Below are 57671 nucleotides of genomic sequence, written 5' to 3' on the forward strand. Positions count from 1 at the left end.
ATTCGAAAAAGGCTTTATCACCATACAAGACGAAAGCTCCATGCTTCCTGTTTACGGACTCCAGTTGAAACCGGGCATGAAGGTGCTGGACATGTGTGCAGCACCAGGCGGCAAAACGACGCATATTGCCGAGAAAATGAACAATCAAGGGTCGCTGCTTGCGATGGACCTTCACCAGCACAAAGTCAAACTGATCGACGAAACAGCGGACCGCCTCGGCCATACCATCATTGAAACGGCGGTTGGCGACAGCAAAGAAAGCGCCGGGCGTTTCGGCACAGAGCAGTTTGACCGTATTTTGGTTGATGCACCGTGCAGCGGCCTTGGGGTCATCAAACGCAAACCGGATATCAAATACACAAAAAAAGAAGAAGATTTTGCCCGCCTTCAGGAAATTCAATATGCGCTGCTTGGCCAAGCTGCGCAATTGCTGAAAAAAGACGGGATTGTGGTATACAGCACCTGCACCGTTGATGCAGTGGAAAATAGAGGGACTGCAGAACGCTTTTTGAAGGAGCATCCTGAAATGGAAAAAATCCAAGTTGCATTGCCGGAAGCGCTCGGCAAGAAAAATAGCGGATTTGTCCAGATTTTTCCCCAGGATTTTGGAAGCGACGGCTTTTTCATTGCCGCATTCCGTAAAAAAGCCTAAGCAGCACGAACGGCAGCTAAAGAACAGAATTGAGGTGTGAGGATTTGTTTCAGTATGTTATAGAAACTGATACCGGGAAAAAACGCGAAATCAACGAAGACCGCGTGGCCGTCCTGAAAAGGCCGGAAGGATTGCTGCTGGTCTTGGTTGCAGATGGAATGGGCGGGCATAATGCCGGAGACGTAGCGAGCGAGATGACCGTCAATTCGCTAAGCACGCTTTTTTTGGAAGAAAGGGCGGAAGCTTTTTCTTCCATTGAAAGCAAAAAAGAATGGCTTTCCGAACATATTCAAAATGTAAACAAGGAAGTTTACGAATATGCCGGGAACAATCCAGCGTGCAAAGGCATGGGCACGACTTTGATTGCCGCGCTGATCGATGATGCGGGGTGCGTAATGTGCCATATCGGAGACAGCCGAGCTTACGTGATTGATGGAACGGTTGAACAGCTGACACGCGACCACTCATATGTGAATGTGCTGATCGACAGCGGTGAAATCAGTGAAGAAGAAGCGGAAGACCACCCGAAGAAAAACTGGATCGTCAAAGCGCTTGGGACGGAGCCGGGCATCGAAGGCGAGTTTCTCCACTTTCCACTTGCTCCTCCGCTGTATTTATTGATCTGTTCCGACGGATTAAGCAATAAGGTGACAAAAGAAGACATTGCTGCGATTGTCTGCTCGCCGATGCCGCTTTCCAAAAAAGGTGAAGAGCTTGTGAAGCTCGCAAACCACCTTGGAGGAGAGGACAATATTTCATTTGTTCTTTTATCCTCACTGGTTGAGGAGGTGTAGCCATGTTGATCGGCAAAAGAATAAACGGCCGCTATAAAGTCATGGAACTGATCGGCGGCGGAGGAATGTCCAACGTCTATTTGGCGCACGATATGATATTGGACCGCGATATCGCAATCAAGGTTTTGCGCTACGACTTTTCAAATGAAGAAGAGCTTCGCCGGCGTTTTCAACGGGAAGCGCTATCAACAACAAGTCTTGCCCATCCGAATATCGTGAATATTTTTGATGTGGGGGAAGATGGCTCTATTCATTATTTGGTGATGGAATATGTACCTGGAAAAACATTGAAAGAATACATAATCGAACACTCACCGGTAGCGCCTGAACGGGCGGTCGAGATTATGAAACAACTGACTTCAGCCTTGGCACACGCTCATCATAACCAAATCGTCCACCGCGACATCAAACCGCAGAACATATTGATGGATGAAGACGGCAATGTGAAGATTAGTGATTTTGGAATCGCCATGGCATTGAGCGCAACTTCATATACCCAAACCAATTCCGTGCTTGGAACAGTGCATTATTTGTCTCCTGAACAGGCGCGCGGAGGAACAGCAAACAAGAAATCGGATATTTATTCCCTTGGAATTGTCATGTACGAATTGTTGACCGGGAAATTGCCTTTTTCCGGGGAATCGGCTGTTTCCATTGCATTGAAGCATCTGCAAACCGAAACTCCGTCCTTGCGGTCGATTGTACCGACCCTTCCGCAGAGTGTTGAGAACGTCGTTCTGAAAGCAACTGCGAAAAAAATGCAGTACCGCTACCAATCCGCCGATGAAATGGAAGCGGATCTATCAACCGTATTAGCTCCCGAGCGATTGAACGAACCGAAATTCAAAGTTCCTGAAGATCAGGATGAAACTCGTGCCATGCCCGTCATCAAAAATGTCGCAGCCTATGAAAATGCCGAGGATACAAAAACGATCACTCCTTTCCCGGCCGAACCCGGCAATAAATCAAAGCCGGCTCCGCCCAAAAAAGCCAAAGAAAAAAAGAAAAAGTGGCCGTGGCTATTGGCCATTCTTGGATTTTTGCTCATTGCCGGACTCGTAACTGCACTGGCATTCCCGGGGTTGTTCGGGCCAAGGCAAGCGGCTGTTCCGGAAGTGGCTGGGATGGAGCGGACCGAAGCGATTGAAGAGCTGAGGGCGGCCGGTTTCGTTTTAGGAGAGGAAACCGAGGCGTTCTCGGAAGAAGTTGAAGAAGGCGATGTTATCCGTACAATTCCGGAAGCCGGAAAAATGCGGGACCGTGAATCCGAAATCCAGCTGTTTGTCAGCAGAGGGAAAGAAACCGTTGAATTGGATGATTATGTAGGCGAAATGATTGAAGAGGCAACAGAGCTGCTGGAAGAACAGAATTTCCAATCGGTTGAACAAACCGAGGAATTTTCTGATGAGCCTGCGGGTACAATACTTGAACAGAGGCCAAGGGCAGGAACTGAGATTGTCGTCAGTGAAACCGAGATTGAGTTCACTGTCAGCAAAGGCAAGGACATGCGGGAAGTTGAAGATCTGACAGGCTATACGGAAGCCGATCTCAATGAATACGCGCGTTCATCCGGTTTCAACATCCGGATTGTCGGGGAAGAGTCTTCAGACAGCATAGAGGCAGGCATGGTGCTTGCGCAGAGCCCTGCAGGAAGTGAACAGCTTGAAGCCGGCAGTACCATTGAAGTGACCATGTCTTCCGGCCGGGCGGCATTGCCCTTGAAAACTTACATCAAATCTGTGGAAATTCCATATGAAGAGGAAGATGGGGAAGAACAGACGGTGCAAATCTATATTCAGGACCAGGATGACAGCATGGCGGAACCTGTCGAGGAATTCACGATCACGGAAAACGAAACAAGAGAAATTGAGCTGCAGATAGCGGAAGGCGAAAGTGCAGTTTACCGTATATTCCGGAATTCGACCGTGATTTTAGAAGAGACCATTCCTTATGATAGTGTGGAATGACAGCTGCCGATTAATGTGATTATAAAAGGAGTGAAAGCATGCCGAAAGGTCAAATTAGAAAAGCGTTGAGCGGATTTTATTATGTCCAGGACCAAGATGAAGACCGCTACATCCAATGCAGGGGACGGGGTGTATTCCGGAACCGGCAGATTTCTCCGCTGGTCGGGGATTTTGTGGACTATGAAGCGGATAACGATTTGGAAGGGACGATCACGGTAGTCCATGAACGCAAAAACGAACTCGTGCGGCCGCCGATCGCCAATATTGATCAAGCCATTCTCGTTTTTTCAGCGAAACAGCCGGATTTCCATCCGCTCTTGCTTGATCGGTTCTTAACAGCGATCGAATCGCATTTCATCAAGCCTGTGATTTGCCTGACCAAAATAGACTTGCTGGCAGAAGACGAAAAAAAGCAACTGCAAAAGTATATAGCGGACTACGAAAAAATCGGGTATGAAGTCATCCCCACTTTCAAAGGGGATGCAGAATTGGCGGAACGGCTGATGCCGGTATTGGAAGGGAAAACGAGTGTATTGGCTGGGCAGTCAGGCGTCGGAAAATCAACGCTTTTGAATACCATCCTGCCTTCGCTGGAGCTGAAAACCGATGATATTTCACAGGCGCTAAATCGAGGGAAACATACAACGCGCCATGTGGAACTTATCGAAGTGAATAAAGGGTTGTTGGCTGATACGCCGGGATTCAGTTCTTTCGATTTTGAAACTGTTGAAAAAGAAGAGCTTTCCGATTGTTTTCCTGAAATGGCTGAGCGCTCAGGAAAGTGCAAATTCAGGGAATGCCTGCATCTGAACGAACCGAAATGCGCTATAAAAGCAGCTGTAGAAGCTGATGAAATTCCGGATTACCGGTACAAGCATTACTTGAAGTTTTTAGAAGAAATTATGACGCGAAAGCCGAGGTATCCGAATGATTAAAATCGCACCGTCTATTTTAGCTGCGGATTTTTCCAAACTGGGAGAAGAAGTATTGGAAGTTGAAAAAGCAGGAGCGGACTGGATTCATATTGATGTCATGGATGGCCATTTTGTGCCGAACATCACGATGGGCCCGATCGCAGTGGAAGCGCTGCGGCCGCTGACGAAGCTGCCGCTTGACGTCCACTTGATGATTGAAGATCCGGACAGATATATTGAAGACTTCGCGAAAGCCGGCGCCGATTGGATTACCGTCCATGTAGAAGCGGCAACGCATCTACACCGGACGATCGAGCTGATCCGGTCGTTTGGCGTCAAACCGGGCGTGGTGCTGAATCCGCACACACCGGTCGAGTCCATCCAACACATTTTGGAAGATATTGATATGGTTCTGTTCATGACCGTCAATCCCGGGTTTGGCGGACAGAAGTTTATCCATTCCGTCATACCGAAAGTCGAGCAGCTTGCCCAGATCGTCAAGGACAAAAGCCTTTCGCTCGAAATCCAGATTGACGGCGGCATCAACGAAGAAACGATTGTGCTTTGCGCAAAAGCCGGCGCAACAGTTTTTGTTGCCGGATCGGCCATTTATGGCAAAGAAGACCGCGCTAAAGCGCTTCAGTCCATCAAAAGAGCCGGAGAAGAGGCGGTTTTGTGAAAGTCGTCCTTGTGGCTGGCGGGCCGGCGGATGAATTGCCTGATTTGTCGGCATGGCCGGATGCGGCTTATATAGGCGTTGACGCCGGTACTGTCAGATTGCTCGAGAATGGCATTACGCCAAACTGGGCTGTCGGGGATTTTGATTCGGTCACGCCAGAAGAGTACAGGGAGATTGAGAAGCTTTTCCCTGGCATAACCCGGGTAGCCTCAGAAAAAGACGAGACGGATACAGAGCTGGCGCTTGAGAAAGCGATGGAATTCCAACCGGAAACAGTCATCATCACAGGAGTTACGGGAGGGCGTCTTGATCATTATATGAGCGCTTTGCATGCTGTCTATTCTTACCAGCGAAACTTTCCGGCGGTCCGTTTTTTTCTCATCAACCATAAAAACCGCATCCGTTTTTTAACGCCTGGCCGCCATGGGGTGAAGCGGGATGAACGCTATCCTTTCATCTCGTTCTATCCTTTCGCTGAAACAGTGGAAGGATTGACTCTCGAAAGCTTTAAGTATGAAGTGGAAAGCGAATCGATCGCTTTCGGCTCGACACGCTTTATCAGCAACGAGCTTGAAGGAGAAGGGACGGTTTCTTTCACAAAAGGAAGCTGTATCATGATTGAAAGTGCGGATTGAACCCGAAAGCCCTTGCAGGAAACTTCTGCAAGGGCTTTTGAATGTTTGAAGATGAACCGGAATCGACCTAAAGAGATGATCCGGAACCCACGAAAAATGCCAGGCTGACGAGTGTCAGACCTGGCATTATTCATGAGCGATTATACGCGCTCAACTTTTCCTGATTTCAATGCTCTCGCAGAAACCCATACACGTTTCGGTTTACCGTCTACAAGGATGCGAACTTTTTGAAGGTTTGCTCCCCATGTACGTTTTGTCGAATTCATCGCGTGTGAACGGGCATTTCCGGAACGAGCTTTGCGTCCACTAACTGCACATACTTTTGGCATGTAAGTCCCTCCTCACAAGTGAAGCTGAAAATTATAATAGAATTTCAGTTCGTTTTTCATTTCACATACTTTAATAATTTAACATAGACATAAGGGGTTTGCAACTAATTTTCCTGCCCTTTCAAGAAAAAAACCTTTACACCCTTATCGCCTGCTTTTCTTATAGATTGGTTTCATGTAGAATGAAACTAGTGAAATAGGACTCAAGGGGGAATTTTGAATGTCGATTGAATTAAAAAACGACTATGGCCAAATCGATATTTCCAATGACGTGATCGCACAAGTGGCAGGCGGAGCGGCAATCGAATGCTACGGCATTGTGGGAATGGCTACCCAGCACCAGATCCGTGACGGCTTGACCGATATTTTGCGCAAGGAAAATTTCGCAAAAGGGGTCATCGTCCGGCAAGAAGGCACAGATCTGGTGATTGATATGTACGTCATCATCAGTTATGGGACAAAAATTTCTGAAGTGGCTTATCAAGTCCAATCTAAAGTCAAATATACGCTAACAAAAACCATCGGCATGCCTGTCAAAGCCGTAAACATTTATGTTCAGGGAGTTCGTGTCACGAACCCGTAAGAGGAGGAAAAATTGGTTATGAAGCTATTGAACGGTATTCAATTCGCCGAAATGGTGCAAATGGGAGCTCATCATTTGTTCCAGAACGCGGATTATGTAGATGCATTAAATGTGTTTCCGGTGCCTGACGGCGATACGGGGACGAATATGAACCTATCGATGTCATCCGGAGCAAAAGAAACGGAAGCAAACGCTCAGGAGCATATCGGCAAAACCGCCGGAGCCTTGTCGAAAGGGCTCTTGATGGGAGCACGCGGAAATTCGGGCGTCATTTTATCCCAGTTGTTCAGGGGGTTCAGCAAGCATATAGAGAACAAGCCGGAATTATCGGCGGCCCAATTTGCCGATGCTTTGCAGCACGGTGTTGAAACCGCTTATAAAGCAGTGATGAAGCCGGTAGAAGGAACCATTTTGACAGTCGCGAAAGATGCTGCCGCAAAAGGGATGGAATTGGCTAAAACCGAAGAAGATTTGATTGTGCTGTTTGAAGGGGTCGTAGCTGAAGCGAAAGCCTCGCTTGAGCGTACGCCCGACCTGCTTCCTGTCCTTAAGGAAGTCGGGGTTGTCGACAGCGGCGGGCAAGGGCTCGTTTATGTCTACGAAGGCTTTTTAGCATGCTTGAAAGGCGAAAAACTGCCTGAAAAACACGCTCATGGCACTATGACGGAACTTGTCAGTGCAGAGCATCATAAAAGCATTGCAGGATTTATGGACACGGCAGACATCGAGTATGGCTATTGCACTGAATTTATGGTGAAATTCGAAGAAGGCAAGCAAGAATTCAACGAAGCTTCTTTCAGGAGTGATTTAAGCGCTTACGGAGATTCCTTGCTGGTGATTGCTGATGACGAGGTGGCGAAAATCCATATCCATTCCGAAGAACCGGGGAAAGTTCTTACATATGGCCAACAATACGGCAGTTTGGTCAGCATGAAAATCGAGAATATGCGCCAGCAGCATATCGACATCGTTGGAGAAGATTTCAAAAAAGATGCGCCTAAGGCGAAAACCAAACATCCATATGCAGTGGTCACGGTAGCAATGGGCGAAGGCATAGCGGAATTGCTCCGTTCCATAGGGGCTTCATTTGTGATAGAAGGCGGCCAGACGATGAATCCGTCGACAGAAGATATCGTCAACGCGGTCAAAGAGATTGAAGCGGAGCGCGTGTTGATCTTGCCGAACAATAAGAACATCATCATGGCAGCTGAACAAGCGGCTAAGATGCTCGATATCGAAGCTGCAGTGGTTCCGACCAAAGACGTGCCAGAAGGCATGACGGCTTTGCTTGCTTTCAATCCTTCTGCTTCAGTGGAAGAAAATCGGGAACTGATGGCCAACGCGTCGAAAAACGTCAAATCCGGATCGGTCACTTATGCTGTCCGTGATACCTCTATCGATGGAATTGACATTAAAAAAGACGATTTCATGGGGATATCGCAAGGCAAAATCGTAGTTTCGGACTCCAGTCTCCAAATGGTCACGGAAGAGCTGGCTAAAAAACTGGTTGACGAAGACGCTGAAATCGTAACAATCCTTTATGGGGAGGACGTCAACGAAAGCGACGCGGAGAAACTCGCTGAATTTATCGAGTCCCTCAACGAAGAAGTTGAAGTGGAAGTCCATAACGGCAAACAGCCTCTCTATCCTTATATTTTGGCAGTAGAATAAAAATCACCCTTTTTCAAGCGATTTTAAAATGTCCAAACCCTAATTAATAGGGAAAAAAAGACGAAAGGCGCATGCAACAGGCATGCGTCTTTTATTTTTGTTAAATGTGGCAAATTCATGTAAACTAGTACTATACGCACCTAGAAGGAAAGGGGTTTGAGCAATGAAGTTCAAATCTGTATTTGATATAATCGGGCCCGTTATGATCGGTCCATCTTCTTCCCACACAGCGGGAGCAGCCCGCATTGGGCGAGTGGCGAGAGACCTGTTCGGACGCCAGCCGAAATGGGCAAAAATCCACTTATACGGCTCGTTTGCGGAAACCTACAAAGGGCATAGCACGGACGTGGCCATCATTGGCGGCCTGCTTGATTACGATACATTCGACGAACGCATTAAAACATCTTTTGAAGAAGCGGAAAAGCTAGGTATGGCATTTGAATTCATACCGGAAGTCGGGAATGTCGACCATCCGAACACAGCGCGAATTGTTGTAGGGGATGACCGCTCGGAAATGTCGATGATGGGGATTTCCATCGGCGGCGGAAAAATTGAAATAACAGAGCTCAACGGTTTTCCATTAAGGCTTTCCGGAAACCATCCAGCTATCCTGGTAGTCCATGAAGACCGGTCGGGGTGTATTGCAAACGTTTCCAATTGTTTGTATAAATATGATATCAATATCGGCCATATGGAAGTTTCCCGGAAAGAAAAAGGGCATATGGCGTTAATGGTCATCGAAGTGGATCAAAATGTTGATAAAGAAGTGATGGATGAGCTGAGAGAGCTTCCGAACATCACGCAAGTCACGAGAATCGCAGATTAAATGGAGGAATAAACCGTGGAATATCTATTTCGCAACGTACGGGAACTAGTGGAGCTCGCAGAAAAGGAAAACAAGCTTATTTCCGAAATCATGATTGAACAAGAAATACTTGTGACCGACCGGACCCGCGAAGAAATCATGAAACAAATGGACCGCAATCTGACAGTGATGGAAGAGGCGGTGGAAAAAGGTTTGAAAGGTGTGCAGTCGGTATCCGGTTTAACAGGAGGAGATGCAGTCTTATTGCAGGAATACATGGCAAAAGGCAATTCATTGTCCGGGGACCTGCTTCTTGACGCAGTCAGCAAAGCGGTGGCGACCAACGAAGTGAATGCCGCAATGGGAACTATCTGCGCGACCCCTACAGCAGGTTCTGCCGGTGTTGTTCCCGGCACGTTGTTTGCTGTTAAAAACAAATTGAATCCTACACGTGAACAAATGATCCGTTTCTTGTTCACATCCGGCGCCTTTGGGTTTGTTGTAGCAAACAATGCTTCAATCTCAGGCGCAGCGGGCGGGTGCCAAGCGGAAGTCGGCTCAGCGGCAGCAATGGCTGCAGCTGCGATTGTAGAAATGGCGGGCGGTACGCCGCAGCAAAGTTCAGAAGCGTTTGCTATCACGATGAAAAACATGTTGGGCCTTGTCTGCGATCCGGTGGCGGGATTGGTGGAAGTGCCTTGCGTTAAACGGAATGCAATGGGAGCGGCAAACTCTGTTGTGGCGGCCGATATGGCGCTTGCAGGCGTGAAGAGCCGGATACCATGTGACGAGGTGATCGGCGCGATGTTCGAAATCGGCCAGTCGATGCCGAGCGCACTCCGCGAAACGGCAAAAGGAGGTCTAGCCGCTACTCCGACAGGCAAATGGCTGGAAGCGAAAATTTTTGGCGGGGCAGTTGTTGGCAGTGGACGTTAAAACGCCGGTTACCGCATTGAAAGGGGTAGGCAAAACAGCGGCTGAATCCTTGCAGGAAATGAAAATTGAAACGCTCCATGACCTTATCATGACGTTTCCATACCGCCATGAAGATTTTCAGTTGAAAGACTTGGCTGATACGCCACATAATGAACGGGTCACTGTGGAGGGAAGGGTCGAAAGCGAGCCTTCCGTCCTTTTTTTAGGAAAAAACAAATCACGCACGCAAGTGCAAATTTTGGTCGGACGGCATTTGGTCAAAGCCATCTTCTTTAACCAGCCTTATGTGAAAGCGAAATTGCGCATCGGGGAAGTTCTGACTTTGTCAGGCAAATGGGACCGGGGGCGCCAGGTTATTACGGTGCAAAGCCATTCCATCGGCCCAAAAACTGGCGGAGCGGATTTTGAGCCGGTATACAGTTTGAAAGGTTCAATCTATCAAAAGACGTTTCGGAAACTTATGAGGCAAGCGTTGGATTTGGCGAAAGAAGATTTGGAGGATTGTTTGCCGCACCGTTTTTTGGATGGATATCAATTGCCTTCCATCCAAGATGCTTTGGAATGGGTCCACTTTCCGCCGGATGGAGATATGCTGAAACAGGCGCGCCGCCGTTTTGTCTACGAGGAGCTTCTGATGTTCCAGCTGAAAATGCAGTCGCTGCGGAAAAAGAACCGCGAGGAAGAAGGCGGATCGTTCATCAATTACGATTTGGAGAAGCTTAAGAATTTCATCCAATCCCTGCCCTTCGATCTGACTGCTGCCCAGAAACGCGTCGTCAATGAGATATGCAAAGATATGCGGGAGCCTTTCCGCATGAACCGTTTGCTGCAAGGTGACGTTGGTTCAGGGAAAACGGTTGTCGCTGCGATTTCGCTATATGCGGCAGTTACCGCTGGACTGCAGGGAGCCTTGATGGCCCCGACGGAAATTTTGGCGGAACAGCATGCCAATACGCTGGCGCAATGGTTTGAACCGCTCGGCCTAAACATCGCGTTGTTGACCGGAGGAGTCAAAGGTAAACGGCGCCAGCTGATTCTGGATCAATTGGCTGCAGGTGAGATCCAGATACTGATCGGGACCCATGCGCTGATCCAGCCTGATGTGCAATTCAGGAAGCTTGGGCTTGTCATTACGGATGAACAGCATCGCTTTGGTGTCGATCAGCGCCGCGTGCTGAAAGACAAAGGCTATAATCCGGATGTCTTGTTTATGACAGCAACCCCCATCCCGCGGACCCTCGCCATCTCGGCTTTCGGTGAAATGGATGTGTCCGTTATCGATGAAATGCCGGTAGGGCGGAAAGAAATCCAGACATTCTGGATGAAGAAAGACATGTTTGGAAAAATTTTAGGGCGCATGGAAAAAGAATTGGCGGCAGGGCGGCAGGCATATGTCATTTGCCCGCTTATTGAAGAATCGGATAAGTTGGATTTTCAAAATGCGGTTGAACTGTTCCAGCAGCTGTCGAGCCATTTCCATGGGAAATTCACGGTCGGTTTGATGCACGGGCGTCTGCACTCCGACGAAAAAGAGGAAACAATGCGTGAATTTACAGAAGGCAAAATTTCCGTGTTGGTTTCGACCACAGTGGTTGAAGTGGGGGTTAACGTGCCGAATGCATCATTCATGCTTATTTATGATGCCGAGCGCTTTGGCTTGTCCCAGCTGCACCAGTTGCGCGGACGCGTCGGGCGCGGGAGCGAGCAATCGTATTGTGTGCTTTTGGCCGATCCCAAAACGGAGATGGGCAAAGAGCGCATGGCTTCAATGACTGAAACGAACGATGGCTTCGTGCTTGCTGAAAAAGATTTGCAGCTTCGCGGCCCGGGAGACTTTTTCGGACGGAAGCAAAGCGGTGTCCCTGAATTCAAGATGGCCGATTTGGTGCATGATTACCGAGCGCTTGAAACCGCGAGAAAAGATGCTGAAAAACTGGTCAATAGCGAAGAATTTTGGAGCAGTGATGAGACAAAATGTCTGCGTGAGCATCTTGAGGAATCAGGAGTTCTATCAAGTTCCCGGTTGGATTGAGGATGCGAGGATTGCGAATAATCCTTGCATTCTTTTTTTGTTATTTATATACTCGTATTAGTACCAAGTGCTAATAGCGGGCGGTGACATTGTGAGAAGACCGAAAAAAGAACGGCAGCAAGCGCTCAAAGAGTCGATTCAGGCCAATCCGTTTGTAACGGATGAAGAATTGTCGGCTGAGTTTGATGTCAGCGTCCAAACGATTCGCCTGGACCGGATGGAGCTGGCGATTCCTGAGCTGCGGGAGCGCATCAAGCATGTGGCTGTGAAAACATATGAAGATGAAGTGAAATCTTTGCCGATCGATGAAGTTTTCGGGGAGATTATCGATATTGAATTGGATGAACGGGCAATCTCGATTTTTGATGTGAAGCCGGAACACGTTTTTCAGCGCAATAAAATCGCAAGAGGCCACCATCTATTTGCGCAGGCAAACTCGCTTGCCGTTGCAGTCATGAACGACGAATTGGCGCTTACAGTAAAATCGGAGCTGCAATTTCTGCGGCCGGTGACTGCTGGGCAGCGCATCGTGGCGAAAGCGCAAGTTGTAGAACGCAATCCGGAAAAAAACCGGGCGCATGTAAAAGTGGTATCTTCGGTTGACCAAGCAACGGTTTTTATCGGTACGTTTGAAATGTACCGAATGACGGAGCAAAGCGAAGGTGATGGACAGTGAAAATAGCAGTAGATGCAATGGGCGGCGACAACGCTCCTAAAGAAATAATGGAGGGTGTGTACAAAGCGCTGGCGGAATTCAACGATTTGGAAATCCAGCTATATGGGCATGAAGAAAAAATGCAGCCTTATTTACGGGCACAGGACCGCCTCAGCATAATCCATTGCGAGGAAATTATCGAAGCGGAAGATGACCCTGTGCGGGCTGTCAGGCGCAAGAAAGATGCCTCGATGGTACAGATGGCGCAAGCAGTGAAAGACGGGCGGGCGGATGCTTGTGTATCCGCCGGCAATACCGGCGCTTTGATGGCGGCCGGGCTGTTTGTAGTCGGCCGCATTGAAGGGGTCGACCGGCCGGCGCTAGCGCCGACCTTGCCGACGATAGACGGCAAAGGGTTTGTCATGCTTGATATGGGGGCAAACGCGGAAGCCCGGCCGGAGCATCTTGTGCAGTATGCGGTCATGGGCAGCATTTACGCGGAGAAAGTCCGCGGCATCAAGAACCCGACGGTTGGATTATTGAACATCGGGACCGAAGAGAAAAAAGGGAACGAACTGACGAAAGCCGCGTTTCCATTGTTGAAGCAAGCACCGATCAATTTTATCGGCAATGTTGAATCGCGCGATTTGTTGAACGGAGCGGCAGATGTTGTGGTGACGGATGGATTTACCGGCAATATGGTTTTGAAAACGATCGAAGGAACGGCCATGAACGTTTTTGCCATGATAAAAGACGTCTTTATGGCTTCAACGAAGACGAAAGTCGCAGCTTTCCTTGTGAAAGATAATTTGCGCGGGCTTAAGGGCATGCTCGACTATAGCGAGTATGGCGGTGCTGGATTGTTCGGTTTGAAGGCGCCTGTCATCAAAGCCCACGGCTCTTCGAATGCCACTGCCTTGTTCAACGCCATTCGCCAAACGCGCACGATGGTTGAAAATAATGTCACCGGCACAATCCACAGTACACTGGAAAAGGAGAAACAAAATGAATAAAATCGCCTTTATCTACCCTGGGCAAGGTTCTCAAACTGTAGGAATGGGAGAAACATTCCTGAACGACAAAACGAGCCGCCAGTTTTTTGAAGAGGCAGATCAAGTGCTGGGCTTTAAGCTGTCTGACTTGATGCTGCAAGGCCCGCAAGAAGAACTGACCCTTACATACCACGCGCAACCGGCTCTTCTGACCGTAAGCGCCATGATCACTGAACGTTTGAACCGTATGGGCATTGTCCCCGATTATACCGCTGGGCACAGCTTAGGCGAATACAGTGCGCTTGTCGCTTCAGGTGTACTGCCATTCGAAGCGGCTGTCAACATCGTCCATAAACGCGGATTGTTCATGAACAGCGCAGTGCCTGCAGGCCAGGGTTCTATGGCGGCAATCCTTGGCATGGACAGCGAAGAACTTGAGAAAGTGACGGACGAAGCGACAGATGCAGCAGGCGTTGTGCAGCTTGCCAATCTGAATTGTCCTGGGCAAATCGTCATCTCCGGAACAAAGGGGGGCGTGGAGGAGGCATGCAGGCTGGCAAAAGAACGCGGCGCGAAACGTGCGATTCCTCTTGATGTAAGCGGGCCTTTCCATTCCGAATTGATGCGCCCCGCCTCGCAGGATTTATCCAAAGTGTTGAGCCAGGCTTTCCTTGAAGATGCGGCTGTTCCTGTTGTGACAAATGTGACGGCGAAAAGTGAAACGAATGCGGTGCAATTGCAGGACCTGCTTATCCGCCAGCTATACTCCCCGGTCCTTTGGGAACAATCGGTAAGAGAAATGATCGAGCTTGGCGTAACGGTATTTGTCGAAATTGGCCCTGGGAAAGTCTTGAGCGGATTGGTCAAGAAAATCGACCGATCGGTCACTACATTGCCGATTTTCGATCAGGAATCTTTTGAAAAAGCGGTAGAGGAGCTGAAAAAATGACCAACTTGACAGGAAAGACAGCCATTATCACAGGGGCTTCACGCGGTATCGGCGCTGAAATCGCCCGCAAACTGGCAGATGCCGGTGCGAAAGTTGTGGTTAACTATAGCGGCAGCCAGGAAAAAGCGGAGTCGGTCGTTGCGGATATCCAGGCAAACGGCGGAGAAGCCCTTGCGGTGAAAGCGGACGTATCAGATGCTGATGCGGTGAAAGCGATGGTCGACGAAACGCTGAAAGCTTTTGGATCAGTCGACATCTTAGTGAATAACGCAGGAATCACCCGGGACAATTTGATGATGCGCATGAAAGATGATGAATGGGATGATGTTATCAACACAAACCTGAAAGGCGTTTTCATTTGCACGAAAGCGGTGACCCGGCAAATGATGAAGCAGCGTTCAGGCCGCATCATCAATATTGCATCGATTGTTGGCGTTATGGGCAATGCCGGACAAGCGAATTATGTTGCTGCAAAAGCAGGCGTCATCGGTTTGACTAAGACGACAGCACGGGAACTGGCAAGCCGAAATATTACGGCGAATGCGGTCGCTCCTGGATTCATCACTACAGATATGACAGACAAGCTGAGTGAGGATATCCAAAAAGCAATGCTTTCACAAATTCCGCTTGGCCGTTTCGGCAAGCCGGAAGAAGTGGCGAAAGCAACCCTTTTCCTTGCTTCAGAAGATTCTTCTTACATGACAGGCCAAACACTTCACCTGGACGGCGGCATGGTCATGTGACAAGAAATTCTGTATACTGATTTGAGGGGAGGTGACGACATTGGCAACAGTACTAGAGCGAGTAACAAAAGTAATCGTGGATCGTCTTGGAGTAGAAGAAAGCGAAGTGAAGCTTGAATCTTCATTCACAGGCGACCTTGGTGCAGACTCATTAGACGTAGTTGAATTGGTTATGGAACTTGAAGATGAATTCGATATGGAAATTTCCGACGAAGACGCTGAAAACATGTCTACAGTAGGCGACGCGGTTAAGTATATCGAAAGCAAGCAATAATTTAATCCATTTAAGTTGAACATATTTTTAAACTATCGGCATTACGCAAAACAGCTCCGGGGACTCTTTGCCCCTGCAGCGCTGCGCAACAGGATAATTGTTTAATTCAACTTATATAATCTATTCAATCCGATTGACGCACAAACGCTCACGATACGAGCGGTTGTGCGTCAATTCTCTTTTTGCACAATGCAGGAAAACAAGGTAAAATTAGATGAAGAACAGCAAAGGAAGGCAGATAAAAAATGGCCATGAAGAAAAAAGCAAATCATCAAAAACCGGGAGTCCTTAGAGAAAGTGAACGAGCGGCTTTTGGAAAGCTCCAGCAAGAACTGAATATAGCCTTTAAGCAACCTGCATTGCTTTATCAAGCTTTTACCCATTCATCTTATGTGAATGAGCATCGAAGAAGACATTACACAGACAACGAACGCTTGGAATTTTTGGGCGACGCTGTTTTGGAATTGTCGGTGTCCCACTATCTATACACGAAGTATCCGGAAATGAGCGAAGGGGAATTGACCAAACTGCGTGCGGCCATCGTTTGTGAGCCGTCACTCGTCACTTTTGCCAATGAATTAGGTTTCGGCAAATATATCCTTCTTGGGAAAGGCGAAGAACTGACAGGCGGAAGAACTCGGCCGGCGTTGCTCGCGGATGTTTTTGAATCTTTTGTCGGGGCCTTGTATCTGGACCAAGGATTGGAAGCTGTAGTGGCGTTTTTGGAAGTGGTATTGTATCCAAAAGTGGAAATCGGTGCTTTTTCGCATGTGATGGATTATAAGAGCCAGTTGCAGGAACTGGTGCAACAGAAAAACAACGGTGCGTTGACGTATGAAATTATTGATGAAAAAGGGCCTGCACACAGCCGGGTGTTTGTGACGCGCGTCTCACTTGCCGATAAGGAATTGGGCATCGGAAACGGCCGTTCAAAAAAAGAGGCGGAACAGCAAGCTGCACAGCTGGCGATCCGTAAATTGCAGGAAGCTGTGGAGGATTGAAAAGATGTTTTTGAAGAGATTGGAAGTAATGGGATTCAAGTCGTTCGCTGACCGCATCGGCATCGATTTTGTCCCGGGTGTAACTGCGGTAGTCGGACCAAATGGCAGCGGAAAAAGCAATGTTACAGACGCTATCCGCTGGGTTCTAGGCGAACAGTCGGCAAAATCGCTCCGTGGCGCGAAAATGGAAGATGTCATTTTCGGGGGCAGCGATTCCAGAAAACCCCTCAATTTTGCGGAAGTAACGTTAATATTGGACAATACAGACGGCCGGATCCCTCTTGATTACAGCGAAATCAGTGTAACTAGGAGGGTTTTTCGCAGTGGCGAAAGCGCCTATTTGCTGAACAAGCAAAATTGCAGGCTAAAAGACATTACGGACTTGTTCATGGATTCCGGGTTAGGGAAAGAAGCGTTCTCGATCATTTCACAAGGCCGTGTTGATGAGATCTTGAACAGCAAAGCCGAAGACCGCCGTTCTATTTTTGAAGAGGCGGCCGGCGTTTTGAAATACAAACAGCGCAAGAAAAAAGCGGAAGTGAAATTGAACGAAACAGATGACAATCTAAACCGCGTGCTTGATATCTTGCATGAACTTGATGGGCGGATGGAGCCGCTGCAAATTCAGGCTTCTGCGGCGCGGGATTACCTGGACATGAACGGGCAGCTAAAGGACGCGGATATCGGTTTGCTGGCATTCGATATTGCACAATTGGAACAGGAACTAAGCCAATTGACTGCGGAAGCTGCCAGCCATGCGGAAAAAGAAACGCGGTTAGCCGCGGATATCGATGGCCAGGAAAAAAAGATCCGCGCAATCCGCAAAAACTTGACCGGGCTCGACAGTCAAATTGACGAAGCCCAAAATCATTTGGTCGAAGCAAGCAGTGAAAGCGAGAAGTGGGAAGGCCGCAAATTGCTCATGTCGGAGAAAAAGAGCAATGCTCATCGACAAGCCCAGCAATTAATGGAATTGGTTGCAGCCGAAAAGCAAGAAAACGATTTTTTGGAGAAAAAGTACAATGAGCAAGCGGCATTGCTGGAAGAGCGGAAAAAGGAGCAGCAATCGCTCCGTTCCGCCATCAAGCAGCTTGAAGACCAGCTGAACCGGACGCCTGCTGATATTGACGAAGAAATCGATTCGCACAAATCCGTCTACATCGATTTGATGAATGAACAGGCAAGCGTGAAAAACGAGTTGAAAAATATTGATCTGCAAGAACGGCAATTGTCCGAGTCAAGCAGCCGGATCGCAGTGCAGCAAACGGATTTCGCCGCGGAAGTGGCAAAGATGGAGGCTGAAAAAACTGCGGCGGAAACGAAGCTGGCAGACATCCAGCGGTTATTGGAAGAGAAACGCAGCAAATACCGGACAACAGAGATTGCCTATACCAAACTGAAGACGGCATATGACGAAAAGCAGTCGATGCTGTTTCAGGCGTATCAATCACAAAAACAATTAGCGGCGCGTATTGAGACGTTGCAGGAACTGGAAGCGGATTTCTCGGGCTTTTTCCAAGGGGTCCGGGAAGTGCTGGTAGCGCGGCAAAGAGGGCAGCTTCAAGGGATCGCCGGGGCGGTTGCTGAAATGGCGCAAGTGGAACAGAAGTATGCAAAAGCGATTGAAACCGCTCTTGGCGGTTCCAGCCAGCATATAATTACTGAAACCGAACAACATGCCCGTGAAGCGATTGAATTTCTGCGGAAAAAGAAAGCGGGGCGTTCTACCTTCCTGCCGATGACCGTCATGAAATCCAGGAAGGTTCCGGAACAGACGCTCGCCTCGATTCAACAGCACCCGTCATTTGTGAAAATGGCTTATGAACTTGTGGCATATGATGCTTCCTACAAAATGATCTTTGAGAACTTGCTTGGCAATGTCATCATTGCTGAAGATCTTAAAGGAGCAACTGCAATCGGGAAATTGACGATGAACCGCTACCGCGTGGTTACGCTTGAAGGGGACGTGGTCAATGCCGGAGGATCGATGACCGGCGGCGCCAATAAGACCCAGGCGTCTTTCTTCACCCGGAAAGCGGAGCTGGATCAATTGATTGTCCAAGCCGGGAAAATGGCTGAAACGATCAGCCATGCAGAAAAAACGGTGAAAAAAGAACAGGCAGAAGTGCATGGAACCGAGCAACGGTTGAATAATTTGCGTTCAGAAGGCGAGAAATTCCGCGATTTGGAATCAGAACGTTCCATTATCCTGCGGGAGATCGAAGCGGTATTAAAAACGACGCGTGAGCGGTACCGGATTTTCATGGCTGAACAGAGGAACAAAGAGCTGGATTTGACTGATGTCACAAACCGGAAGAAAACGGCGGCCGGCCGCTTGGGAGAAATCGGTGCTGAGCTGTTATCGATTTCTGCGCAAATTGATGAGCTGACCGATTTCAAGCAGAAAAACGAATCTGCACGTGAAGCGATCCTTTCAAAGCTGATGGAACAAAAGTCGGCTTTGGCGGTTATGAAAGAGCGCGTGGCGCAGCTTGTTGAAAGCGAAGCCGAACTTGCTGAACGAAAACGGAAGAGCGATCGCAAATTGCTTGAAAACCAAAAAGAGCTGGAATGGATTCAGTCAGAAGAAGCTTCGAAAGTATATTCTGATGAAGAAATTCTGGTGGAAATCGCCAGATGGACGGACAAGAAACAGCTGGAACAACAGAAAATACATGATTTGAGGCAGCAGCGTTCCGAAAAGCAAGGGGAATTGGATGCACTCGAAGACCAGCTTAAAGAAACACAGCGCCTCTACAGAGGGTTTGTGGAAGCCATCCGTATATGTGAAGTCCGTTCGACCCGTGTCGATGTGCAGATGCAAAGCTTTATCGAACAGCTGGAAAACGATTATCAGCTGACGCTTGAAGAAGCCAAGCAAGTGGAATTGGCGGACGAAGAAGCGGCTGTGCGGAAAAAAGTGAAATTGCTGAAGCAATCGATTGAAGAGCTGGGACCGGTCAATATCGGGGCAATCGAGGAATTTGACCATGTAGCCGAGCGGCACAGTTTCTTGACAGAACAGCGAAATGATTTGAACGAAGCGAAAGATACGCTCCGGACTGTTATCGAGGAAATGGATGAAGAAATGACCAGCCGTTTTGATTCGACTTTCCATGCCATCCGTGTACAATTCCAACGGGTATTCAAAGAGCTGTTCGGCGGGGGGGCCGCGGACCTGATCTTGACCAATCCGGCGGACCTGCTTTCGACTGGAGTCGAAATCGTAGCCCAGCCTCCGGGCAAAAAATTGCAGAATTTGACCTTGCTGTCCGGCGGTGAACGGGCGCTGACGGCTATCGCTTTACTGTTTTCGATTTTGAATATCCGACCGGTTCCATTCTGTGTGCTGGATGAGGTGGAAGCGGCGCTTGATGAGTCGAATGTTGTGCGCTACAGCCAGTATTTGAAGAAATTCAGCGAAGACACCCAGTTTATCGTCATCACACACCGCAAAGGGACAATGGAAGGCGCTGATGTCCTTTATGGAATCACTATGCAGGAGTCTGGCATTTCCAAACTGGTGTCTGTTAAGCTGCAAGAAGAAATGTAAATAGAGGAGTGGGCATATGAGTTTCTTTAAAAAATTAAAAGATAAATTTTCAGGCAACCAAGAAGCTGAACAGTCAACTGAGAAATACAAAGAAGGATTAACGAAAACCCGTACCGGTTTCACATCAAAGATCAATGATCTTGTTGCAAGATACCGCAAAGTGGATGAGGATTTCTTTGAAGAGCTTGAAGAAGTTCTGCTGCAGGCGGACGTTGGTTTTGAGACGGTCATGGAACTGATGGACCAACTGCGTTTCGAAGTACAGCGCAAAAACGTCAAAGACACATCGAATGTCCAATCGGTCATTTCCGAAAAATTAGTGGAAATCTACGAAGCCGGCGATGCTGAAGTGAACGAATTGAAATTCAACGATGAATTGACAGTGATTTTGTTCGTCGGCGTCAACGGCGTCGGCAAGACGACCTCGATTGCCAAGTTGGCGCACCGTTTGAAAAATGAAGGGAAAACAGTGCTGCTTGCAGCGGGTGATACGTTCCGTGCCGGAGCGATCGAGCAGCTTGATATTTGGGGCAAGCGCGTAGGCGTCGACGTCATCAAACAAAGCGAAGGTTCAGATCCTGCCGCGGTCATGTATGATGCGGTGCGCGCTGCTAAATCCCGGAAAGTGGATGTTCTAATCTGCGATACAGCCGGTCGCTTGCAGAACAAAGTCAATTTGATGAACGAATTGGAAAAAGTCCACCGCGTGATTTCGCGCGAAATCCCTGGAGCGCCTCATGAAGTGCTATTGGCGCTTGATGCGACAACCGGACAAAACGCGCTTATCCAAGCGCAGACATTCAAAGAAGTAACCAACGTCACCGGCATCGTCCTGACAAAACTGGACGGGACAGCGAAAGGCGGCATCGTACTGGCGATCCGCAATAAATTGAAGATCCCTGTGAAGTTTGTCGGCCTGGGTGAACAGATGGATGACCTTCAGCCGTTCGACGCCCAAAAGTATGTGTACGGATTGTTTGCAGAAGGACTCGATAAAGAAGAAGAGCTGGAGAATGCGGAAGCAGACAAGTAAAATTACTTGACGCATTTGTCTATTTTTTGTATGGTTGTCAATAGAATAAGCGAGGTGAGCAGCTTTGATGGGATTGGAAAAAACGACGCGAATGAACTATTTGTTCGACTTCTATCAGGAATTGCTGACGCCTAAACAGCGCAGTTATATGATGCTTTATTACCTGGACGACCATTCGTTGGGTGAAATCGCCGATGAATACAATATTACGCGACAAGCGGTGTATGATAATATCCGCCGGACAGAAGCGATGCTTGAAGAGTACGAAGAAAAACTTCAGTTGTTCGAGAAGTTTCAAAAACGGCAGCAGCTCGTTTCCTCGTTTGAAAATCAACCGTTTACTGAAGAACGGGTCTTGAAGTTTCTGGACCAATTAAAAGAATGGGATTAGGGGGCGGAAAGTGTGGCATTTGAAGGATTAGCCGAACGCCTGCAAGGCACCATCCAACGGATCAAAGGAAAAGGGAAAGTGTCTGAAGCAGACGTCAAAGAAATGATGCGCGAAGTCCGTTTTGCGTTGATCGAAGCGGACGTCAATTTAAAAGTGGTAAAAGAATTTGTAAAGAAAGTAAGTGAACGGGCGGTCGGCCAAGCCGTCATGGATAGCTTGACGCCTGGGCAGCAGGTCGTGAAAATCGTTAAAGATGAACTGACGAACTTGATGGGCGGAGAACAAAGCAAAATCGAATTTTCCACCAAACAGCCAACAGTCATCATGATGGTCGGCTTGCAAGGTGCCGGTAAAACGACAACTTCCGGGAAACTGGCAGGCATGCTCCGGAAAAAGCACAATCGAAAGCCTCTGTTAGTAGCGGCTGACGTTTACCGTCCGGCTGCTGTCCAGCAGCTGGAAACAATCGGCAAGCAATTATCCCTTCCGGTCTTTTCAAAAGGGACGGACCTGTCCCCAGTTGAAATTTCCCGGCAAGCGATCGAGTACGCTAAAGCCGAGCATATGGATACGGTCATTATCGATACAGCCGGTCGCCTGCATGTGGACGAGAATTTGATGCAGGAACTGAAAGATATACGCGCCTTGAAAGAGCCGGATGAGATTTTCCTTGTGGTTGACGCCATGACAGGGCAGGATGCTGTCAACGTGGCCCAAAACTTCAATGAAGCTATCGGCATTACCGGTGTCGTCCTGACAAAGCTGGACGGAGACACCCGAGGCGGGGCGGCGCTTTCTATCCGTTCCGTCACCGATAAACCGATCAAGTTTGTCGGGATGGGCGAAAAAATGGACGCGCTTGAAGCGTTCTATCCTGAACGCATGGCATCCCGGATTCTCGGGATGGGCGATATGCTGTCATTGATTGAAAAAGCGCAGACGAACGTCGATGAAGCAAAAGCAAAAGAGCTGGAAGAAAAATTCCGGACTTCTTCGTTCACATTTGATGACTTTTTGGATCAGATGAACCAAGTCAAACAGATGGGCCCGCTCGATGAAATCTTAAAAATGCTACCGGGCGCGAATAAGATCAAAGGCATCGAAAACGCCAAAGTGGATGAAGGCCAAATGGGCCGCGTTGAAGCGATTATCCAGTCGATGACTACGCAGGAGAAAACCACTCCTGAAATCATCAGCTCCAACCGCCGGAAGCGCATAGCCAAAGGCTCTGGTACAACGATTCAAGACGTAAACCGGCTGCTCAAGCAATTTGAGGACATGAAGAAAATGATGAAGCAAATGTCAGGCATGGCGAACAGCAAAAAAGGCAAGAAAAAGATGTCGATGCCAGGACTGGATTCTCTATTTAAATAATCTATTTTAAGAGGCTATTTTTATAAATTCTAATTAAAGATACGGAGTAAAACAGCGCAGACTCCAGCGGGAAAGCGAAGCGCCAAACTAACTCGGGCATTATGCCCGAGTTAGTTTGGCGCGAGTTCGCGGAAAGCGCAGCTGTTTTACGGAGTATCTTTATCTCAGAAAAAAATTTTAGGTGTTAAGAAAAAATACTTTACAAACTATTAGAAGCTTGCTAATATAATATCTTGTGTGAAACTATTCGGAGGTGCTTTAAGAAATGGCAGTAAAAATTCGTTTAAAACGTATGGGAGCTAAAAAATCTCCTTTTTACCGTATCGTAGTAGCTGATTCACGTGCTCCACGTGACGGCCGTCAGATCCAGACAGTGGGTACTTACAACCCGCTAACAGTTCCAGCTGAAGTTAAAATCAACGAAGAATTAGCGTTGAAATGGCTTCACGATGGCGCTAAACCATCTGATACTGTACGTAACTTGTTTTCTCAAAACGGCATTATGGAAAAATTCCATAACGACAAATTAAACAAGTAAGGGAGACTTTCTTATGAAGCAGCTGATTGAAACCATTGTGAAACCGCTGGTCGATTATCCGGAAGAAGTTCGAGTTGAAACAGACGAAAATGCAAGCCGAATTGTCTACAAGCTTTCCGTGCATTCAGAAGATACAGGGAAAGTCATCGGTAAACAAGGGCGTGTGGCGAAAGCCATCCGTTCAATCGTGTATTCAGCAGCCGGCAATTATCATAAGAAAAAAACGTTTCTCGATATTATGGATTAAAAAAGGAAGGAGCCTCGGTTCCTTCCTTTTTTGTCAGCCAAAACAGAACGGTAATGAAAGGATGTTTGCAAGTGGAATGGTTTAATGTGGGAAAAATCGTCAATACGCACGGAATCCGCGGCGAGGTCCGTGTGATGTCGCGCACTGATTTTCCGGAAGAACGCTTCGCAGTCGGCGTGAAGCTGGGCTTGTTCAAACCAGATGCAAAAAAGCCGATCATGGTGAAAATTGCTAGCCACCGCCAGCATAAAAACTTTGAATTGCTGACGTTCGAGGGCTATCCGACAATCAACGATGTCGTCGAATTCAAAGAAGCATATTTGAGGATTGCTGAACATGATTTGACCGAACTTGAAGAAGGCGCTTTTTATCATCATGAAATTTTAGGCTGTACGGTCTTTTCGACCGAAGGACAGGAAATCGGTGTTATCAGCGAAATTCTTGAAACGGGCGCCAACGATGTATGGGAAGTCAAGCCGGAAAAAGGGAAGATGCATTATATTCCTTATATCGAAGATGTGGTCAAAGAAGTGGATATTGATGAGAAAAAAGTGGTCATCGAAGTGTTGGAAGGTTTGTTGTCAGAATGAAAATAAACGTCCTTTCCTTGTTTCCGATGATGTTTGATGGTGTGTTTCAGCAGTCGATCATGAAAAAAGCCCAGGAAAAAAATGCGGTTGCACTGAACGTAGTGGATTTCCGGGAATTTGCCGATAACAAGCGGCAAGTGGATGACTACCCGTTTGGCGGCGGAGCAGGAATGGTCTTAAAACCTGAGCCGATTTTCAATGCTGTTGAATCGCTGACGAAAGACAAAAAGCCCCGGGTCATTTTGATGTGCCCGCAGGGGGAGCGTTTTACGCAGAAGAAAGCGGAAGAACTGGCCGGGGAAGAAGAACTGGTTTTCATTTGCGGACATTATGAAGGGTATGATGAACGCATTCGCGAACATTTGGTGACGGATGAAATCTCACTCGGCGATTTTGTGCTGACTGGCGGGGAACTGGCCGCCATGACGATTATAGACAGTGTCGTCAGGCTGCTTCCAGGCGTCCTGGGAAACGCCGATTCATCAGTAAGGGATTCCTTTTCTACCGGCTTGCTGGAACATCCCCAGTATACCCGTCCGGCTGATTTCCGGGGCTGGAAGGTGCCGGAGGTGCTGACGTCAGGAAATCATGCCCGTGTGGATCACTGGCGTGAAGAACAGGCGCTCAAACGGACTTTGGAGCGCCGTCCGGATTTGCTTGAGCAAGTCGAGTTGACGGCGCAGCAAAAGAAAATCATCAGCGAATTAAAAAAACAACAAAGATAAACGGATTTTCTCTTGCACATGCTGTTGTTTGATGATACTATGGAGTCTGTACTTTTATGTGAAGTACAGGATCACGGTGTTCCGCTGCAACAGGCAAAAAGGTGCAAGAACATCTGTAGAAGGAGAGAAAATGATGCAAAACATTATTTCAGAAATCACTAAAGAGCAAATTCGTACAGATCTTCCGGACTTCCGTCCTGGCGATACTGTCCGCGTCCACGTGAAAGTTGTCGAGGGCACGCGCGAACGTATCCAAATGTACGAAGGAGTCGTAATCGGTCGCCGTGGAGGCGGAATCAGCGAAACTTTCACTGTCCGCAAAATTTCCTACGGTGTTGGTGTTGAACGTACATTCCCTGTACACACGCCAAAAATCGCACAACTTGACGTTGTCCGTCGTGGTAAAGTACGTCGTGCGAAACTGTACTACTTGCGTGATCTTCGCGGTAAAGCAGCTCGCATTAAAGAAATCAGATAAGATTGCACTGAAGAAAGAGGGCGCTTGCGCCCTCTTTCTTTTTTTGCGGGCCAGCACATTTGGCATGGAAATAAAAAGTGCCTGGGGACCATTCTGCAAAACAGCGGAAAACGTCCGCATGCAATGGGAAGATCATTCCCTCATTTGCCGGACAAGAACGTGCCGGGCAAGTCTTTTGGGACTGTCTGTGCACCTTCGCTATTTTTTGCTAAATAGGCAAAATCCTTGTACAATTAAACGAGAATGCTCAAGGAGGAACGTGCATGGAAACAGAACCAAAGAAAAAAAACGAAGTGTGGGAATGGTCCAAAGCTTTGCTGATTGCCTTCGGACTTGCGGCAATCATCCGCTTTTTCTTTTTCACACCAATTGTCGTGGATGGGGAATCGATGATGCCGACACTAGAGCACGGCGATCGGATGATCGTCAATAAAATTGGCTACAATGTCGGGGAACCTGATCGATTCGATATTGTTGTGTTTCATGCGCCTGAAGAAAAGGACTATATTAAACGGATCATCGGCTTGCCGGGGGACCACTTGGCATATGAAGATGACCAGCTGTATATAAATGGCGAACCTGTGGATGAACCTTATTTGGATACATTCAAAGAAGGCATCACCGGAACATTAACAGAAGATTTTGCATTAGAAGATGTCATCGGTGAAGAAACGGTTCCTGAAGGCCACGTGTTTGTGATGGGGGATAATCGCAGAGCAAGCAAAGATAGCCGGATGATCGGTGCTGTGCCGATGGAAGAAGTGATTGGCAGCACGAGTCTTGTGTTTTGGCCGATGGCTGAAGCAGGAGTCGTGAACTAAGGAGTGTTTTTATGACGATACAATGGTTTCCGGGACACATGGCGAAAGCGCGAAGAGAAGTTACAGAAAAACTGAAGCTGGTCGACATCATTTTCGAACTAGTGGACGCGAGATTGCCGTTATCTTCGCGGAATCCAATGATTGACCAAGTGATTCAGCAAAAACCCCGTCTCATTATTTTAAACAAGATGGATATGGCGGATGAAGTTGAAACTAAAAAGTGGATCCGTTATTTTGAAAGCGAAGGAACGCGGGCGGTTGCCATCAATTCCCTTGAAGGGAAAGGCCTGCAGCTCGTGACAAATGCATCCAAAGAAATATTGGCGGAGAAATGGGACCGGATGATTTCCAAAGGCATCAAGCCTCGCGCCATCCGTGCCATGATTGTTGGCATCCCGAACGTCGGAAAGTCGACGCTCATTAACCGCCTGTCAAAGAAAAGCCTGGCGAAGACCGGCAACATGCCTGGTGTCACCAAGGCGCAGCAATGGATTAAAGTCGGCAAAGAAATTGAGCTTCTGGATACGCCGGGAATCCTTTGGCCGAAGTTCGAAGATCCGGAAACCGGGTTGAAACTGGCGGTGACAGGAGCCATCAAAGATTCGGTTATTCAAATGCAGGAACTGGCGGTCTATGCCCTTAAGTTTCTTGAAGGCAGATATCCAGAGCGCCTGAAGGAAAGGTACGGCTTGGAACATATCGATGAAGACATCGTCCATGCATTTGACCATATCGCCAAAAAGCGCCATATTGCCAATGTAAACGGGGAAGTCGATTACGAAATGGTGGCCGAAATTATCGTGCGCGATATTCGCAACCAGCATCTCGGCCGGGTGACGTTCGATTATAAAGATGAAATGATCTTGGATGAAGAAGCCAACTGATCTAGGTGAAAGAGGTTGATCCCATTTACAGGGTCAGCCTCTTTTTCAGTTAATAGCGAAAGCGGGGAAAAACAAATGAAAACCGTCACAGAAATAAGAGCTGCATTGAAAGAAGCGAGTGAATGGACACCGTGGATGGAGGAATTGAAGCAAGATGATCGGAAAAGCGTGCAGACATTGCTAAAGCAATGGGAAAAGAAAAAGCGGCTTGCCGAAAAATTAATACATAACCATAAATTGAAAATTGAGTTTGACCAGTCTTTCAAGGAATGCCCTGGAAGCTTAGTGGCAGGGATAGACGAAGCCGGGAGAGGACCGCTAGCAGGTCCGGTCGTCACAGCCGCGGTCATATTGCCGGAAGACTGCTCGTTATTGCTCGGGCTCGACGATTCCAAGAAAATGTCCAAGGACAAACGAGAAGCGTTCGCTAGTTTGATCCGGAAATTGGCGGTCAGCTATTCTGTGCATGTCCAGCCGCCGGAAGAAATTGACCGCCAAAATATCTACCAAGCGACGAAAGGATCGATGACCAAAGCTGCACTGGCACTCAACCCTCAGCCATCTGTCGTACTGGCCGATGCGATGAAACTCGACGTACCGATGCCTTGTGAATCCATTATAAAAGGGGATGCCAAAAGTTTGGCGATTGCCGCAGCCTCTGTCCTGGCAAAGACCGGAAGGGACGCCATTATGGATGCATACGCCGAAGAATATCCTGTATATGGTTTTGCTAAACATGCCGGTTATGGGACATCAGAACATGTAGCTGCACTGGAACTTTATGGCCCATGTCCGATACACCGAAAAACTTTTGAACCGGTCAAGTCGCTGCTGCATAATAATGGCCAACCAATCTGAGTATTGGAATTTTTTGCGCTATACTCAACAACTGTGGACATTTAAAGACAACTTTAATACAATGGTAGAGGCAATAAAATTACGATACAGATGTTTGATTGGAGGATGACAGATGAATATCCATGAATATCAAGGGAAACAGATCCTTAAACAATATGGAGTAGCAGTTCCTGAAGGCCATGTTGCTTTTTCTCCGGAAGAAGCTGTTAAAGCGGCTAAAGAACTTGGTACAGATGTTGTTGTGGTGAAAGCCCAAATCCACGCAGGTGGCCGAGGAAAAGCAGGCGGAGTCAAGCTTGCTAAAAATTTGGACGAAGTGCGTACATATTCAAAAGAGCTTTTAGGCAAAGTGCTCGTTACGCACCAGACTGGTCCTGAAGGCAAAGAAGTTAAACGTTTGTACATCGAAGCAGGAAGCGACATCCAAAAGGAATACTACCTTGGATTGGTTCTTGACCGCGAAACTTCACGCGTAACTCTTATGGGTTCAGAAGAAGGCGGAATGGACATCGAGGAAGTAGCAGCTAATAACCCGGAACGCCTTTTCTATGAAGAAATTGATCCGGTTATCGGTTTGACTGGTTTCCAAGCACGCCGCATGGCATTCAACATAAACATCCCAGCAAAACTGGTAAACAAAGCTGCAAAACTAATGCTTGGCTTGTATCAGGCATATGTGGATACTGACGCAGCAATCGTAGAAATCAATCCTCTAGTTGTTACTGGAGACGGACAAGTTGTAGCGTTGGATGCAAAATTCAATTTTGATGCAAACTCTTTATACCGTCATCCGAATGTAATGGAGATGCGCGACTACGATGAAGAAGATGCGAAAGAAATTGAAGCTTCCAAGTATGACTTGAGCTACATTTCTTTGGATGGGAACATCGGCTGTATGGTTAACGGCGCCGGCCTTGCTATGGCAACAATGGATACGATCAACTACTACGGCGGATCACCCGCTAACTTCCTTGACGTTGGGGGCGGTGCCACTGCTGAGAAAGTAACCGAAGCTTTCAAAATCATTCTTTCTGATCAGAATGTAAAAGGAATCTTCGTTAACATTTTCGGCGGTATCATGAAGTGCGATATCATTGCAGAAGGCGTTATCCAAGCAGCTAAAGAAGTTAGCTTGAGCGTGCCTTTAGTGGTTCGTCTTGAAGGAACAAACGTAGAACTTGGCAAAAAACTGCTGAACGAATCAGGTCTTGATATTGTCGCTGCCGGCACTATGGCAGAGGGCGCTAAAAAGATCGTAGAACTTGTAGGCTAAGAAGGGCAGGGACAAAAATGAGCGTATATATTAATAAAGACACGAAAGTGCTTGTACAGGGAATTACAGGGTCAACTGCCCTTTTCCACACGAAGCAGATGCTTGAGTACGGAACAAAAATCGTTGCTGGGGTAACTCCGGGCAAAGGCGGCACTGAAGTTGAAGGTGTACCTGTCTTCAACACAGTTGAAGATGCTGTTAAAGCAACAGGAGCAAACGTTTCTGTAATTTATGTACCGGCTCCATTTGCCGCTGACGCAATCCTTGAAGCTGTTGAGGCTGAACTTGACATGGCAATCTGTATCACCGAACACATTCCAGTTTTGGATATGGTTAAAGTGAAACGTTACATGGAAGGCAAGAAAACGCGTTTAGTTGGACCGAACTGCCCAGGTGTCATTACGCCTGATGAATGCAAAATCGGCATCATGCCTGGATACATCCACAAAAAAGGACACGTCGGCGTTGTTTCCCGCTCTGGTACATTAACGTACGAAGCGACTCACCAATTGTCTGAAGAAGGAATCGGCCAATCTACAGCGGTAGGTATCGGCGGGGATCCAGTCAACGGCACGAACTTTATCGATGTGTTGAAAGAATTCAACGAAGACGAAGATACGTATGCTGTGGTTATGATCGGTGAAATCGGCGGAACAGCTGAAGAAGAAGCTGCTGCGTGGGTCAAAGCCAACATGACGAAGCCTGTAGTAGGCTTTATCGGCGGCCAAACAGCTCCAGAAGGAAAACGTATGGGCCATGCCGGTGCGATCATTTCTGGCGGTAAAGGGACAGCTGCAGACAAGATCAAAGCGATGAACGAAGCGGGTATCGAAGTGGCAGACACTCCATCCGTTATCGGCGAAACTTTGATCAAAGTCATCAAAGAAAAAGGCCTTTACGACGCTTGTAAAACACATTAATATCTAAAACAAACCCTGAATTGCTGAAGTACCGGCAATTCGGGGTTTTTCTTTTTTATGAAAGTGTTCGAGGATGGCTTTCTAACAAAAAGGAAGAGTACTGTTTACAATTCTTGTAAGCCGGATTAATATAAGCATATGAGCGCCCGCTGTCGGCAGCTTGCTATAACGGAATGGAGGAAACGAATGAAAAATGATTTTTTTCACCGCCTGCTTGCTTTGCACTACGTTTACCCGAAGCCATTGGACAAACTGAATTCGCTTTTGAAAGAGGACTTGCAGCTCGAAAGACTGCATAACCAGACTGTACTGCAGCTTTCGAAAAAATTATCAATATCCCCGGCTTCTGCATCTCGGTTGAAAACAGCCTATACGGAATCATTGAACATCCCTTTTTCAAACGTCTATGAGAAATATAAGATAACCCCCATACCTTATCTTCACCCTCTATACCCCGAAAGCCTGCTGGAACTGGTTGACCCGCCAGCCGTCCTTTATGCAAAAGGGCAGCTTTCTCTACTCCAAAACCAGAATCGCATCGCGGTCATCGGCTCCCGAAAAGCGTCAAGCTATTCCCGGAATGCAATGGGGCTTATCATCCCGCCTCTTGTTGATGACAATTTCATTATCGTAAGCGGGTTGGCGAAAGGGGCGGATGCTATGGCGCATGAAACTGCCATTAATTTAGGCGGGTCGACGATTGCTGTAACAGGCAGCGGCTTCTTGCATCCGTATCCAAAAGAGAACGTGAAATTGCACCATATAATAGAAGAAAATCATTTGATTATTACCGAATATCCGCCTTATATGAAACCGAAAAAGTGGAATTTCCCGATGCGGAACCGGATTATCAGCGGCTTATGCCGAGGGATTGTAGTGACCGAAGCGCAAACAAAGAGTGGTACATGGAGCACGGTCGACCATGCGATGGAGCATGGAAAAGATATTTTTGCAGTGCCGGGAAATATTTTCTCTCCCCTGTCAGAAGGTCCGCATAAGCTGATTGCAGAAGGCGAAAAACCTGTCTGGAACGGGTGGCAAGTGCTCGAAGAATACCGGGAAAAGGTTTCAGGAAAATAGCTCTTAAAACTAAAAGCCTTGCATTAAGGGAAAAACTGTTATACATTTTGCACAGGTAATTCTTATTTAGTCTATAGTTTTAAGAAACCTCTATGAGGAGGAATATTCATGTCGGATTTTTTAGTTATTGTTGAATCGCCAGCAAAGGCGAAGACAATTGAGCGGTATTTGGGCAAGAAATATAAAGTCCGTGCATCTCTCGGGCATCTTCGCGATCTTCCACGAAGCCAAATGGCTGTAGATGTTGAGAACAATTATGAACCTCGATATATAACAATCAGAGGAAAAGGCCCCATTTTGCAGGATTTGAAGAAAGAAGCGAAAAAGGCGAAAAAAGTCTTTCTCGCGGCTGACCCTGACAGAGAAGGGGAAGCAATTGCATGGCACTTGGCTACAGCGCTGGGAATCGATCAGGAATCGGATTGCCGTGTTGTCTTCAACGAAATCACGAAAGATGCGATCAAAGAATCTTTCAAACATCCACGCCAAATCGATATGGATCTAGTGGATGCCCAACAAGCGCGCCGGATACTCGACCGATTGGTCGGCTACAGCATCAGTCCGCTGTTATGGAAAAAAGTTAAAAAAGGATTGTCTGCAGGACGCGTGCAATCTGTGGCGCTCCGCCTGATTATCGACCGGGAAAACGAAATCAAAAACTTCGAGCCTGAAGAATACTGGTCAATCACAGGACAGTTCGAAAAAGCGAAAAAGAAATTTGAAGCGCAATTCTATGGCAGTTCAGAGGAAAAAACAAAGTTATCCAATGAAGCAGACGTTAAAGCCGTGTTGTCATCAATGAACGGCAAAGACTTCACAGTGAACCGCGTGGTGAAAAAAGAAAGAAAGAGAAATCCTTCCCCTTCTTTTACAACCTCATCCCTTCAACAGGAAGCAGCCCGCAAACTAAATTTCCGTGCTAAAAAGACGATGATGCTAGCGCAGCAGCTATACGAAGGAATTTCGGTCGGAAAAGAAGGCATTACAGGATTGATCACGTACATGCGTACCGATTCCACACGTATATCGGAAACCGCAAAAAAAGATGCACTCGAATTCATTTTGGGCCAGTATGGTGAAGAGTATGCAACAAAAGCTGCGGCCGGGAAACAGGCGTCTTCTTCACAGGATGCGCACGAGGCAGTCCGCCCAACAAGCGTTTACCGCACACCGGAATCTGTCAAAGAGATTTTATCGCGTGATTTGTATCGATTATACAAATTGATCTGGGAACGGTTTGTCGCCAGCCAAATGGCTCCGGCTGTCATGGACACGGTAATGGCCGAACTGCAAAGCGGCGAAGCTGTTTTCCGGGCGAACGGCTCCCAAGTAAAGTTTCCTGGTTTCATGAAGCTTTACGTGGAAGGAACAGACGACCAAACAGATGAAAAAGACAATATTTTGCCCGAGATGAATGAAGGTGATTCTGTTGAAGCCGTGGATATAGTGCCGAAACAGCATTTCACCCAACCGCCTCCGCGTTATACGGAAGCGAGGCTGGTCCGGACACTGGAAGAATTGGGCATAGGGCGTCCTTCAACATACGCGCCTACGCTTGATACAATCCAGAAACGCGGCTATGTGACCCTGGATGCAAAGCGCTTTATACCGACAGAGCTTGGCGAAATTGTCCACCAGCTGGTGCTGGAGTTTTTCCCGGATATATTGAATATTGAGTTTACCGCAAAAATGGAGCATGACCTTGACAGTATCGAAGAAGGGGAAATCGACTGGAGGGCCATCATTGATGCGTTCTTCCAGGAGTTTGAAAAAGATCTTGAAGTAGCTGAAAGTGAAATGGAGAAAGTCCAGATCAAAGACGAACCAGCTGGGGAAGACTGCGAGCATTGCGGATCTCCTATGGTATTCAAGCTGGGGCGTTACGGCAAGTTCATGGCTTGCAGCAATTTTCCGGATTGCCGAAATACGAAAGCGATCGTCAAGCATATCGGCGTGACTTGCCCGACTTGTAAAGAAGGCGAGATCGTCGAACGTAAAAGCAAGAAAAAGCGGCTTTTTTATGGATGTGAACGTTATCCGGAATGCGAGTTCGTTTCGTGGGATAAACCGATCGAACGGCCATGTCCAAAATGCAGCCAGCTGCTTGTTGAGAAGAAAGTCAAAAAAGGCGTTCAAATCAACTGTGTGAATTGTGATTACGAAGAAGAAGTTCAATAATTTATAGAGGTGTTAAAAGATGGATAAAATTGTAAATGTAATTGGAGCCGGCCTTGCCGGAAGTGAAGCGGCATGGCAAATTGCTAAACGGGGAGTAAAAGTTCGCCTTTACGAAATGCGCCCGGTCAAACAGACGCCAGCTCACCATACCGATAAGTTTGCCGAGCTGGTCTGCAGCAATTCGCTTCGAGCCAATTCACTGACAAACGCAGTAGGGGTAATAAAAGAAGAAATGCGCCATTTGGACTCGGTTATCATTGAAGCGGCTGACAAAGCTTCTGTTCCGGCAGGCGGAGCATTGGCGGTGGACCGCCACGAATTTTCACAGGCAGTGACCGATAAAGTGCGCAATCATCCGCTTGTGGAAGTGATTAACGAAGAAGTGACGGAAATTCCGGAAGGCATCACGATCATTGCTACTGGACCGTTAACTTCTCCGGCGCTTGCAGAGAAAGTGCGTGAGCTGACCGGCGAGGAATATCTGTATTTTTACGATGCCGCTGCACCGATTGTGGAAAAAGACAGCATCGACATGGACAAAGTCTATTTGAAATCCCGCTACGACAAAGGCGAAGCAGCTTATTTGAATTGTCCGATGACAGAAGAGGAATTCAAACGGTTCCATACGGCGCTCGTTGAAGCGGAAGTTGTGCCATTGAAAGAATTCGAAAAAGAGATTTACTTTGAAGGCTGTATGCCGATCGAAGTCATGGCTGCACGGGGTGAAAAAACGTTGACGTTCGGTCCGATGAAACCGGTCGGATTGGAAGACCCGAAAACAGGCAAGCGGCCATACGCGGTCGTCCAGCTTCGTCAGGATGACGCAGCGGGTACGCTCTATAACATCGTCGGCTTCCAGACGCATCTTAAATGGGGGCCGCAAAAAGAAGTGCTCAAGCTGATTCCTGGCCTTGAGAACGTTGAGATTGTCCGTTACGGCGTTATGCACCGCAACACATTCATCAACTCACCGCGTGTATTGAAACCGACATATCAGCTAAAAGCCAACTCGAACATTTTCTTCGCCGGCCAGATGACTGGTGTTGAAGGTTATGTGGAATCTGCAGGAAGCGGACTCTTAGCCGGCATCAATGCGGCGAAACTGGCGCTTGGCGAAGAACAGATCGTCATGCCGGCGGAAACGGCGCTTGGCAGCATGGCCCGCTATATCACAGAAGCCGACAGCAAGAATTTCCAGCCGATGAACGTCAATTTCGGCTTGTTCCCGGATTTAGGGGAACGCATCAAATCCAAGCAGGAACGTGCAGAAAAGCATGCTGAACGTGCATTGGACGCAATTCGAAATTATATGAATACAGTGACTGTTTGATTGATAAAAGCCTCTAAATGTTGTTATAATTTAGAGGCTTTTGTATGTGTTAGAAAGGTGGCCTTGTTATGGGGAAAGAAGAAATGCTTCAATCTTTTATGACATACATTCAACTCGAGAAAAACTATTCCGAACACACGGTCCACCATTACGAACAGGATCTGGCGGGTTTTTTTCTTTTTTTAGAGGAAGAAGGCATTCAAAGTTTGGGCGAAGTTGAATACCTCCATGCCAGGAATTATGTGACGAAGCTATATGATGCGAAGCTATCCAGAACGACTATATCGAGGAAGATCTCTGCAATCCGTTCTTTCTTCCGGTATGGAAGCCGCGAATTCGGATTGAGCGAAGCTGCTTTCCGATCGCTGTACCATCCTAAGAAGGAAGAACGGCTTCCGCAGTTTTTTTACGAAGAAGAACTAGAAGCGCTTTTCAAGTCGGCGCAAGGTGAAGATAAACTCTCTATCCGGAACACGGCGTTGCTGGAACTTTTATATGCAACCGGCATGCGGGTGAGCGAATGCGTCAACATCCGGATGCAGGACTTGGACCGCCGCATACAAATCGTCAAGGTGATGGGGAAAGGCCGGAAAGAGCGCTACATACCATACGGCCAGTTTGCCCATGACGCACTGGAACATTATATTGAAGAAGCACGTCCCAAATTGATGAAAAATCAAACGCATGAAAGTTTATTCGTGAATAACCGCGGGGAAATGCTTACGGATAGAGGCATTCGGCATATATTGAACGAATGCATGAAAAAAGCTTCCGTCAATTCCGTCATCTATCCGCATATGATCAGGCATACGTTCGCCACACATCTGCTGAACAATGGAGCGGATATGAGGACAGTGCAGGAGTTGCTGGGGCACTCGCACTTAAGCTCGACACAAGTATATACGCATGTAACGAAAGAACACTTGAAAAAAACGTATTTGAATTCGCATCCAAGGGCTTAGAAAGGGGGATTTTTTATGCACGAGTTTCATGCAACCACGATATTCGCTGTACAACATAATGGCGAATGCGCCATGGCGGGGGACGGGCAAGTGACGTTCGGCAATGCTGTCGTCATGAAGCACACTGCGAGAAAGGTCCGGAAATTGTTCAACGGGCAAGTATTGACCGGATTTGCAGGTTCAGTCGCAGACGCATTTACGCTTTTCGAAATGTTTGAAGGCAAACTGACCGAATATAACGGCAATCTTCAGCGGGCTGCGGTGGAACTGGCAAAACAATGGCGCGGAGATAAAATGCTCCGCCAACTGGAAGCCATGCTCATCGTCATGAACAAAGATGAGCTGCTGCTTGTTTCCGGCACAGGAGAAGTGATCGAGCCGGACGATGGCATCCTGGCAATCGGCTCTGGCGGCAATTATGCGCTGGCAGCCGGGCGAGCACTGAAAAAATATGCCGGAGACAATATGACTGCGGCCCAAATCGCAAAATCGGCGCTTGAAACAGCGGCCGACATTTGTGTTTATACCAATCATCAAATAGTTTTGGAGGAGTTGCCTAAATGAAAACTCAGACAGATTTAACTCCCAGACAAATAACAGATCATCTTGACCGGTACATCGTAGGCCAAAAAGACGCGAAACGCTCCATAGCGATCGCCCTGCGGAACCGCTACCGCAGAAGCCGCCTTGAAGAAGAGCTTCGCGACGAAGTGATACCGAAGAACATATTGATGATCGGGCCGACGGGTGTAGGGAAAACTGAAATCGCCCGCCGGATTGCGAAGCTCACCGGTGCGCCGTTCATCAAGGTCGAAGCGACTAAATTCACGGAAGTGGGCTATGTCGGACGCGATGTGGAGTCGATGGTGCGCGATCTAGTGGAAGCGGCGGTAAGAATCGTCAAGGAAGAAAGGTTTGAAGCGGTTAAAACTCAGGCAGAAGCTGCGGCGAACGAGCGGATCGTCAAACTTCTCGCGCCTTCCCTCAAGAAAAAGCAAAACAGCCAAAATCCGTTGGAAATGCTTTTTGGGCAGAAGATGGAACAAGAAGACGACGATGCGGCTGCGGAAGTGGAAGTGCGGGTGAAACGCAGGGAAATAGCGGCCGATTTGAAAGCCGGCAAACTCGAGGATGAATGGGTGACTGTCGAAGTGCTTGAGAATATGCCGTCTATGTTTGATGCGCTCCAAGGATCGGGAATGGAACAGATGGGAGCCAATATGCAAGATGCGCTTTCATCGCTTATGCCTAAGAAAAAGAAAAAGCGGCGCCTTCAAGTGAAGGAAGCCCGACGGATCTTAACGGCGGAGGAAGCCGCAAAATTAGTCGATGATGAAGAAGTTGCTTCAGAAGCGATCGAGCGCTCTGAACAGCACGGCATCATTTTTATCGACGAGATGGACAAAATCGCAAGCAAGAACAATTCCTCATCTGCGGATGTTTCAAGAGAAGGCGTTCAGCGGGATATATTGCCGATTGTCGAAGGGTCTACAGTAGGGACCAAATACGGAGCGGTGAAAACGGACTATATGCTCTTTGTAGCTGCTGGCGCTTTCCATATGTCAAAGCCGTCAGATTTGATCCCTGAGCTGCAAGGCCGGTTCCCTATCCGGGTGGAATTGCAGAAGCTTGAAGTCGGCGATTTCGTGAAAATATTGACTGAGCCGAGACATTCTTTGATTAATCAATATAAAGCACTTCTCGAAACAGAAGGTGTTATGGTAAACTTTACTGATGCCGCAATAACTAGACTGGCTGAAATTGCTTATGAAGTAAACCAAGACACTGACAATATCGGCGCGCGCCGGCTCCATACCATATTGGAGCGGCTGCTTGAAGATTTGTCTTTCGAAGCATCGGAGATATCACCGGCACAAATTGACATTACTCCCCAATATGTGAACGAAAAGCTTGAAAATGTGGCAAAAAACAAAGATTTGTCACAATTTATTTTGTAATTCGAGTCAGAATAGTATCATTAAAGATTAAAAACCTTTAGAATATTGAATAAACACGGCGTGAATATGTAGGAGGTTCATTAGAATGAATTTATTGGAAAAAACAAGACGCATCAACTCAATGCTACAAGCAGCGGCAGGCAAGCCGGTTAACTTTAAAGATATGGCTGAAACGTTGAGCGAAGTAATCGAGTGCAACGCATTCGTAGTAAGCCGCAAAGGGAAATTGCTCGGTTTTGCAATCAACCAGCAAATCGAAAATGATCGGATGAAAGGGATGTTGGAAGAACGCCAATTTCCTTTGGAATACACTCAAAACCTTTCAGCTATCACTGAAACATCCGCTAACTTGGATGTAAACAGCGAGCATACGATTTTCCCGGTGGAAGAACGTGAGCTGTTCGAAAAAGGTTTGACTACAATCGTTCCGATCATCGGCGGAGGAGAGCGTTTAGGGACACTTCTTCTTGGCCGCGTGAACGAAGAATTCCAAGATGATGATTTGATCTTGGGCGAATACGGCGCAACAGTTGTCGGCATGGAGATCCTTCGCGAAAAAGGCGACCGCATCGAAGAAGAAGCACGCAGCAAAGCTGTCGTACAAATGGCGATTTCATCTTTGTCTTACAGTGAGCTAGAAGCGATCGAACACATTTTTGAAGAGCTGGACGGCAACGAAGGCTTGCTTGTTGCTTCAAAAATTGCAGACCGTGTCGGCATCACTCGTTCAGTGATCGTCAATGCACTTCGCAAACTTGAAAGTGCAGGCGTTATCGAATCACGCTCTCTAGGGATGAAAGGGACATACATCAAAGTATTGAATACGAAATTCCTAGCAGAACTGGAACAATTGAAAATGAACTAATCAAAACCATGGGGTGCCGGATTTCTTCCGGCGCTTTTTTTATTTTGCTTTCCTTGAGTTCTTCATTACTGTTCCGATGAAAGGACCCGATGCGGTAATACAAGGCGAAGAAAAAAGATTTGAAATATTATAAAGACCTTTTTATAAGAGAAACATGTTGCGGTATGTATATGGGCCGTGCTATAATTTCAAATGGTGTTAAATACACACGCATTTCGATTTGATTCGTAGGTGCTTATCTAATAGTCACGGTTCAGAGAAGAAGAATGCGGAGGAAAAATAACCTATCAGGAGGAAACACAAATGTCAGTAATTTCAATGAAACAATTGCTTGAAGCTGGTGTACACTTTGGCCACCAGACTCGCCGTTGGAACCCGAAAATGAAAAAATACATTTTCGTAGAACGTAACGGTATCTACATCATCGACCTTCAAAAAACTGTCCGTAAACTTGAGGAAGCTTATAACTTCATGAAGCAAGTGGGCGAAGAAGGCGGTAAAGTTTTGTTCGTAGGAACAAAAAAACAAGCTCAAGATGCGATCAAAGAAGAAGCAGAACGCTCTGGCAACTACTACATCAACCAGCGCTGGTTGGGTGGAACACTTACTAACTTCGGTACAATCCAAAAACGCGTTAATCGTTTGAAGCAAATCGAGCGTATGGAAGAAGATGGAACGTTTGACGTTCTTCCGAAGAAAGAAGTTGTTCAATTAAGAAAAGAACACGAACGCCTTGTTAAATTCCTTGGCGGTATCCGTGACATGAGTTCACTTCCGGACGTTATGTTCGTAGTTGACCCACGCAAAGAACGCATTGCAGTAGCGGAAGCTATGAAATTGAACATTCCTATCGTAGGTATCGTTGATACAAACTGCGACCCGGATGAAATCGATTATGTAATCCCTGCAAACGATGATGCAATCCGTGCGGTTAAATTATTGACTGGCAAAATGGCTGATGCTTTGCTTGAGTCAAAACCGGAAGAAGACGAAGAAACTCCAGCTGAAGCTGCTGAGTAATTCACAAGCATTACAGGTGATAAGCGGCCAACCCCACTTATCACCTTTTTTTGAGAACTTATAGATATCTTAAGGAGGAATTTAATCATGGCAGTTACAGCTCAAATGGTAAAAGAATTGCGTGAAAAAACTGGCGCAGGTATGATGGATTGCAAAAAAGCGCTAGTGGAAACTAACGGGGATATCGAAGCGGCTATGGACTTTTTGCGTGAAAAAGGTCTTTCAAGCGCTTCTAAAAAAGCAGACCGCATCGCAGCAGACGGAACTACTGCAGTTCTAGTTGAAGGCAATGAAGCTGTTATTTACGAAGTTAACGCTGAAACGGACTTTGTTGCGAAAAACGAAGGCTTCCAAACGCTTGTAAAAGAATTGGGCGAGCACTTGTTGTCAACAAAACCAGCTACAGTTGAAGAAGCTACTGCTTCAACAATGTCGAACGGTTTGACGGTTGCAGACCACATCTCAAATGCAATCGCTAAGATCGGTGAAAAAATCTCTTTGCGCCGTTTTGAAATCCGCACAAAAACAGATAACGACGCTTTCGGTCCTTACCTGCACATGGGCGGAAGAATCGCGGTTCTAGTTGAACTTGAAAACTCTGCAGATTCAGATGCTGCACGTGATATCGCGATGCACGTAGCTGCTTTGAACCCGAAATATGTTTCACGTGATGAAGTTTCTGCTGAAGAAGTAGACCGTGAGCGCAAAGTATTGACTGAGCAGGCTTTGAACGAAGGCAAACCAGAAAACATCGTTGCGAAAATGGTCGAAGGCCGCCTAGGCAAATTCTTCGAAGACGTTTGCTTATTGGATCAATCTTTCGTTAAAAACTCAGACCAAAAAGTTCGTGACTTCGCAGCATCAACTGGCGGAACTGTAAAAGGTTTCACTCGTTATGAAGTTGGAGAAGGAATCGAAAAACGCGTTGATAACTTTGCTGATGAAGTAATGAGCCAAGTTAACAAAGGCAACTAATAGTTTCATATGATTTTCCTGGGGAACACTGAAATGTGTTCCCTATTTTTCAATAAAAGTGTAACGGAGGAGACCGATGAGTGTTCAACAATATAAACGCATTGTATTAAAACTGAGCGGAGAAGCGATGGCGGGAGAAAAAGGGTTTGGTTTATCTCCAGAAATCATCAAAACAGTAGCCAGCCAAGTGAAAGAGGTTGTCGAACTTGGCGTTGAAGTCGCTGTAGTTGTCGGCGGCGGAAATATTTGGAGAGGCAAAATCGGTTCAGAAATGGGAATGGACCGTGCCACTGCTGATTACATGGGAATGCTGGCAACCGTCATGAACTCGCTTGCACTGCAAGATTCATTGGAGAAGCAAGGCGTCGAGAGCCGAGTGCTTTCTTCTATTGAAATGCGCCAAGTTGCTGAACCGTATATTCGGAGAAGAGCGATTCGCCATTTGGAGAAAAAACGCGTTGTCATTTTCGCGGCAGGAACAGGCAACCCTTATTTTTCAACAGATACGACAGCTGCACTTCGGGCAGCGGAAATTGAAGCAGATGTCATCTTGATGGCGAAAAACAATGTGGACGGTGTTTACTCAGCGGATCCTAAAACTGATTCGACTGCGGTTAAATACGAAGAGCTTTCTTATTTTGAAGTGATCCAGCAAGGGCTTCAAGTTATGGATTCTACAGCTTCCACATTATGTATGGACAACGACATTCCACTCGTAGTATTCTCTATTATGGAAAATGGAAACATAAAACGTGCTGTCCTCGGTGAGAAGATCGGGACTGTAGTGAGGAGAACGATATAATGCCGAAATCTGTGATGAGTGAAACCGAACAAAAAATGACCAATGCAATCCAAGCTTTTTCACGCGAGCTTTCATCAATTCGCGCAGGGCGTGCAACTCCGGCAATTTTGGATAAGTTGACAATCGATTATTACGGAGCGCCTACTCCAGTCAACCAAGTAGCGGGTATTTCGATTCCTGAAGCACGGTTGATCATGATCCAGCCGTATGACAAGTCGGTTTTGGGCGATATCGAAAAAGCGATCTTGAAATCTGATTTGGGGTTGAGCCCGTCGAACGATGGTTCTGTAATCCGCCTTGCGGTTCCGGCATTGACAGAAGAACGCCGCAAAGATTTGGTCAAGCAGGTGAAAAAGGAAGCGGAAGAAGCGAAAGTGGGCATCCGCAACATTCGCCGTGACGCCAATGATGAGTTCAAAAAGCTTGAGAAAAAAAGCGAGATTACAGTTGATGACCTGCGCAGCTATTCGGATGATGTCCAAAAATTGACGGATTCCAATATCGCGAAAATCGACGAACTTGCAAAAGCAAAAGAAAAAGAAATTATGGAAGTATAAAACGAACTTCAGTGAGTGTGAAGCGTCCTGTTTTACAGGACGCTTTTTCATGCCAAAAAAAATGGGTATCGTTAAAGAAAGCCGCACAATATCATTTTTTTTGTTATGATAAGCAATAGACATGCCGATTTGTAATAGGTGGAGGATTAAATATGTTCAATAAACTAATAAAACGAATGGCGGATTCCTCGTCGGAAAACAGAGAGCCTCTGCTTTCTGTTTCGAGTGAAGAAATCCCTGCACATATCGCAATAATCATGGATGGCAATGGAAGATGGGCAAAAAAACGTTCACTGCCAAGAATTGCAGGCCATCACGAAGGAATGAAGACTGTCCGGAGGATCACAAGGCTAGCCAGTGACCTTGGGGTAAGCGTCTTGACACTCTACGCTTTTTCAACTGAGAACTGGAAGCGTCCTAAAATGGAAGTGGATTTTTTGATGCGCTTGCCGGAAGAGTTTCTATCAACTTTTTTGCCGGAATTGATCGAAGAAAACGTTCGTGTGGAAATGATGGGCTATCACGACAATTTGCCTTCTCATACGCTTGAAGCTGTTAGAAAAGCGAAAGAGGCGACCAAGAACAATACTGGTCTTGTCTTGAACTTCGCTTTGAATTACGGCAGCCGTTCCGAAATAGTGGATGCCGTTAAAGATATTGCTGCCCAAGTGGCTGCTGGAACCCTGGACATAGCGAGCATTTCCGAAGATCATATTTCAGAGCGGCTGATGACAAAAGGCTTGCCGGAACCCGATTTGTTGATCCGGACGAGCGGCGAAGTGCGCCTGAGCAACTTCATGCTTTGGCAATTGGCGTACACCGAATTCTGGTTTACAGAAACCTTATGGCCAGACTTCAACGAAGACTCTTTACTGGAAGCGATTGAAAATTATAAAAAACGCAATCGCCGCTATGGAGGGTTGAAAGGAGAAGAGGCAAATTGAAAGAAAGAATCATAACCGGAATTATTGCCGCAGCTCTTTTTATTCCATTCGTCCTTATTGGCGGTGTTCCGTTTATCCTTTTAATGTACGTCCTAGCGACAATCGGTTTCCAAGAGCTGTTGAAAATGAAAGGGCGCAGCATTTGGAGCCTGCCGGGATTAATCCCTTTGCTCGCACTTTACGCTTTTATGCTGCCTAACGAATGGGCAGATTTTATATTTGAATGGTCAGGATATATAAAAGTGGAATTCGCGTTTTTAGCGGTAATTCTGCTTTTGATACATACGGTAATCGTAAAAAACAACTTTACGTTCGATGATGCGGCATTTGCAATCATGAGTTCTCTTTATGTTGGGATAGGCTTTTATTACTTGATTGAAACGGTCGAAGTGAAAGCGACATTTTTGATTTTTGCCTTTCTTATTGTTTGGGCTACGGATTCCGGCGCTTACTTTACCGGGCGCAAATTCGGAAAACGGAAGCTTTGGCCGGAAATATCGCCGAACAAAACAGTGGAAGGCTTTTTTGGTGGCATCATATGGGCGATCGGCATCGCATTGGTATTCGACTTTTTTATCGACTTGGATAAAAATGTGCTGATCATTATAGTTGTCGCTATTGTCGCTTCTGTTTTTGGGCAGCTGGGAGATTTGGTGGAGTCGGCTTTGAAACGGCATTATAACGTGAAAGATTCCGGTAAATTATTGCCGGGGCATGGCGGTATTCTGGATCGCTTTGACAGCATTTTATTTGTCATGCCACTTCTGCATTTTTTGCACTTTATTTAAGAAAGGAAGCAGTTAAATGACTAAAAAAATTGTTTTGCTTGGCGCAACCGGTTCAATCGGTGTCCAAACTGCAGACATTATCCGGGAACATAAAGGCGAATTCACTTTGATCGGCTTTTCGGCCGGAAAAAACATGGAAATCACAAAACAATATCTTCAAGAGTTTGCGCCGGAAATCGTCTGTGTTCAGCTGGAAGAAGATGCAAAAATGCTGCAAGCGGAGTTTCCCGATGTTTCTGTTGTTTGCGGAAGCAAGGGGTTGATCGAAGCCGCTACATACGACGCAGACGTTTTGGTCAATGCAGTAATCGGCAGCGTGGGCTTAGAACCAACTCTTGAAGCGATCAAACTTGGCCGGATTATCGCTATCGCCAATAAAGAAACATTGGTCACCGCAGGGCATCTGGTCATGGACAGCGCCAAACAGTATGGCGCCACTATTTTGCCGGTGGACAGTGAGCATTCAGCATTGTTCCAGGCATTGAATGGCGAAAAAAGAGAGCAGGCAAGCCGCCTTATCTTGACCGCATCCGGCGGCAGTTTCCGGGACCGGACACGCGCTGAGCTGCAAAATGTTACAGTGCAGGATGCGCTGAACCATCCAAACTGGTCGATGGGTTCAAAAATCACCATTGATTCAGCTACAATGGTCAACAAAGGCCTGGAAGTGATTGAAGCGCATATTTTATTTGATTTTGATTATAAAGATATAGGGGTTCTCTTGCACAGAGAGAGCATCATCCATTCCATGGTGGAATTCCATGATACGAGTGTCATGGCGCAGCTAGGAACGCCGGATATGCGGGTTCCGATCCAGTATGCCCTTACCTATCCGGAACGGTTGCCGCGTTCACAGGCGAAGCGCTTGAACTTGGCGGAAATCGGAAAATTGCATTTCCAGGAAATGGACTATGAACGATTCCGTGCATTGAAGCTGGCATTTGAAGCAGGAAAAGCAGGGGGCACTATGACGACGGTATTGAATGCAGCAAATGAACAAGCGGTTGCTATGTTCTTGAGCGAACAAATCAACTTTCTGCAGATAGAGGAATTGATTGAACGGGCAATGGACAAGCATGCAGTGATTTCTTCCCCTGATTTGGAGACGATATTGCACGTGGATGCTGAAACAAGAAAAACTGTCGAAAACATGATAAAATAGCTAAAGATTAAAACCGAAAACTGGTTTATAAGGATGGGTTTGAATGGAAACAGTTATAGCGTTTATAATAATTTTCGGTGCTTTAGTATTTTTTCATGAATTAGGCCATTTCATTTTTGCAAAGCGTGCGGGCATTCTTGTCCGGGAATTTGCAATAGGAATGGGGCCAAAAATTTTGGGCATCACCAAGGGCGAGACGATTTATACGCTTCGTTTATTGCCGATTGGCGGTTACGTGCGTATGGCCGGTGAAGATTTGGATACCGTTCAGATTCAGCCAGGGCATCGGGTCGGCATTCTGCTCAACAAAGACGGCCTTGCCGAAAAAGTGATCATGAACCAAAAAACGATGTATCCGGAAATTCTGCTTTTGGAAGTGGAAGAAGCGGATCTTGACAAAGAGCTTTACATCAAGGGATATGACGAAGAAGAAAAGTTTGTGCGCATCAGCGTTGCGCGTGATGCGGTCATCGAAGAAAACGGCAAAGATACTATTCTGGCTCCATATGACCGCCAGTTTGGTTCGAAAAGTGTCGGCCACCGGTTCTTGACAATTCTTGCTGGACCGCTGTTCAACTTCATCCTGGCGTTTTTCATCTTCTCGGCTCTTGGTTTGATGCAAGGAATTCCAACAAACGAACCTGTTGTAACAGAAGTGACCGCAGACAGCCCGGCATCTGAAGCGGGTATGCAAAATGGCGATTTGGTCAAGGAAATTGATGGAAAAGCCATCAGCACTTGGGATGAACTGGTTAATACAGTACAAGTCAATGCTGGAAGTCCATTGGCGTTCGAAGTGGAACGCGAAGGAGAACCGCTCGAATTTACCATTACACCGGAAGTTTCGGAAGAGTCTCCTGAAAAAGTAGGGGTCATCGGTGTACTTTATAGAAGCCCTCTTGAAAAGGATTTCCTTGGCTCATTTGTTTATGGGGCGGAACAGACCGTTTTCTGGTTCAAGGAAATCTTCCGATTGCTGGGCATGCTGGTTACAGGCCAATTCACAATTGATGCACTGTCAGGCCCTGTCGGCATCTATAAAACAACGGAAGAAGTTGCGAAATACGGCGTCTTTACGCTGATGAGCTGGGCAGGGATGCTCAGCATCAACTTGGGCATCATGAATCTATTGCCGCTGCCAGCACTGGACGGCGGCCGCCTGATGTTCTTCATACTTGAAGCAGTCCGCGGGAAGCCAGTGGACCGCCAGAAAGAAGGAATGGTCCATTTTGTTGGAATCATGCTTCTGATGCTATTGATGATCGTAGTCACTTGGAATGATATCCAGCGATTCTTCTTCTAAAAGAAAAGCGCGGGTGGCTATCACAGCCCGGCAAGCTAGGCGCCTCTCTTTGCCCGTGAATGTTGCGGGCTTGAAAAGATGGCGCCTTTGCAATTCCTGCCATATTCCGGCGGGAACTATGGCATTTCTGCAATAAAAAATAATAGTCAGTTGAGGTGTATTTGGAATGAAACAATCAGCAACTTTTATCCCGACATTAAGAGAAACGCCGGCCGATGCGGAAGTTAAGTCGCATCAGCTGTTATTGCGGGCCGGATTTATCCGCCAAAACACGAGCGGCATTTATTCGTTTCTGCCGCTTGGAAAACGTGTCCTCCAAAAGGTGGAGACAGTTATCCGCGAAGAAATGGAAGCCGTAAACAGCGTGGAAGTTTTTCTTCCAGCTATGCAGCAAGCGGAGCTATGGCAAGAAACGGGCCGTTGGTATTCATACGGCGATGAATTGATGCGCTTGAAAGACCGGAATGGACGCGAGTTCGCTCTTGGCGCAACGCACGAAGAAGTGATCACAAGCTTGTTGCGTGACGAAATCAAGTCTTATAAAAAGTTGCCGCTTAATTTATTTCAAATCCAATCGAAATTCAGAGATGAAAAACGCCCGCGTTTCGGATTGCTTCGCGGCCGGGAATTTTTGATGAAAGACGCATATTCTTTCCACGCAACTCCGGAAAGCCTGGATGAAACATACAACGACATGATGCAGGCTTATACCAACATTTTCACTCGTCTTGGCTTGAATTTCCGGGCGGTTATCGCGGATTCTGGCGCAATTGGCGGAAAAGACAATCATGAATTCATGGTGTTGTCGGAAATCGGGGAAGATACCATCGCTTATTCGGATGCATCCCCTTATGCAGCCAATATCGAAATGGCGGCAGTCAATACAGAGTATCCGGCACCATCAGAAACGCCGAAAGAAATGGAAAAAGTTGAAACCCCTGGCCACAAGACCATTGCCCAAGTTGCTGAATTCTTAGGAACTGCTGCTGACCAGTGCATCAAGACTCTTGTTTTCAAGGCAGATGAAGAACTAGTGGTTGTCTTGTCGCGCGGCGACCATGACATCAACGAAGTGAAAGTCAAGCATGCTACAGGCGCCAAGATGGTGGAACTTGCGACTCCGGAAGAAGTGAAAGAACTGCTGGCTTGTGATATCGGTTCAATCGGGCCGGTGAACTTGCCGCCTTCAATCCGGGTCTTTGCAGACCATGCCATCAACACCATTGCAAACGGTGTGGCTGGAGCAAATGAAGAAGGATTCCATTTTGTCAATGTAACTCCTGGCCAAGATTTTTCAGTTGAAGCATACGCAGACCTCCGTTTTGTGCAAGAAGGAGATCCATCTCCTGACGGTGAAGGGACAATCCGCTTTGCCAAAGGAATCGAAGTAGGGCATATCTTCAAACTCGGAACAAGATACAGCGAGGACATGAAAGCGACTTTCTTGAATGACCAAGGCAGAGCGATGCCTTACATTATGGGTTGCTATGGCATCGGCGTTTCCCGCGTTATGGCCGCTGTTGCTGAGCAATTCCAGGATGATAATGGATTCACATGGCCGGACGCGATTGCGCCTTATGAAGTCCATATCGTTCCTGTCAATATGAAAGATGAAACGCAGCGTGAACTTGGACAGGATTTATATAAACTGCTTCAATCCAACCGCTATGAAGTGCTTCTTGACGACCGTACAGAGCGTGCCGGGGTTAAATTTGCCGATGCTGATTTGATCGGCTTGCCGCTACGCATCACTGTCGGAAAAAAAGCTGCCGAAGGAATTTTGGAAGTGAAAAACCGCAAGACTGGCGAGACTTTTGAGTGGAAGCAAGATGAATTGCTTGAACAAGTGCAGCAATTCTTTAAAAAATAATCGCAAAATCTGATATGATAGAAAGGAAAGTACTCGTGTACTTTCCTTTCTTTTTCTTCTGCTTTGAGATTGACTATGTTGATATTTCTTTAAGGAATACTGAGCAAAAAGCTTCAACAAGGTTGTTTTGCAAAGAATCTCCACCATTCCTTTATTTTAAATACTGTTACGAAGGGGATAATTATGACCAACCAGCAAGATTCTAAGATGCGATTCAAACTCCTTCTTCAGCATCTCGACTTAACGGACGATGTACATATGCCCTTTTTTGAAGAGGCTGAATTGACACGGATGACCGTCCATAAAAAAGAGCGGACATGGCGATTTATCGTAAAGTTGAATCAGGTGCTGCCGCTGCAATTGTATCTTTTGCTTAAAGAGAGGCTTCATGCCACTTTTTCACCTATAGCTTCGATTCAACTGAACATTGAATGTGAAGAGGCCAACACCGACAGCCAGCTGATCCAGGATTACTGGAAGCATGTGGTTGATGAATTGTCAGACATGGCGCCGCCGCTTCGCGAACGTTTGCTTACACAAGCCCCCTCCTGGAGCGGCAGCAAGTTATTGCTGAAATGCGGACATGAGCATGAAATGATGGCGCTGAAATCAAAATACAGCGAAAAGTTGGCGGCTGTATACCAGCAATTCGGCTTTCCGCCCCTTGCGATTGACTTCCAGCTTTCCGCAGAAAACCAAGAAGAAGCGCATAACGCTTTTATGGAAGAACGCCGCTTGCAGGAAGAAGAAATGGCGAAGAAAGCACTTGCGGATATGAAAAAGAGAGAAACAGACCGCAAGGAAAATGGCGCACCTGTAGGCCCGTTCCAGATGGGGATTGCCATCAAACCGGATGAAAAAATATTCGAGATCCAGTCGATTGTGGACGAAGAACGCCGTGTGACGATCGAGGGTTATGTGTTTGACGTAGAAGTAAAAGAACTTCGGAGCGGGCGTTCACTGCTGACTGTGAAAATGACGGATTACACCGATTCCATCCTGGTGAAGATGTTCTCCCGCGACAAAGAGGATGCAGAATTGATGGCCAATGTAAAAAAAGGCATGTGGCTGAAGGCTCGAGGCTCCATTCAAATGGATACGTTCGTCCGTGATTTGGTCATGATGGCGCAAGATATGGCTGAGATCAAACCGGAACTCCGCCGGGATACGGCAGAAGAAAAACGGGTAGAGCTGCATCTTCACACACCTATGAGCGCAATGGACGCTGTTTCATCAGTGGATTCGCTCGTAGCCCAGGCGGCTAAATGGGGCCATCCGGCAATTGCGATAACAGATCACTCAGGTGTGCAGTCGTTCCCGGATGCCTATTCCGCCAGCAAAAAGCACGGCATCAAGGCGATTTTCGGTTTGGAAGCCAACCTTGTGGATGATGGAGTGCCTATTGCATATGAAGAACGGCATGTACTGCTCGAAGAAGAAACATTTGTTGTATTCGACTTGGAAACAACCGGATTGTCCGCAGTTTACGACACAATCATTGAACTTGCGGCCGTGAAGATCAAAGGCGGCCAAATCATCGATAAGTTTGAAAGTTTTGCGAACCCGCATCATCCGTTGTCTGCAACGACAATCGACCTTACCGGCATTACGGATGATATGGTGAAAAATGCACCGGAAGTGGAAGAAGTTATCCGCAACTACCATGAATGGGCAGGCGACCATATCATGGTTGCCCACAACGCTTCGTTTGATATGGGGTTCTTGTATGTTGCTTATAAGAAATACGGGATTGATAAAAAGCACGCAACGATCGATACACTCGAGCTTGCCCGTATGCTTCACCCAGAACTGAAAAATCACCGGTTGAATACACTTGCAAAAAAATTCGGCATTGAATTGACTCAGCATCACCGGGCAATTTACGATACGGAAGCAACTTCTTATTTGCTGACCCATCTGCTAAAAGAAGCGTACCAAAAAGGCATCCTGTATCATGACCAAATAAACGACCATGTAGGAAGCGGAGATTCCTATAAACGGGCGCGCCCTACGCATTGTACGCTGCTGGCTCAAAATGATGAAGGCCTGAAAAATTTGTTCAAGCTTGTATCGGCTTCCCATATCGATTATTTCTACCGGGTACCGCGCATCCCCCGGTCGCTTTTGCAGCGCCACCGCAAAGGGCTGCTGGTCGGGTCTGGCTGCGACAAAGGGGAAGTTTTTGAAGCGGTCATGCAAAAGTCGATGGAAGAAGTCGAAAAGACGGCCCAGTTCTATGATTATCTTGAAGTGCATCCAAAAGAAGTGTATTCGCATCTCATCGAACGGGAGCTGATACGCGATGAATGGAATTTGGAAGACGTCATCCGGAAACTTGTCAAAGTAAGCCGTAAATTGGAGCTGCCGCTTGTCGCAACCGGAAACGTCCATTACTTGGATGAAAACGACGGCATTTTCCGCCAAGTGCTTATCGGCTCCCAAGGCGGGGCCAATCCATTGAACCGCCACAAATTGCCGAAAGTCCATTTCAGAACGACCGATGAAATGCTCGAAGCATTCGACTTTTTAGGAGCGGAAACAGCGCACGAAATCGTTGTGAAAAATTCAAACAAAATTGCGGATATGATTGAGACCGTCAAGCCGATCAAAGACGATCTGTATACGCCGAAGATTGAAGGCGCGGATGAAGAAGTGCGTGAATTGAGTTACCAAATGGCCCATAGAATCTACGGTTCGCAGCTTCCGGAAATTGTTGAAGCGCGTATCGAAAAAGAGCTGAAATCGATTATCGGGCACGGATTTGCGGTGATTTACTTGATTTCACATAAACTTGTAAAAAAATCATTGGATGACGGCTATTTGGTTGGTTCGCGGGGATCAGTCGGCTCGTCGCTTGTTGCGACACTGACTGAAATCACAGAAGTAAATCCGCTGCCGCCGCATTATATATGCCCGCAGTGCAAGAAGTCCGAGTTCTTTGATGATGGTTCTGTCGGATCCGGATTTGATTTGAAAGACAAAGATTGCCCGGATTGCGGCATCCCATATAAAAAAGAAGGGCAGGACATTCCGTTTGAAACGTTCCTTGGCTTTAAAGGGGACAAAGTTCCCGATATCGACTTGAACTTCAGCGGTGAATACCAGGCGCATGCCCATAACTACACAAAGGAACTTTTCGGAGAAGATAATGTTTTCCGGGCGGGCACAATCGGCACAGTAGCGGAAAAAACCGCATATGGCTATGTGCGCGGCTATGCGAATGACCATAATTTGACCATCCGCGGAGCGGAAGTCGACCGGCTGGTGCAAGGTTGTTCCGGCGTTAAACGGAGCACCGGGCAGCATCCGGGCGGAATTATCGTTGTTCCGGATTATATGGACATCTATGATTTTTCGCCGATCCAGTTTCCTGCAGACGCGCAGGATTCCGAATGGAAAACGACGCATTTTGATTTCCATTCGATCCATGACAACCTCTTGAAGCTCGATATTCTCGGACACGATGATCCGACGGTCATCCGGATGCTGCAGGATTTGTCAGGAATCGACCCGAAAACCATCCCGACGGACGATCCGGAAGTCATGAAGATTTTCTCCGGCACCGAATCACTCGGCGTGACGGAAAAGCAGATCGGCTGTAAAACCGGTACGCTCGGCATCCCGGAATTTGGTACCCGCTTTGTCCGCCAAATGCTTGAAGAAACAAAACCGACAACATTTTCCGAACTTGTCCAGATTTCAGGCTTGTCCCACGGGACGGACGTTTGGCTCAGCAATGCGCAGGAACTGATCCAAAATGGCACATGCCAGCTGTCCGACGTAATCGGCTGCCGTGATGACATCATGGTTTACTTGATCTATCAGGGGCTGGAGTCTTCCCTGGCCTTCAAAATCATGGAGTCGGTGCGGAAAGGTAAAGGGCTGACACCTGAAATGGAAGAAGCGATGAAAAAAGAAGGCGTTCCGAATTGGTATATCGAGTCATGCAAAAAGATCAAGTACATGTTCCCGAAAGCCCACGCTGCCGCTTACGTTTTGATGGCAGTGCGCATCGCTTACTTTAAAGTGCATTTTCCGATTCTGTACTATGCTGCTTATTTCACAGTCCGGGCGGAAGATTTTGACGTCAACGCCATGGCGAAAGGTTCGCATTCAATCAAAGCGAAAGTCGACGAAATCAACGCCAAAGGCCTGGAAGCGTCGACGAAAGAGAAAAACTTGCTGACGGTCATGGAGCTGGCGCTTGAAATGGTTGAACGCGGCTATACATTCCAAAAAGTCGATTTGTATAAATCGTCGGCCGATCAATTCATCATCGAAGGCAAAACCTTGATTCCGCCGTTCAATGCCATCCCTGGCCTTGGAACAAACGCAGCGAAGTCGATCGTTGCTGCACGCGAACACGGGACGTTCCTGTCGAAGGAAGATCTACAGCAGCGCGGCCGTGTTTCGAAAACGATTATTGAATACATGGATGATCATGGTTGCCTGGAAGGCATGCCGGATGCAAATCAGCTGTCCCTGTTCTAGCCGTTTGCATTATGCCGGGCTTTATGGTATTATTGTAATAACATTTATTGATAGCTCTGTCGCAGAAGAGTGGGATTTCCCGCTCTTTTCTGTTGTTATGGCATAAAGTGAAACTCTTTTCAGTGGAAATTATCCTATTTCCCACTGAGCGGCAGTTGAACAAATTGGGCTTTTACGGTCAGGCCGCCAGCTTATGAAAGTTGGAGGGCTACTGTTCGTCGAAGCGGGATAAAATTGGCAGGAGGCATGTATGAGCAAAATTACAGAAACCGTCGAACAAATCGCTCAGCCGATCATCGACGAACTAAATTTGGAATTGGTTGACGTAGAATTTTTGAAAGAAGGGCGCAATTGGTTTTTGCGTGTATATGTAGATAACCCGGAAGCTCCCATCGACATTGACCAATGCGCATTGGTCAGTGAGAAGCTGAGTGAAGTGCTGGACAAGCAAGACCCGATTGAGCAGAACTACTTTTTGGAAGTTTCTTCACCTGGTGCAGAACGGCCATTGAAGAAAGAAAAAGACTTCGCAAAAGCTCTTGGGCGTTACATTTACATCAAAACCTATGAGCCGATTGAAGGTTTGAAAGAGTTTGAAGGCTATTTGATTTCTTACACCGATAAAGAAGTTGAAGTCGAGATCAAGATTAAAACAAGAAGAAAAACGATCGTGGTTGAAAGACAGAAAATAGCAGTCATCCGGCTTGCCATTGATTTTTCTGCAAAACCTGATTTAAGAACTTGGGAGTGAATAAAAGATGAGCAGTGAGTTATTAGATGCTTTAGATGCATTAGAGAAACAAAAAGGGATTTCACGCGATGTTTTGATTGAAGCGATTGAAGCGGCTTTGGTAACTGCGTACAAACGCAATTTCAATCAAGCGCAAAATGTGCGGGTCGATTTGAATTTGAACACGGGCACAATGCTTGTATACTCCCGTAAAGATGTAGTAGAAGAAGTGGAAGATGAACGCCTGCAAATTTCCCTGGAAGATGCACAAGCGATCAACCCTGCTTATGAAGTCGGCGATGTAGTGGAAGAAGAAGTGACGCCTCGCAACTTCGGCCGCATTGCTGCGCAAACAGCCAAGCAAGTGGTCACTCAACGGGTGAGAGAAGCTGAACGCGGTTTAATCTTTGAAGAATTCGTCGACCGCGCTGATGATATCGTCAACGGGATTGTCGAGCGTTTGGATGCGCGCAACTTGTATGTTGGCTTAGGCAAAGTGGAGGCGGTTCTGCCCCAAACTGAGCAGATGCCGAACGAATCTTACCAGCCGCACGACCGCATTAAAGTTTATATCACGAAAGTGGAGCGCACAACACGCGGGCCGCAGGTATTCGTGTCTCGCACCCATCCCGGCCTATTGCGCCGCCTTTTTGAAACAGAAGTGCCAGAAATCTATGATGGCATCGTCGAAATCAAATCGATAGCACGCGAAGCTGGAGACCGTTCTAAAATTTCGGTTGTTGCACACCGTGACGATATAGACCCGGTAGGATCTTGTGTAGGAGCTAAAGGCGCCCGTGTCCAAACGATTGTCAATGAACTCCATGGCGAAAAGATCGATATTGTTGAATGGTCTGAAGAGCCGGTTGTTTTTGTTGCTAACGCACTTAGCCCGTCCAAAGTTTTGGATGTGCAGGTCAATGAAGAAGAAAAATCGACGACAGTGGTCGTTCCGGACTACCAATTATCGCTTGCAATCGGTAAACGCGGCCAAAACGCGCGTCTGGCTGCGAAGCTGACTGGCTGGAAAATTGATATCAAGAGCGAGACAGATGCCCGCGAAATGGGCATTTATCCGAATCCGAACGCTAGCATTGAACTAGTGGAATCAGATGAAGAAGAACTTGACGACTTTGATTTTTACGGGGAAAAAGAATAACAGAGAAAAGGTGATGTCCGGTGGCTCTGCAAAAGAAAATTCCGCTTCGGAAATGCGTAGCAACAGGCGAGATGCATCCTAAAAAAGAAATGATCCGCGTAGTCCGTTCCAAAGAAGGCGAAGTGTTTGTCGACTTGACCGGAAAGAAATCAGGCCGCGGAGCGTATGTCTCCAAGACAGAAGAAGCCATCGCGGTTGCACGCAAAAAGAAAGTGCTTGAAAATCAACTGGAAGTGAAAATTCCGGAAGAAATATATGATGAATTGATTCGCGTCGTTCTTAGAGAGCAGCTGAAATAATGATCAAACAAAAGATTCTTCAATTTTTGGGTTTAGCTACGCGCGCCAGAATGACCGTGACCGGGGAAGAACTGGTAGTCAATGAAGTGCGCAGAGGAAACGCAAAAATGGTCATATTGGCAGAAGATGCTTCAGCCAATACGAACAAGAAATTGCATGATAAATGCAAAACATACGGTGTCGCAGTGCACGTTTTTGGCACAAGGTTTGAACTTGGCCAAGCAATCGGCAAAGATGAACGAGTCGTTATCGCAATAACAGATGCAGGATTTGCTAAAAAATTGACTAGCTTATTCGACGAAAATAACCGGGGGTGAGCAGATGACCAATATTCGAGTACACGAATACGCCAAAAAAGTAAACAAGCCGAGCAAAGAGATCATTCAAGAGTTATCCAAGCTGAACATTGAAGCGGCAAACCATATGGCTCCATTAGAGCCTGCTGCTATTTCAAAATTGGACAGCATTTACAAAAAGCCTGCCAATGGGCAAGGTTTACAAACGCAGACACGCCAACAGCACCAAAGCCAGAACCGTCCTACAGGCGGCGGGAACCGTCCATCACAAGGGCAAAACCGTCCTGCTGGATCCGGACAAGGCAGCCGCCCATCTGGACAGGGGCAGTCACGCCCTGCCGGCTCAGGCCAAGGGCAAAACCGTCCCTCTGGACAGGGTCAGAACCGTCCGACTACGGGATCGAACTTTACGCCGAAAGCGGCAAAACCGACTGCTGGTCCAGGCCAACGCTCCAACAACCGCCCAGGCGGCAACCGCAACAACCAAAACCGCAACAAAAACAGACAGCAGGCACCGGTGAATCCGATGCCGCCAATGCCAAGAAAAGAAAAAGAATTGCCAGCGAAAATCACGTTCTCCGAGTCTTTGACTGTAGCGGAACTGGCGAAAAAATTAGGGCGCGAACCTTCAGAAATCATCAAAAAGCTGTTCATGCTCGGTGTGATGGCGACCATCAACCAAGAGCTGGATAAAGATGCGATTGAATTGGTTTGTGCAGAATACGAAGTGGAAGTTGAAGAAGAAATCTTGATCGATAAAACCGATCTTGAAGTATACTTTGAGCCAGAAGATGAAAAGCTCCAACAAGAACGTCCTCCTGTTGTGACAATCATGGGTCACGTTGACCATGGTAAAACGACATTGCTGGACTCTATCCGCAATACGAAAGTAACTGCAGGCGAAGCAGGCGGCATCACGCAGCATATCGGTGCTTATCAAGTTATGGAAGCCGGCAAGAAAATCACGTTCCTGGATACTCCAGGGCACGCCGCGTTTACGACAATGCGTGCACGCGGAGCAAAAGTCACTGACCTTGCGATTATCGTAGTTGCAGCTGATGATGGCGTTATGCCGCAAACAGTCGAGGCGATCAACCACGCAAAAGCGGCTGAAGTTCCGATCATTATTGCGGTCAACAAAATGGATAAGCCAAGCGCAAATCCGGACCGCGTAATGCAAGAATTGACTGAGCACGGATTAGTTCCGGAAGCTTGGGGCGGCGATACAATTTTCGTTCCGATCTCGGCTTTGAAAGGCGAAGGCATCGATTCGCTTCTTGAAATGATTTTGCTTGTTTCAGAAGTTGGCGAACTCAAAGCGAACCCTGCGCGGCGTGCAATTGGTACCGTAATTGAAGCGGAGCTTGACAAAGGCCGCGGCTCGGTAGCTACATTGCTAGTGCAAGATGGTACGCTGAATGTTGGAGATCCGATTGTTGTCGGAAACACTTATGGCCGGGTCCGCGCAATGGTCAATGACCTTGGGCGCCGCGTTAAAGATGCTGGCCCTTCAACACCGGTTGAAATCACAGGATTGAACGATGTTCCTCAAGCAGGAGACCGTTTTGTTGTTTTTGAAGATGAAAAGACAGCGCGCCAAGTGGGCGAAACCCGCGCAGCTTCAGCGCTTCAAGTTCAGCGTTCAGAGAAAACGCGCGTTACGCTTGATAATTTGTTTGACCAGATGAAACAAGGGGAAATGAAAGAACTGAACTTGATTGTTAAAGCTGACGTTCAAGGTTCAGTAGAAGCCATGGCTGCTTCCCTTATGAAAATTGATGTAGAAGGCGTAAATGTGAAAATCATCCACACCGGCGCCGGCGCGATTACCGAATCGGACATTGCCCTTGCCGCTGCGTCCAATGCAATCGTAATCGGCTTTAATGTCCGTCCGGACGTGAACGCGAAGCGTGCTGCAGAAGCTGAAGGCGTTGATATTCGATTGCACCGAATCATTTACAAAGTGATTGAAGAAATCGAATTTGCAATGAAAGGATTGCTTGATCCTGAATTTGAAGAAAAAATCATCGGCCAGGCAGAAGTCCGCAGTACGTTCAAGGTATCGAAAGTTGGTACGATTGCCGGCAGCTATGTGATAGAAGGCAAAATCACAAGAGACAGCGGCGTTCGCGTTATCCGTGAAGGCATTGTTGTTTTCGAAGGTGAAATCGATACGTTGAAACGTTTTAAAGATGACGCTAAAGAAGTTGCTCAAGGATATGAGTGCGGGATTACCATCAAAAACTTCAATGATGTTAAAGAACTGGACATTATTGAAGCTTACGTAATGGAAGAAATCAAACGGAAATGATCGTTTACATGGAATGCGAATTTATCATTCCAACCGCACATTCCTTGAAAGAAAAACGGGCAGTTTTGAAAAGCATGTTAACCCGTTCAAAGCAAAGATTTAACGTTTCCGCGGCGGAAGTCGACCACCAAAATGTATGGCAGCGAACGCGTATCGCTTTTGTCACTGTTTCTTCTTCAAAAGAAATGGCGGATAAAGAAATGGAGCAAGTGCTGCAATACTTGGAAAGCAACCCGGAATGGGAATGTTTAGAGATTCAGAAAGAATATTTGTGAGAACGAGGTGAAAAAGCGAT

At 47.1% G+C, this 57671-nt stretch carries 56 protein-coding genes (2 of these 56 cut by a window edge); 55 read left to right on the forward strand and 1 reads right to left on the reverse strand.

Annotation, left to right across the window (positions count from 1 at the left end; translation table 11 throughout):
* The 6 genes in view from rsmB to FQV30_RS06540 are tightly spaced (at most 44 nt apart) and all read left to right on the forward strand, a layout consistent with a single transcriptional unit that may run on beyond the window.
* Positions 1-652: the 3' portion of a 16S rRNA (cytosine(967)-C(5))-methyltransferase RsmB gene (gene rsmB, locus FQV30_RS06515; protein ID WP_146499287.1), read on the forward strand. It extends 686 nt beyond the left edge of the window; the window shows 652 of its 1338 coding nt (coding positions 687-1338); its start codon lies beyond the left edge, outside the window; it ends in the stop codon at positions 650-652.
* 44 nt (positions 653-696) lie between these two features.
* The gene (locus FQV30_RS06520; RefSeq protein WP_146499288.1) at positions 697-1446 is read left to right on the forward strand and encodes a Stp1/IreP family PP2C-type Ser/Thr phosphatase; all 750 of its coding nucleotides are present in this window, start codon (positions 697-699) and stop codon (positions 1444-1446) included.
* Positions 1447-1448: 2 nt separating this feature from the next.
* The gene (pknB, locus tag FQV30_RS06525; RefSeq protein ID WP_146499289.1) at positions 1449-3413 is read left to right on the forward strand and encodes a Stk1 family PASTA domain-containing Ser/Thr kinase; all 1965 of its coding nucleotides are present in this window, start codon (positions 1449-1451) and stop codon (positions 3411-3413) included.
* A gap of 38 nt (positions 3414-3451) precedes the next feature.
* Positions 3452-4348, forward strand: a complete 897-nt coding sequence (gene rsgA / locus FQV30_RS06530; RefSeq protein ID WP_146499290.1) for a ribosome small subunit-dependent GTPase A — start codon at positions 3452-3454, stop codon at positions 4346-4348.
* Positions 4341-5006 carry a ribulose-phosphate 3-epimerase gene (rpe, locus tag FQV30_RS06535; protein ID WP_146499291.1) on the forward strand — a complete coding sequence of 222 codons (666 nt, stop codon included), beginning with the start codon at positions 4341-4343 and terminating at the stop codon, positions 5004-5006. The genes rsgA and rpe overlap by 8 nt, the downstream gene beginning before the upstream one ends.
* On the forward strand, positions 5003-5641 hold the full coding sequence (locus FQV30_RS06540) for a thiamine diphosphokinase (RefSeq protein WP_146499292.1): 639 nt from the start codon (positions 5003-5005) through the stop codon (positions 5639-5641). Before rpe ends, FQV30_RS06540 begins: the two co-directional genes overlap by 4 nt.
* Before the next feature lie 140 nt (positions 5642-5781).
* Here FQV30_RS06540 and rpmB read toward each other — a convergent pair whose 3' ends face one another.
* A complete protein-coding gene (gene rpmB / locus FQV30_RS06545; protein ID WP_106531973.1) occupies positions 5782-5970 on the reverse strand; it encodes a 50S ribosomal protein L28 in 189 nt (62 codons plus the stop codon).
* A 220-nt stretch (positions 5971-6190) separates the two neighbouring features.
* Between rpmB and FQV30_RS06550 the strand changes: the two genes are divergently transcribed.
* The 49 genes from FQV30_RS06550 to rbfA all read left to right on the forward strand — a co-directional run.
* Positions 6191-6553: an Asp23/Gls24 family envelope stress response protein gene (locus FQV30_RS06550; RefSeq protein ID WP_106531972.1), complete on the forward strand. Its 363-nt coding sequence runs from the start codon at positions 6191-6193 to the stop codon at positions 6551-6553.
* Positions 6554-6571: 18 nt separating this feature from the next.
* Positions 6572-8224, forward strand: a complete 1653-nt coding sequence (locus FQV30_RS06555) for a DAK2 domain-containing protein (RefSeq protein ID WP_146499293.1) — start codon at positions 6572-6574, stop codon at positions 8222-8224.
* 163 nt (positions 8225-8387) lie between these two features.
* Positions 8388-9050 carry an L-serine ammonia-lyase, iron-sulfur-dependent subunit beta gene (gene sdaAB, locus FQV30_RS06560; protein ID WP_146499294.1) on the forward strand — a complete coding sequence of 221 codons (663 nt, stop codon included), beginning with the start codon at positions 8388-8390 and terminating at the stop codon, positions 9048-9050.
* A 15-nt stretch (positions 9051-9065) separates the two neighbouring features.
* Positions 9066-9965, forward strand: a complete 900-nt coding sequence (gene sdaAA / locus FQV30_RS06565; RefSeq protein ID WP_146499295.1) for an L-serine ammonia-lyase, iron-sulfur-dependent, subunit alpha — start codon at positions 9066-9068, stop codon at positions 9963-9965.
* On the forward strand, positions 9934-11997 hold the full coding sequence (recG, locus tag FQV30_RS06570) for an ATP-dependent DNA helicase RecG (protein ID WP_255473333.1): 2064 nt from the start codon (positions 9934-9936) through the stop codon (positions 11995-11997). The genes sdaAA and recG overlap by 32 nt, the downstream gene beginning before the upstream one ends.
* 91 nt (positions 11998-12088) lie before the next feature.
* The gene (gene fapR / locus FQV30_RS06575) at positions 12089-12673 is read left to right on the forward strand and encodes a transcription factor FapR (protein WP_146499296.1); all 585 of its coding nucleotides are present in this window, start codon (positions 12089-12091) and stop codon (positions 12671-12673) included.
* Positions 12670-13665 (forward strand): phosphate acyltransferase PlsX, encoded by a 996-nt coding sequence (gene plsX, locus FQV30_RS06580; RefSeq protein WP_146499297.1) that lies wholly within the window; start codon positions 12670-12672, stop codon positions 13663-13665. The genes fapR and plsX overlap by 4 nt, the downstream gene beginning before the upstream one ends.
* Positions 13658-14593, forward strand: a complete 936-nt coding sequence (fabD, locus tag FQV30_RS06585; RefSeq protein ID WP_146499298.1) for an ACP S-malonyltransferase — start codon at positions 13658-13660, stop codon at positions 14591-14593. The genes plsX and fabD overlap by 8 nt, the downstream gene beginning before the upstream one ends.
* Positions 14590-15336 carry a 3-oxoacyl-[acyl-carrier-protein] reductase gene (gene fabG / locus FQV30_RS06590; protein WP_146499299.1) on the forward strand — a complete coding sequence of 249 codons (747 nt, stop codon included), beginning with the start codon at positions 14590-14592 and terminating at the stop codon, positions 15334-15336. The genes fabD and fabG overlap by 4 nt, the downstream gene beginning before the upstream one ends.
* A gap of 40 nt (positions 15337-15376) precedes the next feature.
* Positions 15377-15610 (forward strand): acyl carrier protein, encoded by a 234-nt coding sequence (gene acpP, locus FQV30_RS06595; protein WP_146495553.1) that lies wholly within the window; start codon positions 15377-15379, stop codon positions 15608-15610.
* A 245-nt stretch (positions 15611-15855) separates the two neighbouring features.
* Positions 15856-16611, forward strand: coding sequence for a ribonuclease III (gene rnc / locus FQV30_RS06600; protein WP_146499300.1), 756 nt, complete (start codon positions 15856-15858; stop codon positions 16609-16611).
* Positions 16612-16615: 4 nt separating this feature from the next.
* Positions 16616-20164 carry a chromosome segregation protein SMC gene (gene smc, locus FQV30_RS06605; protein WP_146499301.1) on the forward strand — a complete coding sequence of 1183 codons (3549 nt, stop codon included), beginning with the start codon at positions 16616-16618 and terminating at the stop codon, positions 20162-20164.
* Between the two features lie 16 nt (positions 20165-20180).
* Complete coding sequence (ftsY, locus tag FQV30_RS06610; protein WP_146499302.1) at positions 20181-21197, forward strand: signal recognition particle-docking protein FtsY; 1017 nt, start codon at positions 20181-20183, stop codon at positions 21195-21197.
* A 67-nt stretch (positions 21198-21264) separates the two neighbouring features.
* Complete coding sequence (locus tag FQV30_RS06615) at positions 21265-21588, forward strand: putative DNA-binding protein (RefSeq protein ID WP_146499303.1); 324 nt, start codon at positions 21265-21267, stop codon at positions 21586-21588.
* Between the two features lie 12 nt (positions 21589-21600).
* A complete protein-coding gene (gene ffh, locus FQV30_RS06620; protein WP_146499304.1) occupies positions 21601-22962 on the forward strand; it encodes a signal recognition particle protein in 1362 nt (453 codons plus the stop codon).
* A gap of 265 nt (positions 22963-23227) precedes the next feature.
* Positions 23228-23500 carry a 30S ribosomal protein S16 gene (gene rpsP / locus FQV30_RS06625; protein ID WP_146499305.1) on the forward strand — a complete coding sequence of 91 codons (273 nt, stop codon included), beginning with the start codon at positions 23228-23230 and terminating at the stop codon, positions 23498-23500.
* Positions 23501-23513: 13 nt separating this feature from the next.
* Positions 23514-23747, forward strand: coding sequence for a KH domain-containing protein (locus tag FQV30_RS06630; protein WP_146499306.1), 234 nt, complete (start codon positions 23514-23516; stop codon positions 23745-23747).
* Positions 23748-23818: 71 nt separating this feature from the next.
* Positions 23819-24337, forward strand: coding sequence for a ribosome maturation factor RimM (rimM, locus tag FQV30_RS06635; protein ID WP_146499307.1), 519 nt, complete (start codon positions 23819-23821; stop codon positions 24335-24337).
* Entirely contained in the window at positions 24334-25062 is a 729-nt protein-coding gene (gene trmD / locus FQV30_RS06640) for a tRNA (guanosine(37)-N1)-methyltransferase TrmD (protein WP_146499308.1), read from the forward strand. Before rimM ends, trmD begins: the two co-directional genes overlap by 4 nt.
* 133 nt (positions 25063-25195) lie before the next feature.
* On the forward strand, positions 25196-25540 hold the full coding sequence (gene rplS / locus FQV30_RS06645) for a 50S ribosomal protein L19 (protein WP_146495539.1): 345 nt from the start codon (positions 25196-25198) through the stop codon (positions 25538-25540).
* A 263-nt stretch (positions 25541-25803) separates the two neighbouring features.
* Positions 25804-26361: a signal peptidase I gene (gene lepB / locus FQV30_RS06650; RefSeq protein WP_146499309.1), complete on the forward strand. Its 558-nt coding sequence runs from the start codon at positions 25804-25806 to the stop codon at positions 26359-26361.
* A gap of 11 nt (positions 26362-26372) precedes the next feature.
* Positions 26373-27245, forward strand: coding sequence for a ribosome biogenesis GTPase YlqF (ylqF, locus tag FQV30_RS06655; protein ID WP_146499310.1), 873 nt, complete (start codon positions 26373-26375; stop codon positions 27243-27245).
* Positions 27246-27320: 75 nt separating this feature from the next.
* Positions 27321-28103, forward strand: a complete 783-nt coding sequence (locus tag FQV30_RS06660; protein ID WP_146499311.1) for a ribonuclease HII — start codon at positions 27321-27323, stop codon at positions 28101-28103.
* A gap of 112 nt (positions 28104-28215) precedes the next feature.
* Complete coding sequence (gene sucC, locus FQV30_RS06665) at positions 28216-29376, forward strand: ADP-forming succinate--CoA ligase subunit beta (RefSeq protein WP_146499312.1); 1161 nt, start codon at positions 28216-28218, stop codon at positions 29374-29376.
* Positions 29377-29393: 17 nt separating this feature from the next.
* A complete protein-coding gene (sucD, locus tag FQV30_RS06670) occupies positions 29394-30296 on the forward strand; it encodes a succinate--CoA ligase subunit alpha (protein ID WP_146499313.1) in 903 nt (300 codons plus the stop codon).
* A 186-nt stretch (positions 30297-30482) separates the two neighbouring features.
* Complete coding sequence (gene dprA, locus FQV30_RS06675) at positions 30483-31376, forward strand: DNA-processing protein DprA (RefSeq protein ID WP_146499314.1); 894 nt, start codon at positions 30483-30485, stop codon at positions 31374-31376.
* A gap of 108 nt (positions 31377-31484) precedes the next feature.
* On the forward strand, positions 31485-33554 hold the full coding sequence (gene topA, locus FQV30_RS06680) for a type I DNA topoisomerase (RefSeq protein ID WP_146499315.1): 2070 nt from the start codon (positions 31485-31487) through the stop codon (positions 33552-33554).
* Between the two features lie 19 nt (positions 33555-33573).
* Entirely contained in the window at positions 33574-34884 is a 1311-nt protein-coding gene (gene trmFO, locus FQV30_RS06685; RefSeq protein ID WP_146499316.1) for an FADH(2)-oxidizing methylenetetrahydrofolate--tRNA-(uracil(54)-C(5))-methyltransferase TrmFO, read from the forward strand.
* 68 nt (positions 34885-34952) lie between these two features.
* The gene (gene xerC / locus FQV30_RS06690; RefSeq protein WP_146499317.1) at positions 34953-35846 is read left to right on the forward strand and encodes a tyrosine recombinase XerC; all 894 of its coding nucleotides are present in this window, start codon (positions 34953-34955) and stop codon (positions 35844-35846) included.
* A gap of 15 nt (positions 35847-35861) precedes the next feature.
* Complete coding sequence (gene hslV, locus FQV30_RS06695) at positions 35862-36410, forward strand: ATP-dependent protease subunit HslV (protein ID WP_146499318.1); 549 nt, start codon at positions 35862-35864, stop codon at positions 36408-36410.
* Positions 36407-37804, forward strand: coding sequence for an ATP-dependent protease ATPase subunit HslU (gene hslU / locus FQV30_RS06700; protein WP_146499319.1), 1398 nt, complete (start codon positions 36407-36409; stop codon positions 37802-37804). Before hslV ends, hslU begins: the two co-directional genes overlap by 4 nt.
* An 85-nt stretch (positions 37805-37889) precedes the next feature.
* Positions 37890-38669, forward strand: coding sequence for a GTP-sensing pleiotropic transcriptional regulator CodY (codY, locus tag FQV30_RS06705; RefSeq protein WP_146499320.1), 780 nt, complete (start codon positions 37890-37892; stop codon positions 38667-38669).
* A gap of 303 nt (positions 38670-38972) precedes the next feature.
* On the forward strand, positions 38973-39689 hold the full coding sequence (gene rpsB / locus FQV30_RS06710; protein ID WP_146499321.1) for a 30S ribosomal protein S2: 717 nt from the start codon (positions 38973-38975) through the stop codon (positions 39687-39689).
* 87 nt (positions 39690-39776) lie between these two features.
* Positions 39777-40664 carry a translation elongation factor Ts gene (tsf, locus tag FQV30_RS06715; protein WP_146499322.1) on the forward strand — a complete coding sequence of 296 codons (888 nt, stop codon included), beginning with the start codon at positions 39777-39779 and terminating at the stop codon, positions 40662-40664.
* A 76-nt stretch (positions 40665-40740) separates the two neighbouring features.
* Positions 40741-41466, forward strand: a complete 726-nt coding sequence (gene pyrH / locus FQV30_RS06720; RefSeq protein ID WP_146499323.1) for a UMP kinase — start codon at positions 40741-40743, stop codon at positions 41464-41466.
* Positions 41466-42023, forward strand: coding sequence for a ribosome recycling factor (gene frr / locus FQV30_RS06725; RefSeq protein WP_146499324.1), 558 nt, complete (start codon positions 41466-41468; stop codon positions 42021-42023). Before pyrH ends, frr begins: the two co-directional genes overlap by 1 nt.
* A gap of 152 nt (positions 42024-42175) precedes the next feature.
* Positions 42176-42967 carry an undecaprenyl pyrophosphate synthase gene (locus FQV30_RS06730; protein WP_146499325.1) on the forward strand — a complete coding sequence of 264 codons (792 nt, stop codon included), beginning with the start codon at positions 42176-42178 and terminating at the stop codon, positions 42965-42967.
* Positions 42964-43755 (forward strand): phosphatidate cytidylyltransferase, encoded by a 792-nt coding sequence (locus FQV30_RS06735; RefSeq protein WP_146499326.1) that lies wholly within the window; start codon positions 42964-42966, stop codon positions 43753-43755. Before FQV30_RS06730 ends, FQV30_RS06735 begins: the two co-directional genes overlap by 4 nt.
* A 16-nt stretch (positions 43756-43771) precedes the next feature.
* Positions 43772-44917, forward strand: a complete 1146-nt coding sequence (gene dxr / locus FQV30_RS06740; protein ID WP_146499327.1) for a 1-deoxy-D-xylulose-5-phosphate reductoisomerase — start codon at positions 43772-43774, stop codon at positions 44915-44917.
* Between the two features lie 43 nt (positions 44918-44960).
* Positions 44961-46220, forward strand: coding sequence for an RIP metalloprotease RseP (rseP, locus tag FQV30_RS06745; RefSeq protein ID WP_146499328.1), 1260 nt, complete (start codon positions 44961-44963; stop codon positions 46218-46220).
* A gap of 166 nt (positions 46221-46386) precedes the next feature.
* Positions 46387-48090, forward strand: coding sequence for a proline--tRNA ligase (locus FQV30_RS06750; protein ID WP_146499329.1), 1704 nt, complete (start codon positions 46387-46389; stop codon positions 48088-48090).
* Between the two features lie 183 nt (positions 48091-48273).
* Positions 48274-52581: a PolC-type DNA polymerase III gene (locus tag FQV30_RS06755; protein ID WP_146499330.1), complete on the forward strand. Its 4308-nt coding sequence runs from the start codon at positions 48274-48276 to the stop codon at positions 52579-52581.
* A gap of 250 nt (positions 52582-52831) precedes the next feature.
* Positions 52832-53332, forward strand: coding sequence for a ribosome maturation factor RimP (gene rimP / locus FQV30_RS06760; protein ID WP_146499331.1), 501 nt, complete (start codon positions 52832-52834; stop codon positions 53330-53332).
* A 7-nt stretch (positions 53333-53339) separates the two neighbouring features.
* A complete protein-coding gene (nusA, locus tag FQV30_RS06765; protein ID WP_146499332.1) occupies positions 53340-54470 on the forward strand; it encodes a transcription termination factor NusA in 1131 nt (376 codons plus the stop codon).
* A 20-nt stretch (positions 54471-54490) separates the two neighbouring features.
* Entirely contained in the window at positions 54491-54769 is a 279-nt protein-coding gene (gene rnpM / locus FQV30_RS06770; RefSeq protein WP_146499333.1) for an RNase P modulator RnpM, read from the forward strand.
* Positions 54769-55086, forward strand: a complete 318-nt coding sequence (locus FQV30_RS06775) for a YlxQ family RNA-binding protein (protein ID WP_146499334.1) — start codon at positions 54769-54771, stop codon at positions 55084-55086. Before rnpM ends, FQV30_RS06775 begins: the two co-directional genes overlap by 1 nt.
* A 4-nt stretch (positions 55087-55090) precedes the next feature.
* Entirely contained in the window at positions 55091-57376 is a 2286-nt protein-coding gene (infB, locus tag FQV30_RS06780; protein WP_146499335.1) for a translation initiation factor IF-2, read from the forward strand.
* Entirely contained in the window at positions 57373-57651 is a 279-nt protein-coding gene (locus FQV30_RS06785; RefSeq protein ID WP_146499336.1) for a DUF503 domain-containing protein, read from the forward strand. Before infB ends, FQV30_RS06785 begins: the two co-directional genes overlap by 4 nt.
* An 18-nt stretch (positions 57652-57669) precedes the next feature.
* Positions 57670-57671 carry a 2-nt sliver of a 30S ribosome-binding factor RbfA gene (gene rbfA / locus FQV30_RS06790; RefSeq protein WP_146499337.1) on the forward strand. The gene runs 367 nt beyond the window's last position, so just 2 of its 369 coding nucleotides fall inside the window; the start codon is cut by the window's right edge — 2 of its three bases fall inside, at positions 57670-57671; the stop codon falls past the right edge of the window.

It is taken from the genome of Planomicrobium sp. CPCC 101110, from assembly GCF_007859395.1.
Taxonomy (GTDB): Bacteria; Bacillota; Bacilli; order Bacillales_A; family Planococcaceae; genus Planococcus.

Coding starts and splice junctions, on each gene's coding strand:
- pknB (WP_146499289.1), top strand. CDS start 1,449: ATGTTGATCGGCAAAAGAATAAACGGCCGCTATAAAGTCATGGAACTG.
- rsgA (WP_146499290.1), top strand. CDS start 3,452: ATGCCGAAAGGTCAAATTAGAAAAGCGTTGAGCGGATTTTATTATGTC.
- rpe (WP_146499291.1), top strand. CDS start 4,341: ATGATTAAAATCGCACCGTCTATTTTAGCTGCGGATTTTTCCAAACTG.
- rpmB (WP_106531973.1), bottom strand. CDS start 5,970: ATGCCAAAAGTATGTGCAGTTAGTGGACGCAAAGCTCGTTCCGGAAAT.
- FQV30_RS06550 (WP_106531972.1), top strand. CDS start 6,191: ATGTCGATTGAATTAAAAAACGACTATGGCCAAATCGATATTTCCAAT.
- FQV30_RS06555 (WP_146499293.1), top strand. CDS start 6,572: ATGAAGCTATTGAACGGTATTCAATTCGCCGAAATGGTGCAAATGGGA.
- sdaAB (WP_146499294.1), top strand. CDS start 8,388: ATGAAGTTCAAATCTGTATTTGATATAATCGGGCCCGTTATGATCGGT.
- fabD (WP_146499298.1), top strand. CDS start 13,658: ATGAATAAAATCGCCTTTATCTACCCTGGGCAAGGTTCTCAAACTGTA.
- fabG (WP_146499299.1), top strand. CDS start 14,590: ATGACCAACTTGACAGGAAAGACAGCCATTATCACAGGGGCTTCACGC.
- rnc (WP_146499300.1), top strand. CDS start 15,856: ATGGCCATGAAGAAAAAAGCAAATCATCAAAAACCGGGAGTCCTTAGA.
- smc (WP_146499301.1), top strand. CDS start 16,616: ATGTTTTTGAAGAGATTGGAAGTAATGGGATTCAAGTCGTTCGCTGAC.
- ftsY (WP_146499302.1), top strand. CDS start 20,181: ATGAGTTTCTTTAAAAAATTAAAAGATAAATTTTCAGGCAACCAAGAA.
- FQV30_RS06615 (WP_146499303.1), top strand. CDS start 21,265: ATGGGATTGGAAAAAACGACGCGAATGAACTATTTGTTCGACTTCTAT.
- rpsP (WP_146499305.1), top strand. CDS start 23,228: ATGGCAGTAAAAATTCGTTTAAAACGTATGGGAGCTAAAAAATCTCCT.
- FQV30_RS06630 (WP_146499306.1), top strand. CDS start 23,514: ATGAAGCAGCTGATTGAAACCATTGTGAAACCGCTGGTCGATTATCCG.
- trmD (WP_146499308.1), top strand. CDS start 24,334: ATGAAAATAAACGTCCTTTCCTTGTTTCCGATGATGTTTGATGGTGTG.
- rplS (WP_146495539.1), top strand. CDS start 25,196: ATGCAAAACATTATTTCAGAAATCACTAAAGAGCAAATTCGTACAGAT.
- lepB (WP_146499309.1), top strand. CDS start 25,804: ATGGAAACAGAACCAAAGAAAAAAAACGAAGTGTGGGAATGGTCCAAA.
- ylqF (WP_146499310.1), top strand. CDS start 26,373: ATGACGATACAATGGTTTCCGGGACACATGGCGAAAGCGCGAAGAGAA.
- FQV30_RS06660 (WP_146499311.1), top strand. CDS start 27,321: ATGAAAACCGTCACAGAAATAAGAGCTGCATTGAAAGAAGCGAGTGAA.
- sucC (WP_146499312.1), top strand. CDS start 28,216: ATGAATATCCATGAATATCAAGGGAAACAGATCCTTAAACAATATGGA.
- sucD (WP_146499313.1), top strand. CDS start 29,394: ATGAGCGTATATATTAATAAAGACACGAAAGTGCTTGTACAGGGAATT.
- dprA (WP_146499314.1), top strand. CDS start 30,483: ATGAAAAATGATTTTTTTCACCGCCTGCTTGCTTTGCACTACGTTTAC.
- topA (WP_146499315.1), top strand. CDS start 31,485: ATGTCGGATTTTTTAGTTATTGTTGAATCGCCAGCAAAGGCGAAGACA.
- trmFO (WP_146499316.1), top strand. CDS start 33,574: ATGGATAAAATTGTAAATGTAATTGGAGCCGGCCTTGCCGGAAGTGAA.
- xerC (WP_146499317.1), top strand. CDS start 34,953: ATGGGGAAAGAAGAAATGCTTCAATCTTTTATGACATACATTCAACTC.
- hslV (WP_146499318.1), top strand. CDS start 35,862: ATGCACGAGTTTCATGCAACCACGATATTCGCTGTACAACATAATGGC.
- hslU (WP_146499319.1), top strand. CDS start 36,407: ATGAAAACTCAGACAGATTTAACTCCCAGACAAATAACAGATCATCTT.
- codY (WP_146499320.1), top strand. CDS start 37,890: ATGAATTTATTGGAAAAAACAAGACGCATCAACTCAATGCTACAAGCA.
- rpsB (WP_146499321.1), top strand. CDS start 38,973: ATGTCAGTAATTTCAATGAAACAATTGCTTGAAGCTGGTGTACACTTT.
- tsf (WP_146499322.1), top strand. CDS start 39,777: ATGGCAGTTACAGCTCAAATGGTAAAAGAATTGCGTGAAAAAACTGGC.
- pyrH (WP_146499323.1), top strand. CDS start 40,741: ATGAGTGTTCAACAATATAAACGCATTGTATTAAAACTGAGCGGAGAA.
- frr (WP_146499324.1), top strand. CDS start 41,466: ATGCCGAAATCTGTGATGAGTGAAACCGAACAAAAAATGACCAATGCA.
- FQV30_RS06730 (WP_146499325.1), top strand. CDS start 42,176: ATGTTCAATAAACTAATAAAACGAATGGCGGATTCCTCGTCGGAAAAC.
- dxr (WP_146499327.1), top strand. CDS start 43,772: ATGACTAAAAAAATTGTTTTGCTTGGCGCAACCGGTTCAATCGGTGTC.
- rseP (WP_146499328.1), top strand. CDS start 44,961: ATGGAAACAGTTATAGCGTTTATAATAATTTTCGGTGCTTTAGTATTT.
- FQV30_RS06750 (WP_146499329.1), top strand. CDS start 46,387: ATGAAACAATCAGCAACTTTTATCCCGACATTAAGAGAAACGCCGGCC.
- FQV30_RS06755 (WP_146499330.1), top strand. CDS start 48,274: ATGACCAACCAGCAAGATTCTAAGATGCGATTCAAACTCCTTCTTCAG.
- rimP (WP_146499331.1), top strand. CDS start 52,832: ATGAGCAAAATTACAGAAACCGTCGAACAAATCGCTCAGCCGATCATC.
- nusA (WP_146499332.1), top strand. CDS start 53,340: ATGAGCAGTGAGTTATTAGATGCTTTAGATGCATTAGAGAAACAAAAA.
- FQV30_RS06775 (WP_146499334.1), top strand. CDS start 54,769: ATGATCAAACAAAAGATTCTTCAATTTTTGGGTTTAGCTACGCGCGCC.
- infB (WP_146499335.1), top strand. CDS start 55,091: ATGACCAATATTCGAGTACACGAATACGCCAAAAAAGTAAACAAGCCG.
- FQV30_RS06785 (WP_146499336.1), top strand. CDS start 57,373: ATGATCGTTTACATGGAATGCGAATTTATCATTCCAACCGCACATTCC.